Origin of the sequence: Streptomyces lydicus, assembly GCF_000717345.1 — a bacterium.
Classification (GTDB): domain Bacteria; phylum Actinomycetota; class Actinomycetes; order Streptomycetales; family Streptomycetaceae; genus Streptomyces; species Streptomyces lydicus.
The window spans coordinates 1-56,474 of the sequence record NZ_JNZA01000017.1; the positions used below are offsets into that span (position 1 = coordinate 1).

At 72.0% G+C, this 56,474-nt stretch carries 49 protein-coding genes, 2 pseudogenes and 1 riboswitch (1 of these 52 running past the window's edge); of the genes and pseudogenes, 29 read left to right on the forward strand and 22 right to left on the reverse strand.

Annotated elements, in window-relative coordinates:
• Positions 1-196 precede the first annotated feature (196 nt).
• The 10 genes from clsA (at position 197) to OO62_RS18130 (ending at position 10,323) form a co-directional block, all read left to right on the forward strand.
• Positions 197-805, forward strand: a complete 609-nt coding sequence (gene clsA / locus OO62_RS18085; RefSeq protein ID WP_033268497.1) for a cardiolipin synthase ClsA — start codon at positions 197-199, stop codon at positions 803-805.
• A gap of 121 nt (positions 806-926) precedes the next feature.
• Positions 927-3,422, forward strand: a complete 2,496-nt coding sequence (locus OO62_RS18090) for a mannose-1-phosphate guanyltransferase (RefSeq protein WP_033268498.1) — start codon at positions 927-929, stop codon at positions 3,420-3,422.
• An 84-nt stretch (positions 3,423-3,506) separates the two neighbouring features.
• Positions 3,507-4,430, forward strand: coding sequence for a DUF881 domain-containing protein (locus OO62_RS18095; RefSeq protein ID WP_033268499.1), 924 nt, complete (start codon positions 3,507-3,509; stop codon positions 4,428-4,430).
• A complete protein-coding gene (locus OO62_RS18100) occupies positions 4,427-4,759 on the forward strand; it encodes a small basic family protein (protein ID WP_003984969.1) in 333 nt (110 codons plus the stop codon). Before OO62_RS18095 ends, OO62_RS18100 begins: the two co-directional genes overlap by 4 nt.
• Positions 4,760-4,764: 5 nt before the next feature.
• Positions 4,765-5,757, forward strand: coding sequence for a DUF881 domain-containing protein (locus tag OO62_RS18105; RefSeq protein ID WP_033268500.1), 993 nt, complete (start codon positions 4,765-4,767; stop codon positions 5,755-5,757).
• 118 nt (positions 5,758-5,875) lie between these two features.
• Complete coding sequence (locus OO62_RS38000; RefSeq protein WP_077191801.1) at positions 5,876-6,715, forward strand: double zinc ribbon and FHA domain-containing protein; 840 nt, start codon at positions 5,876-5,878, stop codon at positions 6,713-6,715.
• A 17-nt stretch (positions 6,716-6,732) separates the two neighbouring features.
• Positions 6,733-7,479: a transcriptional regulator FtsR gene (gene ftsR, locus OO62_RS18115; RefSeq protein ID WP_033268502.1), complete on the forward strand. Its 747-nt coding sequence runs from the start codon at positions 6,733-6,735 to the stop codon at positions 7,477-7,479.
• Between the two features lie 56 nt (positions 7,480-7,535).
• The gene (locus OO62_RS18120) at positions 7,536-8,009 is read left to right on the forward strand and encodes a bifunctional nuclease family protein (RefSeq protein ID WP_006606439.1); all 474 of its coding nucleotides are present in this window, start codon (positions 7,536-7,538) and stop codon (positions 8,007-8,009) included.
• Between the two features lie 195 nt (positions 8,010-8,204).
• Positions 8,205-8,810, forward strand: a complete 606-nt coding sequence (locus tag OO62_RS18125) for a MerR family transcriptional regulator (protein WP_033268503.1) — start codon at positions 8,205-8,207, stop codon at positions 8,808-8,810.
• A gap of 67 nt (positions 8,811-8,877) precedes the next feature.
• Complete coding sequence (locus OO62_RS18130) at positions 8,878-10,323, forward strand: DNA polymerase IV (RefSeq protein WP_077191799.1); 1,446 nt, start codon at positions 8,878-8,880, stop codon at positions 10,321-10,323.
• Here the strand turns inward: OO62_RS18130 and OO62_RS18135 are convergent.
• A complete protein-coding gene (locus tag OO62_RS18135; protein WP_033268504.1) occupies positions 10,236-10,616 on the reverse strand; it encodes a PRC-barrel domain-containing protein in 381 nt (126 codons plus the stop codon). The two genes, OO62_RS18130 and OO62_RS18135, sit on opposite strands and share 88 nt — an antisense overlap.
• Positions 10,617-10,730: 114 nt before the next feature.
• Positions 10,731-10,828, forward strand: a riboswitch (glycine riboswitch).
• A 187-nt stretch (positions 10,829-11,015) separates the two neighbouring features.
• Here OO62_RS18135 and gcvP point away from each other — a divergent pair.
• Positions 11,016-13,901 carry an aminomethyl-transferring glycine dehydrogenase gene (gene gcvP, locus OO62_RS18140; RefSeq protein WP_033268505.1) on the forward strand — a complete coding sequence of 962 codons (2,886 nt, stop codon included), beginning with the start codon at positions 11,016-11,018 and terminating at the stop codon, positions 13,899-13,901.
• 83 nt (positions 13,902-13,984) lie between these two features.
• Here gcvP and OO62_RS18145 read toward each other — a convergent pair whose 3' ends face one another.
• Together OO62_RS18145 and OO62_RS18150 are read right to left on the reverse strand one after the other, a co-directional pair.
• Entirely contained in the window at positions 13,985-14,179 is a 195-nt protein-coding gene (locus tag OO62_RS18145; protein ID WP_030416598.1) for a DUF5999 family protein, read from the reverse strand.
• Between the two features lie 315 nt (positions 14,180-14,494).
• Positions 14,495-15,082, reverse strand: a complete 588-nt coding sequence (locus tag OO62_RS18150) for a hypothetical protein (protein WP_033268506.1) — start codon at positions 15,080-15,082, stop codon at positions 14,495-14,497.
• Positions 15,083-15,646: 564 nt separating this feature from the next.
• Between OO62_RS18150 and OO62_RS18155 the strand changes: the two genes are divergently transcribed.
• The gene (locus tag OO62_RS18155) at positions 15,647-17,200 is read left to right on the forward strand and encodes a glutamate-cysteine ligase family protein (protein ID WP_033268507.1); all 1,554 of its coding nucleotides are present in this window, start codon (positions 15,647-15,649) and stop codon (positions 17,198-17,200) included.
• Between the two features lie 93 nt (positions 17,201-17,293).
• On the opposite strand, the gene OO62_RS18160 is transcribed toward OO62_RS18155, so the two are convergent.
• A complete protein-coding gene (locus OO62_RS18160; RefSeq protein ID WP_078617232.1) occupies positions 17,294-18,466 on the reverse strand; it encodes a substrate-binding domain-containing protein in 1,173 nt (390 codons plus the stop codon).
• A gap of 190 nt (positions 18,467-18,656) precedes the next feature.
• On the opposite strand from OO62_RS18160, the gene OO62_RS18165 reads away from it, so the two are divergent.
• On the forward strand, positions 18,657-19,472 hold the full coding sequence (locus tag OO62_RS18165; RefSeq protein ID WP_051733387.1) for a CPBP family intramembrane glutamic endopeptidase: 816 nt from the start codon (positions 18,657-18,659) through the stop codon (positions 19,470-19,472).
• A gap of 120 nt (positions 19,473-19,592) precedes the next feature.
• Here the strand turns inward: OO62_RS18165 and OO62_RS18170 are convergent, their stop codons facing one another.
• Together OO62_RS18170 and OO62_RS18175 are read right to left on the reverse strand one after the other, a co-directional pair.
• Positions 19,593-20,414, reverse strand: a complete 822-nt coding sequence (locus OO62_RS18170; RefSeq protein WP_033268508.1) for a PhzF family phenazine biosynthesis protein — start codon at positions 20,412-20,414, stop codon at positions 19,593-19,595.
• A gap of 86 nt (positions 20,415-20,500) precedes the next feature.
• Entirely contained in the window at positions 20,501-21,376 is an 876-nt protein-coding gene (locus tag OO62_RS18175) for an SDR family oxidoreductase (protein ID WP_033268509.1), read from the reverse strand.
• Between the two features lie 168 nt (positions 21,377-21,544).
• On the opposite strand from OO62_RS18175, the gene OO62_RS18180 reads away from it, so the two are divergent.
• Positions 21,545-22,522 (forward strand): Lrp/AsnC family transcriptional regulator, encoded by a 978-nt coding sequence (locus tag OO62_RS18180; RefSeq protein ID WP_033268510.1) that lies wholly within the window; start codon positions 21,545-21,547, stop codon positions 22,520-22,522.
• Between the two features lie 36 nt (positions 22,523-22,558).
• On the opposite strand, the gene OO62_RS18185 is transcribed toward OO62_RS18180, so the two are convergent.
• Positions 22,559-22,954 (reverse strand): hypothetical protein, encoded by a 396-nt coding sequence (locus tag OO62_RS18185; protein ID WP_033268511.1) that lies wholly within the window; start codon positions 22,952-22,954, stop codon positions 22,559-22,561.
• Positions 22,955-23,411: 457 nt separating this feature from the next.
• Between OO62_RS18185 and OO62_RS18190 the strand changes: the two genes are divergently transcribed.
• Positions 23,412-23,789: a hypothetical protein gene (locus OO62_RS18190; RefSeq protein WP_033268512.1), complete on the forward strand. Its 378-nt coding sequence runs from the start codon at positions 23,412-23,414 to the stop codon at positions 23,787-23,789.
• Between the two features lie 71 nt (positions 23,790-23,860).
• Here the strand turns inward: OO62_RS18190 and OO62_RS40685 are convergent.
• Both OO62_RS40685 and OO62_RS40690 read right to left on the reverse strand, forming a co-directional pair.
• Positions 23,861-24,205, reverse strand: a pseudogene (locus OO62_RS40685) (IS630 family transposase); the annotation flags it as partial.
• Between the two features lie 48 nt (positions 24,206-24,253).
• A pseudogene (locus OO62_RS40690) lies at positions 24,254-24,934 on the reverse strand (TnsA-like heteromeric transposase endonuclease subunit); the annotation flags it as partial.
• A gap of 37 nt (positions 24,935-24,971) precedes the next feature.
• Here OO62_RS40690 and OO62_RS18200 point away from each other — a divergent pair.
• Entirely contained in the window at positions 24,972-25,598 is a 627-nt protein-coding gene (locus tag OO62_RS18200; protein ID WP_063739028.1) for a PadR family transcriptional regulator, read from the forward strand.
• Between the two features lie 44 nt (positions 25,599-25,642).
• Here the strand turns inward: OO62_RS18200 and OO62_RS18205 are convergent, their stop codons facing one another.
• On the reverse strand, positions 25,643-26,071 hold the full coding sequence (locus tag OO62_RS18205; protein ID WP_033268514.1) for a type II toxin-antitoxin system Rv0910 family toxin: 429 nt from the start codon (positions 26,069-26,071) through the stop codon (positions 25,643-25,645).
• Positions 26,072-26,357: 286 nt separating this feature from the next.
• On the opposite strand from OO62_RS18205, the gene OO62_RS18210 reads away from it, so the two are divergent.
• The 3 genes from OO62_RS18210 (at position 26,358) to OO62_RS18220 (ending at position 29,284) form a co-directional block, all read left to right on the forward strand.
• Complete coding sequence (locus OO62_RS18210; protein WP_033268515.1) at positions 26,358-26,888, forward strand: Clp protease N-terminal domain-containing protein; 531 nt, start codon at positions 26,358-26,360, stop codon at positions 26,886-26,888.
• Between the two features lie 49 nt (positions 26,889-26,937).
• Positions 26,938-28,098, forward strand: coding sequence for an EamA family transporter (locus tag OO62_RS18215; RefSeq protein WP_078617234.1), 1,161 nt, complete (start codon positions 26,938-26,940; stop codon positions 28,096-28,098).
• Positions 28,099-28,306: 208 nt separating this feature from the next.
• The gene (locus OO62_RS18220) at positions 28,307-29,284 is read left to right on the forward strand and encodes a DMT family transporter (protein ID WP_033268516.1); all 978 of its coding nucleotides are present in this window, start codon (positions 28,307-28,309) and stop codon (positions 29,282-29,284) included.
• An 82-nt stretch (positions 29,285-29,366) separates the two neighbouring features.
• On the opposite strand, the gene OO62_RS18225 is transcribed toward OO62_RS18220, so the two are convergent.
• Both OO62_RS18225 and OO62_RS18230 read right to left on the reverse strand, forming a co-directional pair.
• A complete protein-coding gene (locus tag OO62_RS18225; protein WP_033268517.1) occupies positions 29,367-30,029 on the reverse strand; it encodes an FMN-binding negative transcriptional regulator in 663 nt (220 codons plus the stop codon).
• A gap of 9 nt (positions 30,030-30,038) precedes the next feature.
• Positions 30,039-30,716: a pyridoxamine 5'-phosphate oxidase family protein gene (locus OO62_RS18230; RefSeq protein WP_033268518.1), complete on the reverse strand. Its 678-nt coding sequence runs from the start codon at positions 30,714-30,716 to the stop codon at positions 30,039-30,041.
• A 23-nt stretch (positions 30,717-30,739) separates the two neighbouring features.
• On the opposite strand from OO62_RS18230, the gene OO62_RS18235 reads away from it, so the two are divergent.
• Positions 30,740-32,071, forward strand: a complete 1,332-nt coding sequence (locus tag OO62_RS18235) for an aminotransferase class I/II-fold pyridoxal phosphate-dependent enzyme (protein WP_051733392.1) — start codon at positions 30,740-30,742, stop codon at positions 32,069-32,071.
• A gap of 429 nt (positions 32,072-32,500) precedes the next feature.
• On the opposite strand, the gene OO62_RS18240 is transcribed toward OO62_RS18235, so the two are convergent.
• Entirely contained in the window at positions 32,501-33,610 is a 1,110-nt protein-coding gene (locus OO62_RS18240; RefSeq protein ID WP_051733394.1) for a DMT family transporter, read from the reverse strand.
• A gap of 38 nt (positions 33,611-33,648) precedes the next feature.
• On the opposite strand from OO62_RS18240, the gene OO62_RS18245 reads away from it, so the two are divergent.
• Both OO62_RS18245 and OO62_RS18250 read left to right on the forward strand, forming a co-directional pair.
• Positions 33,649-34,638, forward strand: coding sequence for a LysR family transcriptional regulator (locus OO62_RS18245; RefSeq protein ID WP_228332389.1), 990 nt, complete (start codon positions 33,649-33,651; stop codon positions 34,636-34,638).
• A gap of 78 nt (positions 34,639-34,716) precedes the next feature.
• Positions 34,717-35,214 carry a GNAT family N-acetyltransferase gene (locus OO62_RS18250; RefSeq protein WP_033268519.1) on the forward strand — a complete coding sequence of 166 codons (498 nt, stop codon included), beginning with the start codon at positions 34,717-34,719 and terminating at the stop codon, positions 35,212-35,214.
• A 270-nt stretch (positions 35,215-35,484) separates the two neighbouring features.
• Here the strand turns inward: OO62_RS18250 and OO62_RS18255 are convergent, their stop codons facing one another.
• The 3 genes from OO62_RS18255 to OO62_RS18265 form a co-directional block, all read right to left on the reverse strand.
• Positions 35,485-36,966 (reverse strand): carboxyl transferase domain-containing protein, encoded by a 1,482-nt coding sequence (locus OO62_RS18255; RefSeq protein ID WP_398742314.1) that lies wholly within the window; start codon positions 36,964-36,966, stop codon positions 35,485-35,487.
• Positions 36,959-38,419 (reverse strand): acyl-CoA synthetase, encoded by a 1,461-nt coding sequence (locus OO62_RS18260; RefSeq protein ID WP_033268520.1) that lies wholly within the window; start codon positions 38,417-38,419, stop codon positions 36,959-36,961. Before OO62_RS18260 ends, OO62_RS18255 begins: the two co-directional genes overlap by 8 nt.
• 238 nt (positions 38,420-38,657) lie before the next feature.
• Positions 38,658-39,122, reverse strand: a complete 465-nt coding sequence (locus OO62_RS18265; RefSeq protein ID WP_033268521.1) for a pyridoxamine 5'-phosphate oxidase family protein — start codon at positions 39,120-39,122, stop codon at positions 38,658-38,660.
• A gap of 242 nt (positions 39,123-39,364) precedes the next feature.
• Here OO62_RS18265 and OO62_RS18270 point away from each other — a divergent pair, with 242 nt between their 5' ends.
• Positions 39,365-40,012 carry a cysteine hydrolase family protein gene (locus OO62_RS18270; protein WP_033268522.1) on the forward strand — a complete coding sequence of 216 codons (648 nt, stop codon included), beginning with the start codon at positions 39,365-39,367 and terminating at the stop codon, positions 40,010-40,012.
• Between the two features lie 66 nt (positions 40,013-40,078).
• Here the strand turns inward: OO62_RS18270 and OO62_RS18275 are convergent, their stop codons facing one another.
• Together OO62_RS18275 and OO62_RS18280 are read right to left on the reverse strand one after the other, a co-directional pair.
• Entirely contained in the window at positions 40,079-41,017 is a 939-nt protein-coding gene (locus OO62_RS18275) for a MerR family transcriptional regulator (RefSeq protein WP_033268523.1), read from the reverse strand.
• A gap of 173 nt (positions 41,018-41,190) precedes the next feature.
• Positions 41,191-41,724 (reverse strand): GNAT family N-acetyltransferase, encoded by a 534-nt coding sequence (locus OO62_RS18280; RefSeq protein ID WP_033268524.1) that lies wholly within the window; start codon positions 41,722-41,724, stop codon positions 41,191-41,193.
• 243 nt (positions 41,725-41,967) lie between these two features.
• Here OO62_RS18280 and OO62_RS18285 point away from each other — a divergent pair, with 243 nt between their 5' ends.
• Positions 41,968-42,558: a TetR/AcrR family transcriptional regulator gene (locus tag OO62_RS18285; protein WP_033268525.1), complete on the forward strand. Its 591-nt coding sequence runs from the start codon at positions 41,968-41,970 to the stop codon at positions 42,556-42,558.
• 27 nt (positions 42,559-42,585) lie between these two features.
• Here the strand turns inward: OO62_RS18285 and OO62_RS18290 are convergent, their stop codons facing one another.
• Complete coding sequence (locus tag OO62_RS18290; protein ID WP_033268526.1) at positions 42,586-42,936, reverse strand: hypothetical protein; 351 nt, start codon at positions 42,934-42,936, stop codon at positions 42,586-42,588.
• Between the two features lie 181 nt (positions 42,937-43,117).
• Here OO62_RS18290 and OO62_RS18295 point away from each other — a divergent pair, with 181 nt between their 5' ends.
• Positions 43,118-44,059 (forward strand): DUF5996 family protein, encoded by a 942-nt coding sequence (locus OO62_RS18295; RefSeq protein ID WP_033268527.1) that lies wholly within the window; start codon positions 43,118-43,120, stop codon positions 44,057-44,059.
• Positions 44,060-44,132: 73 nt separating this feature from the next.
• Here the strand turns inward: OO62_RS18295 and OO62_RS18300 are convergent, their stop codons facing one another.
• Complete coding sequence (locus OO62_RS18300) at positions 44,133-44,771, reverse strand: Rieske (2Fe-2S) protein (protein WP_318533614.1); 639 nt, start codon at positions 44,769-44,771, stop codon at positions 44,133-44,135.
• A gap of 168 nt (positions 44,772-44,939) precedes the next feature.
• Entirely contained in the window at positions 44,940-47,159 is a 2,220-nt protein-coding gene (locus OO62_RS18305) for a S9 family peptidase (RefSeq protein WP_033268613.1), read from the reverse strand.
• Between the two features lie 816 nt (positions 47,160-47,975).
• On the opposite strand from OO62_RS18305, the gene OO62_RS18310 reads away from it, so the two are divergent.
• Positions 47,976-49,982: a LodA/GoxA family CTQ-dependent oxidase gene (locus OO62_RS18310; protein WP_033268529.1), complete on the forward strand. Its 2,007-nt coding sequence runs from the start codon at positions 47,976-47,978 to the stop codon at positions 49,980-49,982.
• On the forward strand, positions 49,979-51,106 hold the full coding sequence (locus OO62_RS18315; RefSeq protein WP_033268530.1) for an FAD-dependent oxidoreductase: 1,128 nt from the start codon (positions 49,979-49,981) through the stop codon (positions 51,104-51,106). The genes OO62_RS18310 and OO62_RS18315 overlap by 4 nt, the downstream gene beginning before the upstream one ends.
• Positions 51,107-51,127: 21 nt before the next feature.
• Here OO62_RS18315 and OO62_RS18320 read toward each other — a convergent pair whose 3' ends face one another.
• Positions 51,128-54,010, reverse strand: a complete 2,883-nt coding sequence (locus tag OO62_RS18320; RefSeq protein ID WP_033268531.1) for a M48 family metalloprotease — start codon at positions 54,008-54,010, stop codon at positions 51,128-51,130.
• 251 nt (positions 54,011-54,261) lie between these two features.
• Between OO62_RS18320 and OO62_RS18325 the strand changes: the two genes are divergently transcribed.
• Together OO62_RS18325 and OO62_RS18330 are read left to right on the forward strand one after the other, a co-directional pair.
• On the forward strand, positions 54,262-55,248 hold the full coding sequence (locus tag OO62_RS18325) for an MsnO8 family LLM class oxidoreductase (RefSeq protein ID WP_033268532.1): 987 nt from the start codon (positions 54,262-54,264) through the stop codon (positions 55,246-55,248).
• A gap of 159 nt (positions 55,249-55,407) precedes the next feature.
• Positions 55,408-56,474 carry the 5' portion of an MFS transporter gene (locus OO62_RS18330; protein ID WP_078617235.1) on the forward strand. The gene runs 166 nt beyond the window's last position, so the window shows 1,067 of its 1,233 coding nt (coding positions 1-1,067); its start codon is at positions 55,408-55,410; its stop codon lies beyond the right edge, outside the window.

Here is a 56,474-nt window from a genome sequence, read left to right on the forward strand (position 1 = left end):
CGATGGTACTGCAGGGGGGACCCTGTGGGAGAGTAGGACGCCGCCGAACAATCATTGTGGGAGAGCCCCGCACCGTATGGTGCGGGGCTTTTCTGCGTTTCCGGGTGATCTTGGCACCCCCGGCACGGCTCGGCCGGCCGGGCAGGTAAGGTCAAGGTGCATCGTTGGTACATTTTTCCCACAGGAGGCCCCCGCGGTGGAGGTCCAGGAGACGCGGGTCCAGACGGATCGCGTCCTCACCATCCCGAATATCCTGAGCATGGCGCGCCTCGTCGGCGTACCGGTGTTCCTGTGGTTGATCCTGTGGCCGGAATTCGGGGGCCCGAAGGCTGACGGCTGGGCGCTGCTGGTCCTGGCGCTGAGCGGCGTCAGCGACTATCTCGACGGCAAGCTCGCCCGGCGGTGGAACCAGATCAGCAGCCTGGGTCGGATCCTCGACCCGGCGGCCGACCGGCTGTACATCCTGTCCACGTTGGTGGGTCTGACCTGGCGGGAGATCCTGCCCCTCTGGCTCACCGCGGCCCTGCTGGCCCGCGAGCTGATGCTGCTGATCGCGGTGGGATTGCTCGCGCGTCACGGATACGGCCCTCCCCAGGTGAACTTCCTGGGCAAAGCAGCTACGTTCAACTTGATGTATGCCTTCCCGTTGCTCCTCCTGAGCGACGGAAGCGGCTGGCTTCACACACTCGCTGCTGTTTTCGGATGGGCGTTCGCAGGATGGGGTACGGCACTGTATTGGTGGGCAGGGATCCTCTATGTGGTCCAGGTCCGCCGGCTCATCAAGGCGGGCCCCACAGCCGACTGAGCTCTCCGAACCGGCAGGTTGTGCCGAGGCCGGGCGCCCGCACGTGAGGACCGGACGAGTGGGCGCCCCGGACAAGTGAAGTCGGCAAGACCGTCGTCTGTTAGAGGAGGACGCTTCCGACATGAAGGCCGTTGTGATGGCCGGTGGCGAAGGAACACGCCTTCGCCCGATGACGTCCAGCATGCCCAAACCGCTGCTTCCGGTGGTCAACAGGCCGATCATGGAGCACGTGCTGCGGCTGCTGAAACGGCATGGGCTCAATGAGACCGTCGTGACCGTGCAATTCCTTGCCTCGCTCGTCAAAAACTATTTCGGCGACGGGGAAGAGCTCGGAATGGAGCTCACCTACGCTCATGAGGAAAAGCCGCTCGGCACCGCCGGTAGCGTGAAGAACGCCGAGGACGCTCTCAAGGACGACGCCTTCCTCGTGATCTCCGGTGACGCGCTCACCGACTTCGACCTGACCGACCTCATCCGGTTCCACAAGGAAAAGGGCGCTCTGGTCACCGTCTGCCTGACCCGGGTACCCAATCCTCTCGAGTTCGGTATCACCATCGTCGACGAGGGCGGGCGGGTCGAGCGCTTCCTTGAAAAGCCCACCTGGGGTCAGGTCTTTTCGGACACCGTCAATACCGGCATCTACGTCATGGAGCCGGAGGTCTTCGACTACTTCGAGCCCGATGTGTCGGTCGACTGGTCCGGCGATGTCTTTCCGCAGCTCATGAAGGAAGGCAAGCCGATCTACGGCTATGTCGCCGAGGGCTACTGGGAGGACGTCGGTACCCACGAGAGCTATGTGAAGGCCCAGGCCGACGTCCTCGAGGGCAAGGTCGATGTCGAGATCGACGGCTTCGAGATCTCGCCGGGGGTCTGGGTCGCCGAGGGCGCCGAGGTCCATCCCGACGCGGTGTTGCGCGGGCCGCTGTACATCGGGGACTACGCCAAGGTCGAAGCGGGCGCGGAGCTTCGTGAGCACACCGTCGTCGGCTCCAACGTGGTCGTCAAGAGCGGTGCGTTTCTGCACCGGGCGGTGATTCACGACAACGTCTATCTCGGGCAGCAGACGAATCTGCGCGGCTGTGTGATCGGCAAGAACACGGACGTCATGCGGGCCGCCCGGATCGAGGACGGCGCGGTGATCGGCGATGAATGCCTCATCGGCGAGGAGTCCATCGTCCAAGGGAATGTCAGGGTCTACCCGTTCAAGACCATCGAGGCCGGCGCATTCGTCAACACCTCGGTGATCTGGGAGTCCCGGGGGCAGGCCCATCTCTTCGGCGCCCGCGGCGTGACCGGCATCCTCAACGTCGAGATCACCCCCGAACTCGCGGTGCGGCTCGCGGGTGCGTACGCCACCACGCTCAAAAAGGGCTCCACGGTCACCACCGCGCGCGACCACTCCCGGGGCGCTCGGGCGCTCAAGCGGGCGATGATCTCCGCCTTGCAGACCAGCGCCATCGACGTACGCGACCTGGAGAACGTGCCGCTGCCGGTCGCCCGTCAGCAGACCGCCCGCGGCAGTGCCGGCGGCATCATGATCCGTACGACGCCCGGCGTGCCGGACTCCGTCGACATCATGTTCTTCGACGAGCGCGGCGCCGACCTCTCGCAGGCCGGTCAGCGCAAGCTCGACCGGGTCTATGCCAGGCAGGAGTACCGCCGCGCCTTCCCCGGGGAGATCGGCGACCTGATCTTCCCGTCGAGTGTCTTCGACTCCTATACGGGATCACTGCTGCGCGCCGTGGACACCACAGGCATCGCGGACTCGGGCCTGAAGGTCGTCGTGGACGCCTCGAACGGCAGCGCCGGCCTGGTCCTGCCCAGCCTCCTCGGCCGGCTCGGTGTCGACTCCCTGACCATCAACCCCGGGCTCAACGAGTCCCGGCCGACCGAGAGCGCCGATGCGCGCCGCTCCGGCCTGGTCCGGCTCGGGGAGATCGTGGCCTCGGCACGGGCCGCCTTCGGCGTGCGCTTCGACCCCGTCGGTGAGCGGCTGTCCCTGGTGGACGAGCGCGGCCGGATCATCGAGGACGACCGGGCGTTGCTGGTCATGCTGGATCTGATCGCCGCCGAGCGGCGCACGGGGCGGGTGGCGCTGCCGGTGACCACGACCCGTATCGCCGAGCAGGTCGCGGCGTACCACGGCACCCAGGTGGAGTGGACGACGACCTCGCCGGACGATCTGACCCGGGTGGGGCGCGAGGACGGCACGGTCTTCGGTGGCGACGGCCTGGGCGGCTTCATCATCCCGGAGTTCAGCAGCGTCTTCGACGGCGCCGCCGCGTTCGTCCGGCTGATCGGCCTGGTGGCGCGCACCCAGCTCACCCTCAGCCAGATCGACGCACGGATCCCGCGGGCGCATGTGCTGCGGCGTGACCTGGCCACGCCGTGGGCGGTCAAGGGACTCGTCATGCGGCATGTCGTCGAGGCGGCCGGCGACCGTGAGGTGGACACCACCGACGGCGTGCGGATCGTGGAGACCGACGGCCGCTGGGTGTTGGTGCTGCCCGACCCGGCCGAGGCGGTCACCCACCTGTGGGCGGAGGGCCCGGACGACGCCTCCGCGCAGGCGCTGCTCGACGAATGGGCCGCCGTGGTCGACAGCGCAGGACGCTGACCCGGTCCCCACCGGCGGGCCGCTGATCGGCACGCCGGTGGGGCCATTGGGAGACTGTGCGGGCGACGTGCGACGATGTGCGGCATGTCGCAGCCGCGCCCCGATCGGAGCACACCGAAGACGCCGCCCGCGCGCCCCGACGCCTCCATGTCGCTGCTGACCAACGTGATGGATCACAGTCTCGACGACGGGTACGCGGAGGCCGCCGCGCGCAAGTCGGAAGCCGGCATGCGCGGTCTGCCGCGTACTCTGCGGGCGAAGTTGGGTCTCGCGGCCGGTCTGGTGCTCGCCGCGCTCGTGGTGACGGTCGGCGCGGCGCAGGCGCGGATATCGGCACCGACGCTCGCCAAGGAGCGCGAGGAGCTGATCAACCGCATCCAGAAGGGCACCGGCGAGGCGGACAAACAGCAGCAACGGGTCGACGCGCTGCGCGACGACGTCGGCAGGATGCAGCGCGACGCCTTGAAGAAGCACGGCGGGGACCGGGCCGAGCTGCTGGCCCTGCTGGCGGGGTCGACCGAGGTCACCGGGCCCGGCGTGAAGCTCGTGGTGGACGATGCCAAGGACGCCGAGTCCGGTGGTGGCGGGCCGCGCGAGAGCAGTGGTTTCTCGGACACCGGGCGGGTACGCGACCGGGACATGCAGCGCGTGGTCAACGGTCTGTGGGCGTCCGGTGCGGAGGCCATCTCCGTCAATGGGCAGCGGCTTACGTCACTCTCGGCGATCAGAGCCGCTGGAGACGCCATACTGGTCGACAACAAGCCACTGGTGCCGCCGTACACGGTGCTGGCGGTGGGGGACGGGCAGCGGCTGAGCGCCGCGTTCCAGGGCAGCGCCGACGGTCAGTATCTGCATGTGCTGCAGGAGAACTACGGCGTGCGCACCAGGATTTCCGCCGAGAACGAGCTCACGCTGCCGCCCGCGCCCAGCTTGATCGTACGTACCGCAAAGCCGCAGACCGGTCCCGCCAAGTCGGGCGGCGCCGACACAGGGAAGGGCACATCGTGATCGCCGTATTGGGCCTCATCGTGGGAGTCGTGGTCGGACTTGTCGTCCGACCCGTGGTGCCGACGGTGGTCGAGCCCTACTTGCCGATCGCTGTCGTCGCGGCGCTGGACGCCGTGTTCGGCGGTCTGCGGGCGATGCTGGACGGCATCTTCGACGACAAGGTCTTCGTGGTCTCGTTCCTGTCGAACGTCGTCGTGGCCGCGTTGATCGTCTTCCTCGGCGACAAGTTGGGCGTCGGCGCCCAACTCTCCACCGGCGTCGTGGTGGTGCTGGGTATCCGGATCTTCTCGAACGCCGCCGCGATCCGCCGGCACGTTTTCAGGGCGTGACGCGGATGGCGACCGACGAGACCCCCGAGCCCGAGAAGAAGCCGGGACCGGAGCGCGAGGCCGAACAGCCGGAGCAGCAGCCCGAACGGCCGGAGCCCGAGCCGAGCCCGGCCGGCCGGCGGCCGATGCCGCCGGAGCACCGCGAGGTCCCTCACGACGCAGAGGACGCAGACGGCTCCGAAGTCAACGAACCGGACAGTACTGGACAGACGCCCGGTAAAGGGGCAGACTCCTCGACCCCGGACGCCGTCGCGGAGGACGGGGAGAACCAGGGTCCGACGAGTGGTCGGCAGCGGCTCGCCGCGAGCCTGTGGCCGCCGCGACTGACCCGGGCTCAACTGATCGTCGCGTTGCTGCTGTTCATTCTCGGCCTCGGCCTGGCGATTCAGGTACGTTCCACAAGTGACAGCAGTGCGCTGCGGGGCGCGCGCCAGGAGGACCTGGTGCGCATTCTGGACGAGCTGGACAACCGCTCCCAGCGGTTGACGGACGAACAGCGGCGCCTGGAAGGGCAGAAGACCGAGCTGGCGAACAGCTCGGACCAGGCCGAGGAGGCCCGTAAGCAGACCGTGGAGAAGGAACAGCAGCTGGGCGTGCTGGCCGGGACCGTCGCGGCGCAAGGGCCCGGCATCAACCTGACCATCGACGACCCGACGCACTCCGTGGAGGCGGACAAGCTGCTCGACACCATCCAGGAGCTGCGGGCGGCCGGCGCCGAGGCCATCCAGGTCAACGACGTCAGGGTCGTCGCCAACACCGCGCTCTCGGACGTCCGGGGCGGGGTGGAGATCGACGGCAAGCGCGTCATGCAGCCGTACCGCTTCAAGGTCATCGGCAAGCCGGAAGATCTGGAACCGGCGCTGAACATCCCTGGCGGGGTGGTCCAGACGCTGGAAAAGGAGCAGGCCAAGGTGTCTGTGACCCGTGAGCAGAAGATCATTGTGGGCGCCTTGCGGGAGGCGAAGCGGCCTGACTACGCTCGGTCGTCATCGCAGTGAGGCGTACAGGTATGTCGAATGCCCGGCAAGGGCATGAGGTAGCGGGGGGTCGACGCACCGTGCGTGTGGTGTGTGGTGGAAACTGTTTGAAGCCCACGGACGTTCACTGGATGTCCGGATGGGTCGCTGTGTGCATCGAGGGTTCGTCCTGCCCCACGGGCGGGTCTATTTCGTTCAAGGGGAATCGCCCGTGAAGTTGTTTGGAAAGCTGTTCGGCAAGAGCGCACGCCAGGAGGGCGGCAGCGGCTCTGCGCGGCACCGTGCGCCGCGCCAGCCGGAGGAGAGCGGTCCGGCGGCGGAGCGTCCGCTGTTCCGCGACGAGGTCCCCGGAGGGCCCGGTGCGGGATCTGTTGACCCCTCCGGTGCCGGCCGCATAGGTTCCCAGGAACCATCGACCTCACGCACGGGTGGAGGTTCGGCCTTGCCGGTCTGTACGAGGTGTGGACACCGCAACGCCGAGGCGAGCCGCTTCTGCTCCAACTGCGGTGCGCCGCTGCGCCCGGGCGCCCAGCCCGAGCGGGCGTCCGAGACGACCTCCACGATCTCCATTTCGGGGCTGGAGGCGTACGACTCGGAGACCACGGGCCAGAACCTGGCGCCGTCGCTGTCCCCGGAGGCCCAGGCAGCCGTCGAGGCCCTTCCGCTGGGGTCGGCGCTGCTGATCGTCCGCCGCGGTCCGAACTCGGGCAGCCGCTTCCTTCTGGACGGTGAGCTGACCACCGCGGGCCGGCATCCGCAGGGCGACATCTTCCTCGACGACGTGACGGTCTCGCGTCGGCACGTGGAATTCCGCCGGGGCCCGGACGGCCTCTTCACGGTCGCCGACGTCGGCAGCCTGAACGGCACCTACGTCAATCGCGAGCGGATCGACTCCGTCGTCCTCGCCAACGGGGACGAGGTCCAGATCGGCAAGTACCGCCTGGTCTTCTACGCGAGCCAGCGAGGCGCCGGTATCTGACCGGCCGGGGAAGGCATATGCGCGATACACCGAAGGGCGGTGCCGGGTTCTCCGGCACCGCCTCCTCGGACGGCAAGCCGGTGAGCATCGGCACGGTGCTCAATGTGCTGCGCGAGGAGTTCCCCGAGGTCACCATCTCCAAGATCCGTTTCCTGGAGGCGGAGGGGCTGGTCGAGCCGAAGCGCACGCCTTCCGGATACCGCAAATTCACGCCCGCCGACGTCGCGCGACTGGCGAACGTCCTGCGGATGCAGCGGGACCACTATCTGCCGCTGAAGGTCATCCGGGAGCATCTGGACGCCCTGGAGCGCGGCGAGCAGGTCCAGCTGCCCGCTCCGGCCGCGCCCGCGCTGGACCTCGTCGAGGGCGTCACCGACCCGGGCGAGGACCGTCCGACCGCCGCCCGGATCGGCCGGGCCGAGCTGCTGGCCGCCACCGACGTGGACGAGGCGGCGCTCGCGGACTGGGAGTCCTACGGACTCATCGTCCCCCATGCGGACGGGGGGTACGACATCGAGGCGGTCACCGTCGCCAAACTGGTCGCGGACCTGGGCCGTTTCGGTCTGGAGCCGCGGCATCTGCGTGCCGTGAAGGCGGCCGCCGAGCGTGAGGCCGGCCTGGTCGAGCAAGTCGTTGCACCCCTTCGGCGGCACCGCAATCCGCAGACCAGGGCGCATGCCGAGGCCACCGCCAGGGAGCTGGCCACACTGTCCGTACGGCTGCACGCGGCGCTGGTGCAGAGCGCTCTGCGGCCCCGGCCGTAGTGAGCAAAAGAGTGCCCGACTACCCAAACCTGCCGAGCACGTCCTAGGGTTGCTGTGTGAACGAGCTCGACGTCGTGGGTGTCCGGGTGGAAATGCCTTCCAGCCAACCGATCGTGCTCCTGCGGGAGGTGGGAGGCGACCGTTACCTGCCCATTTGGATCGGGCCAGGGGAGGCCACCGCCATCGCCTTCGCCCAGCAGGGCATGGTCCCTGCCAGGCCGCTGACGCACGACCTCTTCAAGGATGTGCTCGAAGCGGTGGGCCAGGAGCTGACCCAGGTCCGCATCACGGACCTGCGTGAGGGGGTGTTCTACGCCGAACTGGTCTTCGCCAGTGGGGTTGAGGTCAGCGCGCGGCCGTCCGACGCCATAGCGCTGGCGCTGCGCACCGGAACGCCGATCTTCGGTACCGACGGTGTGCTGGACGACGCGGGGATCGCCATCCCGGACGAGCAGGAGGACGAGGTGGAGAAGTTCCGCGAGTTCCTCGACCAGATCTCGCCCGAGGACTTCGGCACCAACAGCCAGTGATCCGGCGACTCGGCCGGGCGAAGGGTCTGATTCCGGCCAAACTATTTAGCCATTCCCCGCGCGAGGTCACGAGAAACCACTCGTAGGGTGATTATCACTCGGCGTGGCGAGCGCGGCGATCGTTGACGCACCCCGAGTGACTGCATACCGTCGATATGGCAGGTCCCGTCCGGGACGTGGAGGACGGAGGGCGGCGTGGCAATCACCGGCGACGGTACGGCGGCGGAAGGGGCGTTGCCGCTCCACGCGGGCGCAACGGCGAACCGTACCCCGGCACCCGCCGCGGCGGTGTCCGAGGACTGCGAGGCCCAGAACATCGGCTATCGCGGCCCGACCGCCTGTGCGGCAGCGGGCATCACCTACCGGCAGCTCGACTACTGGGCCCGTACGGGCCTGGTGGAGCCGAGCATCCGGCCGGCCTACGGCTCCGGCACCCAGCGGCTCTACAGCTTCCGGGACGTCGTCGTCCTGAAGATCGTCAAACGGCTGCTGGACACCGGGGTGTCGCTGCAGAACATCCGCACCGCCGTCCAGCACCTGCGCTCGCGCGGGCTGGCGGATCTGACGCGGATGACGCTGATGAGCGACGGCGCGACGGTCTACGAGTGCACCTCGCCCGACCAGGTCGTCGATCTGCTCCAGGGTGGGCAGGGCGTCTTCGGTATCGCGGTCGGTGTGGTGTGGCGGGACGTGGAGGGTGCGCTGTCACAGCTTCACGGAGAGCGCGTGGACACCGGCGAGACGCTGGTCGGGAAGAACCCGCACGACGAGCTGGCGCGGCGGCGCAACAGGGCGGGTTGAGCCCTCCGGCACGGCCCCCGGCCCGGCGACGGGTCGATTGTCAGTGCCATGCGGGAACATCGGACATGTGAGACCCGCGCCGACGATTCTGCATCTGGACATGGATGCGTTCTACGCCTCTGCCGAGCAGGCGGCGAAGCCGAGTCTGCGCGGCAAGCCGGTGGTGGTGGGCGGCATCGGGCCGCGCGGGGTCGTCGCCACCGCGTCGTACGAGGCCCGGGTCTTCGGGGTCCGCTCGGCGATGCCGACCGCCCAGGCGCGCCGGCTGTGCCCGAACGCCGCTTATCTCAGCCCCCGCTTCACCCTGTACCGCCAGGTGAGTGAAGCGGTGATGGAGTTGCTGCACGAGCTGTCGCCGCTGGTGGAGCCGCTCAGCCTGGACGAAGCCTTCGTGGACCTGGAGGCGGGCGGGGTGCCGGCGGAGACGGCCGCCGTGCGGGCCGTGGGGGAGAAGCTGCGGCGCGACATCCGGTCGGCGACGGGCCTGACGGGCTCGGTGGGGCTGGCGGGCGCCAAGATGCTGGCCAAGATCGCGTCCGAGGCGGCCAAGCCGAACGGCCTGGTGGTGATCGAGCCCGGTACCGAGCGGGAGCTGCTGGGCCCGATGACGGTGCGGACGCTGCCCGGGGTGGGGCCCGCGACGGCCGAGACGCTGCGCCGGGCCGGGATCCATACCGTCGCGGAGACCGCTGAGGCGGGTGAGGCGGAGCTGGTGCGGCTCCTGGGGAAGGCGCACGGGGCGGGGTTGTACGCGATGGCGCTGGGCCGGGACGACCGTCCTGTGGTCGCGGAGCGGGACGCCAAGTCGATCTCGGTGGAGGACACCTTCGAGGTCGACCTGACCGACCGGACCCGGGTGCGGACCGAGGTGCTGCGGCTGGCCGACCGCTGCGTCCAGCGGCTGCGTGCGGCGGGGCGCTCCGGGCGCACGGTGGTGATCAAGGTCCGTAACTACGACTTCTCGACGCTGACCCGCTCCGAGACGCTCCGCGGGCCCACCGACGACCCCGGCGTCATACGGGAGGCCGCGGTGCGGCTGCTGGAGGCGGTCGACACCACCGGCGGGGTGCGGCTGCTCGGCGTGGGGGTCAGTGGGCTGGCCGATTTCACGCAGGAGGACCTCTTCGCGCAGCTGGCGACCGAGCGGGAGGCCGAGGAGCTGGCGAAGGCGGCTCCGGAGCCGGCCGGCGGGACGGGCGAGGGCGGCGAGCCCGAGGAGCGGCCGCGGCGCTGGCACCCGGGCCTGGACGTGGTGCACGAGGAGTACGGCGCCGGCTGGGTGCAGGGGAGCGGGGTGGGCAGAGTGACCGTTCGTTTCGAGACGCCGTGGTCCGCACCGGGGAGGGTGCGGACCTTTGCCGTCGGGGACCCGGCGCTGCGGCCCGGGGAGCCGCTGCCGCTGGTCGGTGGGGGGCCGGAGGGGACTCAGTCCTCCGAGCCGGCGATCTTGCCGAAGTCCTTGTCGCCGGAGGGCAGCGAGCCGGTGCCGGGCGAGGAGATGTCCAGCCGGTAGTGGTGGTAGAGCTGGAGTTCCTGCTCGGGGGAGAGGTGGCGGCCCACGCCGAAGTCCGGAGCGTCCTTGATCAGCTTGCGGTCGTAGGGGATGTGCAGACCCTCGCCGACCATTTTGCTGGGTTCCAGGGGCACGAACGCGTCCCGGCTGAAGAGTCCGGTGCGTACGGCCGCCCACTCCGGTTCCCCCGTCGCGTCGTCGAGGTAGACCTCGTCGATCGTGCCTATTTTCGCGCCGTTCCGGTCGAACGCTTTGCGGCCGATCAGGCTCCGGGGATCGATATCGGTTTGCACGGCCCCTCCAATTGGTCGCAACTGCCCTGTGACAACTACCAAACGGCACATTTCATGCCCTGGCCACTCGAAGGATCCTTCGAGTGGCGCGCTGGTAGGCTGGCCAATGGCCGCAGAACCCGTGCGGGAGAGTCCGTCGTCGTTCGCGACGAGGGCGCCGAAGGAGCAAATCCTCCCCGGAATCTCTCAGGCACACGTACCGCACGGACGAGGTCACTCTGGAAAGCAGGGCGGGCCGCGGAAGCACAGCACCGGGACCCCTCCTCACCGACGGTGAAAGCCGGACCGCTCCGCGCGGCCCGGTGAAGCTCTCAGGTTGAGATGACAGAGGGGGAGGCCGTCCGGGCACCCGTGCCGTGGTGCCCCTCGTAGGTCGTACCGACCAGGAGGCCCCCGCAGATGACCACCAATCGCATCTCCTTGACCGAGCTGGAACGCGGCATCCCCTTCGAGCAGCGGCACATCGGCCCCGATGACGCAGCGCAGGCCAAGATGCTCGCGCACGTCGGTTTCGGGTCGCTGGACGAGCTCACCGCGACCGCCGTGCCCGACGTGATCAAGAGCGCCGAGGCGCTCGGCCTGCCCGGGGCCCGTACCGAGGCCGAGGTCCTCCAGGAGCTGCAGAGCCTGGCGGAGCGCAACCAGGTGCTGTCCTCCATGATCGGCCTGGGCTACTACGGCACGTTCACCCCGCCGGTGATCCTGCGCAACGTCATGGAGAACCCGGCCTGGTACACGGCGTACACGCCCTACCAGCCGGAGATCTCGCAGGGCCGCCTGGAGGCGCTGCTGAACTTCCAGACGGTGGTCGCCGAGCTGACCGGGCTGCCCACCTCCGGCGCCTCCCTGCTGGACGAGGGCACCGCCGCCGCCGAGGCGATGGCCCTCTCCCGCCGCGTCGGCAAGGTCAAGCAGGGCGTCTTCCTGGTCGACGCGGACTGTCTGCCGCAGACCATCGCCGTGATCGAGACCCGCGCGGAGCCGACCGGCGTCGAGGTCGTCGTCGCGGACCTGTCCGAGGGCATCCCCGCCGAGATCGCCGAGCGCGGGGTCTTCGGCGTACTGCTGCAGTACCCGGGTGCCTCCGGCGCGGTCCGCGACCCGCGGGCCGTCATCGAGCAGGCCCACGAGCTGGGCGCGGTCGTCAGCGTCGCCGCCGACCTGCTCGCCCTGACGCTGCTGACCTCGCCCGGCGAGCTCGGCGCGGACATCGCCGTCGGCACCACCCAGCGCTTCGGCGTCCCGATGGGCTTCGGCGGACCGCACGCCGGCTTCATGGCCGTACGCGAACAGTTCGCCCGCAGCCTGCCCGGCCGCCTGGTGGGCGTGTCCGTCGACGCCGACGGCAACAAGGCGTACCGCCTCGCGCTGCAGACCCGCGAGCAGCACATCCGCCGTGAGAAGGCCACCAGCAACATCTGCACCGCGCAGGTGCTGCTCGCCGTCATGGCCGGTATGTACGCCGTCTACCACGGCCCCGAGGGGCTGCGGACCATCGCCCGCCGTACCCACCGCTACGCCACGATCCTCGCCGAGGGCCTGCGGGCCGGCGGTGTGGAGATCGTCCACGGGGCGTACTTCGACACCCTGACCGCGCGGGTGCCGGGCCGGGCCGGCGAGGTCGTCGCCGCCGCCCGCGAGGCCGGCATCAACCTGCGCCAGGTCGACGAGGACCTCGTCGGCATCGCCTGCGACGAGACCACCGGACGCGCGCAGCTGGCCGGCGTCTGGAGCGCCTTCGGCGTGCAGGGCGACATCGAGGCGCTGGACGCGGCCACGGCCGAGACGCTGCCGGGGACGCTGCTGCGCGAGGACGAGTACCTCGCGCACCCGGTCTTCCACCAGTACCGCTCCGAAACCGCGATGCTGCGCTACCTGCGCACCCTCGCGGACAAGGACTACGCGCTGGACCGCGGCATGATCCCGCTCGGCTCCTGCACGATGAAGCTGAACGCCACCACCGAGATGGAGCCGGTCACCTGGCCCGCGTTCGGCCAGCTGCACCCCTTCGCGCCGGCCGACCAGGCCGAGGGCTACCTGACGCTGATCCGCGAGCTGGAGGAGCGCCTCGCCACCGTCACCGGCTACGACAAGGTCTCCCTCCAGCCGAACGCCGGCTCGCAGGGCGAGCTGGCCGGCCTGCTGGCGGTGCGCGCGTACCACCGCGCCAACGGTGACGAGCAGCGCACGGTCTGCCTGATCCCGTCGTCCGCGCACGGCACCAACGCCGCCAGCGCCGTGATGGCCGGTATGAAGGTCGTCGTCGTCAAGACCGGCGAGGACGGTGAGGTCGACGCCGACGATCTGCACGCCAAGATCGAGAAGCACCGTGACGAGCTCGCGGTCCTGATGGTGACCTACCCGTCCACGCACGGCGTGTTCGAGGAGCACATCACGCAGATCTGCGCGGCGGTGCACGAGGCCGGCGGCCAGGTCTACGTCGACGGCGCCAACCTCAACGCGCTGGTCGGCCTCGCCGAGCCCGGCAAGTTCGGCGGCGACGTCTCGCACCTGAACCTGCACAAGACCTTCTGCATCCCGCACGGCGGCGGCGGCCCCGGTGTCGGTCCGGTCGCCGTGCGCGCCCACCTGGCGCCGTACCTGCCCAACCACCCGCTGCAGCCCGCCGCCGGCCCCGAGACGGGGGTCGGACCGATCTCCGCGGCGCCCTGGGGCTCCGCCGGCATCCTGCCGATCTCCTGGGCGTACGTCCGCCTCATGGGCGGCGAGGGCCTCAAGCGCGCCACCCAGGTCGCGGTGCTGAGCGCCAACTACATCGCCAAGCGGCTGGAGCCGCACTACCCGGTGCTGTACAACGGCCCCGGCGGCCTGGTCGCGCACGAGTGCATCATCGACGTCCGGCCGCTGACCAAGGCGACCGGCGTGAGCATCGACGATGTCGCCAAGCGGCTGATCGACTACGGCTTCCACGCGCCGACGATGTCGTTCCCGGTGGCCGGCACGCTGATGATCGAGCCGACGGAGAGCGAGGACCTCGGCGAGCTGGACCGGTTCTGCGACGCGATGATCGCCATCCGCGCGGAGATCGAGAAGGTCGGCTCGGGGGAGTGGGACAAGGACGACAACCCGCTGCGCAACGCCCCGCACACCGCGGCCGCGCTCGGCGGCGACTGGGCCCACCCGTACAGCCGCGAGGAGGCGGTCTTCCCGGCCGGCGTCACCGCGGCGGAGAAGTACTGGCCGCCGGTGCGCAGGATCGACGGAGCCTTCGGCGACCGTAACCTCGTGTGCTCCTGCCCCCCGCTGGACGCGTACGACAGCTGACCGGCGCTGACCCGTCCGGGCAACATCAAGGGCCCTCGGCAGATCTGCCGGGGGCCCTGTTGTACGTGTGGGGCGCTCGCGGGTCAGGCCGCGGCGGTGACCCTGGCCCGGTGCGGGGCGATGACCTGCCCGTCGGGCAGCAGTTCACCGGTGTCCTCGAAGAGCAGGACGCCGTTGCAGAGCAGGCTCCAGCCCTGCTCAGGGTGGTGCGCCACAAGGTGTGCGGCCTCCCGGTCGGTGGAGTCTGCTGACGGGCAAGGCGGTTGGTGCTGACACATGGAAGTTGTCTTTCGCTGCGGTGTGGTGAACGTCGTGCGGCTCGACGAGGTGGTCATGGCCGCTCCCCCGTTTCTCGGTCGGTTCCAGTGTTGCCCCACGGAAGGGATTCCGCAGGGATTTCGCAGCAGCGGTACTCACTCGATATCGACGCGTCACCCGTGCGGGCGGTTGCTGCCAATTGCACGCCTTCCCAACGGGGTTGGCGGTGGTAGCCGTGGGCTAGGCCGCGCGGGTGAGCACGGCAGAGCGCCCCGCGGCCGGAGAGGGCCGCGGGGCACGCTCTTGCGGGGCGGTACGGGCCGGTAGGTGCCTGGTCAGGCCGGTTCGGCCAGCAGCGGTGCGGACGAGAGGCGCAGGGTGAGCCGGGGAAGCAGATCGGCGACGCGGTGCGGGCGGTGGGCGGCGATCCCCGGCGGGGCGGGCGCCAGCGGCACCAGCAGGTCACCGGGGGCGGGCATGCCCTCCGCGCCGTCCGCCTCGAGGTCCTGATGCAGCCAGAGGGTGAGCATGTACAGCTCCGGCACGGACAGCAGCCGCGGCTGGTAGGGCGTGCTCAGCGCCTCGGCCTGCACCAGCGCCTGCTCGGTCGAGGTGATGTAGGGGCCGCCGCAGAAGCGGGCGAACATCCAGCCGTCCGCCGTGAGCATCGCCTCGGCGGTCGCCACGGCCCGCTCCCCGCCCCGTACCAGGAAGCTCCACCCGGCCAGTCGGGTCTGCGGGGTGTCGCCGGCCCGGCTGATGTCGTCCCACACATGGAGGGGCAGCGGGTGGTCGGGGCTGAGCGGCCCCTGATGGGAGCGCAGTGCGGCGACCGGGGCCTCACGGACGGCGGTGGGCGAGCCGAGGGCGGTCAGAACGCTGCGCAGGGCAGGCGCAGGGGCGGAGGAAAGGTGCAGCGGCATGGTGGGTCGCCTCTCACTTCGGAGACACGGTGGAGCGTGGCAGGTGCAAACGGCGCTGTCTGCGTGCGGGGCCAGAGCGTGCCGGGGGGCGGCGGCCCGGCGTGGGGTCAGGGCCTGCCCCAGCGCCGGTGGGAACACCGCGGCACTGGGCGCCAACTCTCTACCTCGTAAGCGGAGTTTATACGACGTATGTTCTGAAAGTGTTTCAGCTACCTGCCTTGCAGATTTCTGGCAAGGCGGAATCCAGACCCTTGCCCGAGGCGTTTTCCGCCGCTTTGTGCAGTGCCTTTGCGGGTCCACCTCGTAATTCGTCTCCGGCGCGGTAGGCCGGATCTTGTCGGTGTTTCTCACGAGTGAATTGCGGACGGCCATCGCCGCCGAGATATGCCATTGGCAGATGCCCGGCAAGCGCATCACTTCGAGCCTATCGGCACCGGCACGCCCCTGAGGCGTTATCGATCAGATTGCCGGGGCATCATCGACCGTAGCGCGAGCCCCGGCGTGCCGGGGACGGCCCCAAGCTGCCCGTGGTCGCGGGCCGTTCACTCGAGGAGGGACCCTTCGATGGGGGAGAAGGTCGCCGCGTACGGGATCGACCTGGCGGACCGGGAGCGTTATCGAAGAAAGCTTCACGAGTGCCTTGAGGGGCTGGGCAGGCTCCTGTCGGAGAAGCGGTTCGACCGGCCCAGGAATCTCATGGGCCTGGAGATCGAGCTCAATCTGGCGGGCGCCGACGGGCTGCCCCGGATGATGAACTCGCAGGTTCTCGAACGCATCGCCAGTCACGATTTCCAGACCGAACTCGCACAGTGCAACCTGGAAGTCAACATTCTGCCGCACCGGCTGTCCGGCCGCGTCCTCGACCAGCTCGCCGAGGAACTCCGTACCGGACTCGGCTACGCCGAAAGGAAAGCCCGCGAGGTCGCCGCCAGGATCGTGATGATCGGCATCCTGCCGACGCTGCACGCCGACGACCTCACCGCCGCCAGCCTCTCCGAGAACGACCGCTACGTGCTGCTCAACGACCAGATGAGGGCGGCGCGCGGCGAGGACTTCACACTCGACATCCAGGGCGTCGAGCACCTCGTCTCGCACTCGCCCTCGATCGCGCCGGAGGCCGCCTGTACCTCCGTCCAGCTGCACCTCCAGGTGACGCCCGGCCGCTTCGCCGCCGTCTGGAACGCGGCCCAGGCCATCGCCGCCGTACAGGTGGCCGTCGGCGCCAACTCCCCGTTCCTCTTCGGCCGTGAGCTGTGGCGCGAGTCGCGGCCGCCGGTCTTCCAGCAGGCCACCGACACCCGGCCACCCGAACTCCAGGCCCAGGGGGTACGCCCGCGCACCTGGTTCGGCGAACGCTGGATCGACTCCGCGTACGACCTCTTCGAGGAGAACCTGCGCTACTTCCCGCCCCTGCTGCCGCTGTGCGACCCGCAGGAGCCGCTCCGGGTACTGGACGAGGGCGGCGTGCCCGACCTCGCCGAGCTGGTGCTGCACAACGGCACGATCTACCGGTGGAACCGCCCCGTCTACGCGGTCACCGACGGCGTCCCCCACCTCAGGGTCGAGAACCGGGTGCTGCCCGCCGGCCCCACCGTCGCCGACGTCATCGCCAATACGGCCTTCTACTACGGCCTGGTGCGCGCGCTGGCCGAGGAGCCGCGCCCGGTGTGGACCCGGCTCCCGTTCGCCGCGGCGGCAAGCAACTTCGACACCGCCTGCCGGTACGGCATCGACGCGACCCTGCAGTGGCCGCGCGCCGGACGGGCCGGCGGGCTCACCGAGCTCCCCGCCGTACGCCTCGTCCGCACCGAACTGCTGCCGCTGGCGGCCCGTGGACTGGACGCCTGGGGCGTGGAGCCCGCCGACCGCGACTACTACCTGGGCGTCATCGAGGAGCGCTGCCGCCGCCGCGCGAACGGCGCCTCCTGGCAGGCCGCGGCCTTCCACCACGCCCGGCGGCAGGGGCTGGACCGGCACGCGGCGCTCGCCGCGATGACCCGGCGCTACAGCGAGCTGATGCACACCGGGCAGCCGGTGCACACCTGGCCGGTCGCCTGGCCGGTCGGCGACCGGGCGGCGGTGACGGTGCCGCGGCAGGCGACGACGGGTGGGGGGTAGGGCCGGGGCGAGCGGGGTGGTGCGGCGCTCGGCAGGCGCGTAGGGCGGCGGTCGGAGCGGGCGTGCGAGGGGGCGTCGGGCGGGTGGAGTCGCTCAGCGCGGGCTCGGGCCGGACTGCACGGCGACCGTCCACATCCCCAGCAGTGCCTGCAGCTGCTTGACCGACGGCGGATCGGCGGGGGCGGCGGAGGACGGCTGGGGAGCGCGGCCGCCGGCTGCTTCCACCACTTTCGGGGCGGCCGCGCCGTTGCCGGCCCGGAAGCCGTGTGCGCGCAGCGTGTGCTGGCCCTCGGACTCGACCAGCAGCGTCATGAAGCGGCTGGCGGCGCGGGTCTGTTCGGGAGTCAGCTCCTCGGCGTCGACCAGCGTGTACGGATAGTCGAGCTGGGCGGCCCCGTCCGACGGGTAGAACAGATCGAGGTCGGCGCCGCCGTCCGCGCTGGTGTTGTGGGTGTAGGCGGCCTGCTCGGACAGCAGCAGCGCCTGGTTGCGGCGCGGATTGCCCTGCTCCGCACCGGAGCCGTCGCGCGGCAACGTGGCCACGGCCTGGTCGTCGCCGTCCGCGACCCGCTGGTGGAGCAGCTTCGCCGTCGCGGAGGTGCGGGTGCCGGCCTCGTCGCCGCTCTTGGTGTCCTGGGTGCCGGCGGCGGCCATACGGGAGAGGGCGAGCAGCCCGGTGGCGCTGCGGGCCGGATCGGCCACCCCCAGGCGTATCCCGTCGTCGGACGTCGCGGCCTGCGTCAGCCCGGTCCAGTCGTAGGTCTTCCCGGGCCAGCCCAGCGCCCGGGCGGCCCGGGGGACGGCGGCGAGCGTGACCGGGGAGGAGGCGATGGTGGCGGCCGCGGTCAGTGGCGTGCCGTTCTCCGCCGCGACCCGGTCCACCCACAGGCGCGAGTCCGGTATCCAGACCTGGAATTCAGGGTCGGCGGGCCGCTGGCCGAAGGAGTCGGCGATCTCGTGGGAGGCGCGCGGGGTGACCGTGACGTCCAGGCATCTGCCGTCGGTGCGGGTCGCGTCCTCGCGGGCTCTCCTGGCCACCGCCTGGAGGGCCGGGGCGATGTCGGGGGCGGCGGCCACGCCCAGCCGTACCGACGGGCCGTCGCAGGGCTTGCCGAAGGGGAGCAGGTCCCCGCGCAGTGCCACCACCGAGCCGCCGGCCACGGCGAGGAGCAGACCGGACGCGAGGAGGATGGTGCGGCGACGAGCGCCGGGGCGGGCCCCCGTGCTGCGCTGTGCTGGGTCGTCGGGCAAGCTGTGTCGTCCCATTGCGGTAGCGCCTCTCCCTCGCGGAGCTCGATCGGATTCGATGCGGAGAGGCAGGGCGCGCCACGTGGATGGCGCCCCCCGGCCTGTCGCGCGCGATCTTCGTACCTGCTGCCGAGACCCTAGCGGGGCGGTGGTCGCGAAGAGGCGGTAATGCGGAAGTGGAGGAAGTGTGCAGTCGGATACAAGTCCCGTGGCCGGTGCGGGCGTTCCGGGGCAGGGGCCCGGGCGAGGGGCGGGGGCGGCCGAGGAGCCGTCCCGCAAGGTCCTGCGCAGCGAGACGCTCATCGTGCTGGGCCTGTCGCTGGGCGCCAGCGCGCTGTCGGCGCTGATCAGCTTCATCGGGTCGGTGACCAAACCGGGCGGCCTCAAGCACCAGGCGGCGACGCTCAACGCCTCCCATGCGCCGGGCCGGCCGTGGCTGGATCTTGCCTGGCAGCTGTTCGGGATCGCGACCGCGCTGGTGCCCGTGGCGCTGGTGGCGCACCTGTTGATGCGTGAACGGGCCGGCGGGCTGCGGGCGATCGGCTTCGACCGGCGGCGGCCGGGCTTCGACCTGAGCCGTGGCGCCGGGCTCGCGGCGGTCATCGGAGGCAGCGGTCTGCTGCTCTATCTGGGCGCGCGGGCGGCCGGATTCAACCTGACGGTGGTCCCCGAGGCGCTGCCCGACGTGTGGTGGAAGATCCCGGTACTGGTCGCGTCCGCGGTGCAGAACGCCGTCCTGGAGGAAGTGATCGTCGTCGGGTATCTGCTGCGCAGACTCGACCAGTTGGGCTGGTCCTCGATGGCGGCGCTCGCGGCCAGTGCGGTGCTGCGCGGCTCGTACCACCTCTACCAGGGCATCGGCGGATTCTTCGGCAACATGGTGATGGGCGTGATCTTCGTCCTGCTCTACCGGAGGTGGGGCCGGGTCGGACCGCTGGTCGCCGCCCACGCCCTGATCGACACCGTGGCATTTCTCGGATACGCGCTGCTCGCGGGGCGGGTGGGGTGGCTGCCTACGGGGTGAGGGGGCTGGGCGCGGCACCTCCGGAGCCGTGACACGGCGCGCCGCCGGCCGGTGGCCGGCAGCGCGCCGTCGGTCGAGGGGCCGCAGGGGCGGCGGCAGTTGACGACCGGCACCCCTACGTCATCCGGAGGTCAGCAGCTCGCCGTCGATGACCGTGACGGCCGAGCCGGTCAGCAGCGTGCGGTCGCCGCGCAGTTCGGTCCGTACGGTGCCGGTGCGGGCCGCACCCTGGTGGCCGACCAGGGTGTCCCGGCCCAGCCGCGCCGACCAGAACGGAGCGAGCGCGGTGTGCGCGCTGCCCGTTACCGGGTCCTCGTCGATCCCCACCGCCGGGAAGAAGCAGCGCGAGACGAAGTCGTAGCCGCCGTCCGGGGATTCTGCGCGCGCGGTCGCGATCACGCCCCGGCCGCCGTGCCCCGCAAGGGCCTTGAGGTCGGGGGCGAGCGCCCGTACGGACTTCTCGTCGGCGAGCTCGACCAGCAGATCGCCGACGTCGGGGCCGGTGTCGTAGGCCGAGAGGATCTCGGTGCTCAGCGCGTCCGCGACGACCGGCGGGACCTCGACGGGCGTCAGTGGGGCGGTCGGGAAGTCCATGGTGATCTCCCCGTCTTCGCCGGCCGTCGTGATCAGCACCCCGCTGCGGGTGCGGAAGCGGACCGTGCCGGTGGCCGTCCCGGTGGTGTGCAGCACGTGCGCGGTGGCCAAAGTGGCATGCCCGCACATGTTCACCTCGGCTGCGGGGGTGAGCCAGCGCAGCGCCCAGTCGGCGTCGCCGCCCGCGGGCAGCGGATGCGCGAAGGCCGTCTCGGAGAGGTTGACCTCGGTGGCGACCTGCTGGAGCCACGCTGTATCGGGGAACGCGTCGGAGTCGAGGAGCACCACTCCCGCGGGGTTGCCGTTGAACGGACGCGCACTGAAGGCGTCGACGATACGAATCCTCATGGCCGCGAGCGTAGAGGGGCCACCGTGCCACCGGCCAAGGCCAATTGCGGGAAATTGGCCCCGGATGGTGGCGCGGTGGCCGGCCGTCAGCTGAAGTCGGCGCGGTGATCTCGGACCCAGGCACGGAAGGCGCGGGCGGGAGCGCCGGTGACCTTCTCGACCGTGTCGGTGAGGGCGGGGCGCGGGGCGTCGAGCAGCTCGGCGTAGCCGTCCAGCAGCGGGTCCACGAAAGCGTCCGGGAAACCGTCGTCGGCCAGGAGGCGGGCGCGCGCCGCTGCGTGGGACAGCTCCTGCCAGCGGAGGGGCCGGCCCAGCACGTCCCCTATGGCCCGCACCTGTTCCGCCTGGGTGAGGACTTCGGGGCCCGTCAGGGTGTGCGTGGCGCGGTCGTGGCCGTCCTCGGTGAGGGCCCGTACGGCCACCGTGGCGATGTCGGCCTCGTGGAGGAGGGCCATGGGTGCCGCCCCGTAGGCGCCCCGAACGATGTCGCCGCCCCGGATCTGATCGGCCCACCACAGGGTGTTCGCGGCGAACGTGCTGGGGCGGAGCCGGGTCCAGGACAGCCCGGACCGTTCGACGAGCTGCTCGACGGCCGCGTGGGACCGGCCCACCGGGTGCGGCTGTCGCTCGGGGGCGAGCCCGTCGCGGACGGCGCCGGACGACAGGAGGACGACCCTGCGCGCATGGCGCGCGACGGCTTCCACGACCGCGCCGGCCGGCTCGGCGCCGTGGAACGGCCACATCAGGAACACGGCGTCCACGCCCTCCAACGCCGACTCCAGCGCCGCACGGTCGGCCAGATCGCCCTGGCGCACGTCGACACCGCCGGGCAGTCCTGCACCGACCGCACGACGGGTGAGCGCCCGCACCGACATCGCGCCGGCGGCCAGGAGCCGGGACACCACCTGCCGGCCCACATTTCCGGTCGCCCCGGTGACGAGGATCCTGTTCCTGCTGGTCATCGCGCTCTCCTTCGCGCTCTGTGCACGTGCCACCGGTACGCCCGGGTCTTCCGCAGGCGGGTGGTCTCCGTACGCGTTGCCGTGCGGCCCACGATCACCGGGTGCGGGGGAGCGGCTCCAGCCACCGATGCACCGACGCAGGAATCCGTCATCTCCTACCGTTGAAGAATGGAAACCGTCACGCTGGATGCCGTTGATCGTGGTCTGGTGCATGCCCTGCAGATCGACGGGCGGGCGTCGTTCCGCACCGTCGCCGAGGTCCTCGGCGTCTCCGAGAACACCGTCGCCCGCCGCTATCGCCGGCTGCGGTCGGCCGGGGTGCTGCGCGTCGTCGGAGTGGTCAACGGTGTGGCGCTCGGCCACTCCTCCTGGGCGCTGCGGCTGCAGTGCACCCCGGACGCGGCCGGCGCCGTTGCCGCCGCGCTCGCGGCCCGGCCCGACACCTCCTACGTGCACCTGCTCTCCGGCGGGACGGAGATCTCCTGCAACGTCCAGTCGCCTTCCGCCGCCGAACGGGACGCCCTGCTGCTGCACAAGCTCCCCCGGACCAGCCGGGTCACCGCGGTTTCCGCGCATCTGCTGCTGCGTGCCACGGCGCTGCCCGCTGCGTGGCCCGGGGCCGCGTGGCTCTCCGAGGAGCAGGCCGGGCGGCTGCGTCCCGCCCCGGTCGCCGCGGTCGCTGAGCCGGTCGCCCTCGACGGTCAGGACCGGGTCGTACTGGAACTGCTGGCCCGGGACGGACGGGCTGGCTACCGCGAACTCGCCGCCGCCGCGGGCAGCGCGGACTCCACCGTCAAACGCCGGCTGGACGCACTGCGGCGCTCCGGGGTGCTCGGCTACGCCCTCGATCTCAGCCCGGCGGCGCTCGGCTTCCCGACCGAGGCGCGCCTGTGGATGTCCGTACGGCCCTCCGGGCTTCTCCAGGTGGCGCAGGCGATGGCCGAGCATCCGGAGGTGTGCTTCGCCGCGCTGTGCACCGGCCCCAGCAACCTCGTCGCCGCGGTCAACTGCCGTGACGCCGAGGACCTGTGTCGTTACCTCACCGAGCGGGTGGCGACGCTCGACGCCGTGCGCTCCGTCGAGACCGCGCCCGTCATCCGCACGCTCAAGCGCACCGGGACGGCAGGCATCCCCGCCTCGCGCTGACCGAGGGCGGCGACGAGACCGCGGCGGCCGGGCGGGTCAGGCGCCGGACTTCCTGCCGATCACCCAGACGACACCGATCACGACCAGCATGATCGTCAAGGATGTGACGAGCCAGGCCATCGCCGCCTTGCTGGTCCTCGTCGTCGGATCCTCGACCCACCGGTAGTGGTCCCGGGTGATCCGGCCGCGCACCGGGGCGAGCAGGAGAGGGAACATGACCATGGTCGCCGCGTAGAGGTAGAGCGTGTCCGCCCACGCGTGGGACTCGGCGACGCCGCGCGCACCGACACAGACGGCGCCGATGACCGGCAGCCAGAACTGCTTCTTGCGGTACTTCGGTATCTGGATGATCCACTGCATGGCAGCCAGGTTGAACACGGTGGCACCTGCGGCTATCAGCATCCAGGCGCTGGTGGACAGCGACAAGAACATGCAACTCCCCCTCCGGGCCGGAACCACATGTCCCCTTCCGGGCCGCGATGTTCTTGGCCCCGCATCGGGCGTGACCGGCAGGTCCACAAGCTGATCCGGGGGTCAGCGTAAGGGGCCTTGATCACTTGCGCCCGAACATCGGCGGAACCGGTCCTCCGCAGCCGTCGGCGGTCGGGAAGCGTGCCGCGAGCCGACATCTCTGACCACCGGTACTCCGCGTCGATCGCACTGCCGGGCACGGAGCGGCCTTCGGCGACACGGGAGGCGAGGGTGACCTGTCGCAAATGCTCTGGTCTCGGGTCAGTGCTGTGACCTGCGCCGACCAGATCTGTTGAGACGTGGGGAAGTCGAAAATCTCAGCTGATGTGGTTCCTAGTGCTGTGACCGGGAAGGTTCACCGTGATCGGAAGGCGGCTCGTTGGACGAGCGCACGCGAAACGGCTGGTATTACTGGGGCATGCTGGAAGAGACCGCACGCTCCGCGATCGACACGTTCATCTCCGCGTTCAACGCCTCGGACGACAGCTATGTGACTGCCCTGCTCTCCCAGGCCCTGACCTCAGACGTGGTCTTCTGGGGGCCGTTGGGTCGCAGCGAAGGAATCGGGGCGGTCGAGCGGTTCGTGCTGGACATCCGACGCCACCCGGCGGGGACCGGCACGATGGTGCGCTGCTCAGCGGTGGACATGCCTGACGAATGGGCCCGGTACCAGTGGGTCTTCACCACGCCTGATGGAGGCCCCCGCCTGGCGGGAACGGATGTCGTCCATCTGCGACGGAGCCTCATCGACCAGGTCATCGTCTTCGCGGGGGAGATCGAGCCGTTCGCCTCCTGAGTCATCCTTCTGTCGCTGTCCTTCTCCTGAACTTGCCCCGTCGGCGTTCGGGGGCTGCTGTTCGCGGTTGGTCAGGCCGCGGTGTTGAGGGGGCGTCCGCCCCAGCGAATGCCCTTTTCGCTGCGGGTGCGGGCGCGTTCCTTGCGTTGGGCGGCGAGTACGTCGGGGTGGCGGGCCTTGGTGGCCGCAGCGGGCCGAAGTGGGCCTCGATCGAGTTGGCCCAGGAAGCGTAGGTCGGGGTGAAGCACAGCTCGACCTTGTTCTTCTTCGCCCAGCAGGAGCCTGCGGTGGGCCGGATCCCTAGGGGCCCGAACTCGTCGAAGGCGAAGACCCGGTCCGGGAAGCGTTCCAGCACCTGCCCGGAGCAGGCACCGTAAGGCTTCACGGCCGATGCGGATGACACGTCCGTGCACTTTCAGCTGAGGTTCGGCGAACACCTCCCGCAAGGCAACCGCCACCGAGGCCCGGTGGCATCGCAGGTGGCGATACCGCGCCAGCCAACGCAAGTTCGTCCGGAACGTCTGGTCCAAATCTCCGACCAGCCGAAACTGCCACCCCACCGTCGCGCAGACCTCCGCGGTGAACGCGAAGACCTCGGCGGCCTCCTCGTCGACGAGACACTCCGGCCGGACATCGACCACCACGCCGGTGCCATCGGCCAGCCGCGCGAAGTAGTCCGGAGTGTGCTGGCGATCCCGATCGCCATCCCACCAGGACAGGCAGAACGGCTGCGAGGCCAAGGCCACCACCGAAGGGTCGAAGTCCAGGGCCATTGCGGCATCCCGCTCGACCCACGACTCGTAACCCACCAGGTCACGCGAGGACGCCGCCCAGTACTCACCCGTGAAGTTCTTCTGCCTCTCGAACGCGATGAACTTCCGGACCGGGGTAGCACGTTCGAAGGGCTCGTCCCAGCAGCGGGCCAGTGATCCCAGCCGCCCGACCCCGTCGACGCCGACGAAACCCACCTGTACGTCCGACGAGTACTCCCATGCGGACCCCGACCTCACCGGCTCGCTCACGGCCACCTCCCCCGACGCCCTCGTTGTCAGCGTCGACCACCGGATACGAGGCCGTGCCCCGGAGTCACAAGGCGTCGTCGGGGTCTTGCGTCGGCGAACAGTCCCGATATATCGTTGAAGCATCGCAATAGATCAACGATAGAGAAAGGGAGACGTCATCATGCGTTCCCAGGGAAACGAACACGGACATGAGCGTCGGCATGAGCACTGCGGTCCCGGTAGCCATGGCGGCCGCGGCGACTTCGCGGGCGGCTGGGAGCGGCGGCGCTCCGCATTCGGGCCGTTCGGTCCGCCTTTCGGGGGCCCGCCCTTCGGTGGCGGCCGAGGTCGGGGCGGACCGCGTGGCCGGGCGCGCCGCGGCGATGTGCGGGCCTCGATACTGGCCCTGCTCAAGGACCGTCCGATGCACGGCTACGAGATGATCCAGGAGATCGCCGAGCGCAGCGGCGGCGCGTGGAAGCCGAGCCCCGGCTCGGTCTATCCGACGCTGCAACTGCTGGAGGACGAGGGGCTGATCGCCAGCGCCAGTGAGGGCGGCAAGAAGCTGTTCTCGCTGACCGAGGCCGGACGCGCCGAGGCCGACAGTGGCTCGGACGCCCCCTGGGAGGACGCCGGTCGCGGCGTCGACTGGGAGGCGATGAACGAGATCCGCAAGGCGGGCGGCGGCCTGGTCGAGGCGTTCCGTCAGGTGTGGGCCACCGGTAGTCCCGAGCAGCGGGAGAAGGCCATGGCGGTGGTCAACAAGGCCCGCAAGGAGCTGTACCTGATCCTGGCCGAGGAGGACTGAGCCGACGGGGGGCTTGCGGGCCGGTACGGGGGAGTCGCGGGGGTTCAGGTGGCCAGGCCCGCGAGCTTGCGCAGCGATTCGTTCAGGGCGGCGTTCGCCGAGTCCTTGAGCTTGCCGGCCATCAGGGACACCGCGGCGCCGGTGAACGTCCCGTCGATCCGCAGCGCCGTCGCCTCGCCGTCCGGGGTGAGCGCATAGCGCATCCCCAGGCTGACGCCCATCGGGCCCTTGCCCGCGAGGTCCAGCAGCCGGCCGGGCTCCAGTTCCCGGACGGTCCAGGTGACCTCCGCGGGGAAGCCCATCAGCTTCATGTTCTCCTCGTACGTCGCGCCGACCTCCAGCGGGGTCGGGCCGCCGTGGGGGAAGGCGGTGTGGGTGGCGTTCCACTCCCCGTACGACGTGAAGTCGGTGAGCCGGTCCCAGACCTTCTCGGTCGGCGCCTCGATGCGAGCCCGGGCGGTGACTTCGGCCATGCGATCACCCCTTCGGTGACGGTGCTGGCTGGTGCGCGGAACCTAGCCGTGCGGGGGTGAAGGTTCAATACCGAAGGCGCCGTATTCTGATGGGGTGTCAGATCGTCGCGGTGTCTCGTCGGAACCGCGCCCGGAATGTCCGGCCTTCACGGTTCCCCCCTATCTTCTGCGTGGGATCTCCTCCGTAAGGATGAGATCCCATGCGGTCGTCCCCAACCAGCGTCGGATGCGCAAATGCTTCCCGGCGGGGATGCCCGGACGCCCAGGGACTGGTGGGGTGGAGGCTGTGCAAAACCGTACTGCGTACAGTGGCGGCGACGGACCCGCCCAGGAGGACCTCGACACCCAGCTCACCGTGGAGCTCGCATCGGTGGTCTCCGCCGCCCGCAGGCGGGCCACCCGGGACGGCGACCGCCAGGTCGACACCGCGCACCTGCTGCACGGCCTCCTGGAATCGGACCCCGCCGTACGCGCCGCCTTCGACGGCGGACCGCAGGTCGCGCGGCTGCTCGGCTACCTCGTCCAGCGCAGCATCGGCTACGGACTCCAGTGGCACGGCACGGTGGAGGACTCCGGGGCGGTCCCCGCGGTCACCGAGGGCGGGGTCCCCGGCTGGTCACCGGCCGCGGCCGCGGCCATGGACGGCGCACTCGACCGCGCGCACGCCCGCTACGCCACCCGGGCCGGCTGCCTCGATCTCCTCGCCGCGCTGGTGGACGACCCCGAATCCCGGGCCGTGGAAGTGCTGCGCCGGGCCTGTGTCGACACCGCCCGGCTAGCCGCCCGACTGGACGGGGAGAGCCCCGGCCAGGACTGACAGGGGTCTCGGGGGTGGCACTGCTGACGGCGGCTGTCATGATGACCCGATGCACGCGTCTTCCGGAGGCCCGGCAGGTCCCTCGACCGGCCCGGGCCAGGCAACCCCAGGGTCCTGGGCGGAGCGCCGGCCGTCGTCCGCCCCCACGCCGGGCCGCACCGGCGCGCGGCGGGGACGCGGTGCCGGCCTGGCGATCGCCCTGCTGTCCGCGGTGGCCTTCGGCGGCTCCGGCGTGGCCGCCAAGCCACTGATAGCCGCCGGTCTCGAACCGCTCCACGTCACCTGGCTACGGGTCGTCGGCGCCGCGCTGGTGATGCTGCCCCTGGCCTGGCGGCACCGCGCGCTGCCGCGCCGCCGGCCCGGTCTGCTCGCCGGCTTCGGGCTGCTCGCCGTCGCCGGCGTACAGGCGTGTTACTTCGCGGCGCTCTCCCGCATCCCGGTCGGCGTCGCGCTGCTCATCGAATACCTGGCCCCCGCCCTCGTCCTGGGCTGGGTCCGCTTCGTGCAGAAACGGCCGGTCAGCCGCGCCGCCGCGGTCGGCGTCGTGCTGGCCGTCGGTGGCCTCGCGTGCGTCGTCGAGGTCTGGTCCGGGCTGAGCTTCGACACCGTCGGCCTGGCGCTGGCGCTCGGCGCGGCCTGCTGCCAGGTGGGCTACTTCGTGCTCTCCGACCACGGCACCGACGACGAGGACGCCGCGGACCCGCTCGGCGTGATCGCCTACGGCCTGCTCATCGGCGCCGTCGTCCTCACCGTGATCGCCCGCCCGTGGGAGATGAACTGGTCGGTGCTCGACGGCGGTGCGGACATGAACGGCACCCAAGTGCCCGCCGTCGCACTGCTCGTCTGGATCGTGCTGGTCTCCACGGTGGCCGCCTACCTCACCGGGGTGGTCTCGATCCGCCGGCTCTCTCCCCAGGTGGCCGGAGTGGTGGCCTGTCTGGAGGCGGTCATCGCGACCGTGCTGGCCTGGGTGCTCCTCGGTGAGCACCTCTCCGCGCCGCAGATCGTGGGCGGCGCGGTGGTGCTGGTCGGCGCCTTCATCGCCCAGTCCGCCAAGCCGGCGGCGACGGAGACGGTGGTGGTCGCGGGGGCCGGGGCGGTCACCGGCGAGGCCGCGGCCCCCGGCCTGTCGGGTGGCGCCGCCGATGCTGACGCTCCCGACGGCGCCGCGCCCCCGGTGCCCGACAGGACCACCGGCCACCTGCGGTAATGCCTTGTGGCCGGTGAGGCCGGGCCGTAGGGTGGCGATCATGCATTCGACCGTGCTGCCCCCTCCCGCCGCGTAGGGCGGGCGGCGGCCTCCGAGGACATCCCGGCTCGGGCAAGTTCCCGAGCTGATCGTCGCTGCCTGCACACGGGACCACGCGACCTTTCCACGGCGCCCCGCGCCGTGCCGGATCTCCCGGAGCACTTCTCTCATGCATGCCACTCCTTCCTCCGCCCTGCCCGTGGGCCGGGGTCTGCTCTACGTGACCTTCGCCGCGACCGCCTGGGGCACCGCGGGTGCCGCCGCCGCCCTCCTCTACCGGGGCAGCGGGCTGGGTCCGATCGCCCTCACCTTCTGGCGCACCTTCGGCGGGCTGGTTCTCCTGCTCGCCCTCCGGACGCTGCTGCGCCGCCGGTCCGGCGGCCGGGCCGCACCCGCCCCGTACGAGCCGTGGCGGCGGCGCGTCCTCCGCGTCGTGGTGACCGGTGTCGCGCTCGCGGTCTTCCAGGCCGCCTACTTCGCCGCCGTCGCCACCACCGGGCTGGCCGTCGGCACCGTCGTCACCATGGGGGCGGGGCCCGTCCTCATCGCCATCGGGGCGCGCGTCACCATGGGCGAACGCCTCGGCGTGGGCGGTGTCCTTGCCGTCGCCGGGGCGCTGGCCGGGTTGGCGGTCCTGGTCCTCGGGGCGGACGGTGCCGCGACCGTGCGTCCGGCCGGCATCGGTTACGCCCTGCTGTCCGCGGCCGGCTGCGCCGCGATGACGCTGATCACCCGGCGGCTCGGCAGGGGCGGCGACAGCGATCCGTACGCCTCGACGAGCAGTGCCTTCGCGGTCGCCGCGCTGTGCCTGCTGCCGCTCGCGGCGGTGGAGGGATTGTGGCCGCAGGCGCACGACCTGGGCCGCAGCCTCTGGCTGATGGGCTACATCGCGGCGGTGCCGACGGCGCTGGCCTACGGGCTGTACTTCGCGGGGCTGACGGCCGTCCGGGCCGCGACCGCGTCGGTGGTCTCACTGATCGAGCCGGTGTCGGCCGCGGTCATCGCGGTGCTGTTCCTGGGGGAGCAGCTCACGATGGCGACGGCGGCCGGAACCGGGGTGCTGCTGACGGCCGTTGCCGCGCTGGCGGTGACGGAGGCGCGCGGAGCGGTGGCGGCCGCGCGGTCCGCGGCTCCGGCGACGGGCTGAGGACGGGCGCCCGGCCGGTTCGCACCGGCCGGGCAGCCGTTCCACCGGCCCGGGCGGTGAGGTCCGCCGGGCCCGGTCCCCGTCAGGAGGCGGGGGTCTCCGCGGTGCCGGCGGCCGCTGACAGGCGCCGCTGCTGATGCTCGCGGGCCGCCGCGTCCCCGGGGCCGCTCCGCTCGGCGAGGCGCGCCGAGACACGCTGCTGCACCGCTTCGCTCCGCTTGCCCCCGTACTTGAACTTGGCGCGCACGTCGCGCACTTCGAGGCGCAGGCCGCGGATGCCGGCCAGCAGCCGCCCGTACGGGGCCTCGCCCGCGGTGACCGGAGCCGAACCGCCCTCGGGCTGGAAGTGGCCCATCTGCCGCCGCAGCAGCGCCGCCTTGGCCTCCGGGTCGTCCACGACATGGGCGGTGCAGGTCAGCTGGACCGCGGCGTAGAAGCTGGTGGGGACGCCGTGCTCGGGCGGCTGGTCGTCGGCCGCCTGCCAGGGGCCGGGGATGAAGGTGTAGTCGTCGACCACGCTCAGCAGGACCGTGGGCCGGTCCTCCAGCGCCGCCCACAAGGGGTTCGGGCGGGCGAGGTGGGTGACGGCCTCGCGGCGCGCCGGGTCGTAGGCGAAGTGCAGGGGCTGCACCAGCGGCGGTTCGCCCGGTGACCCGTTGGCCGCCAGCTGCCCGAAGTCATGCGCCGCGAGCCAGCGTTGCCACTCGGCATCGTCGGCGGGGGCGTCCCAGGGGTGGATCAGCACGGTGGCTCCTCAACGGGTGGGGAGGTACGCCGGCGCGGGGATGCCGGGCGCGAGGTCGTCGGACGGTATGGGCGCGCCGTACACGGGTGCCACGGGCAGGACGCCGCTCCAGTACGGCAGCGCGAGGTCCTCGGGCTCGTCGTGGGGGCCGCCGGTACGGATCTTGGCGGAGACCTCGCGCAGATCGAGGCGGATCACGGCGGTGGCGGCCAGCTCCTTGACGTTGCCGGGCCGGGAGTCCGCGGCGCGCCCGGGCAGCACGTGATCGACCAGCGCGTCGAGCGCGGCCGACTTCTCCTCCTCGTCGATGACCTGGTACGCGGTGCCGTGCACCACGACGGAGCGGTAGTTGATGGAGTGGTGGAAGGCGGACCGTGCCAGGACCAGACCGTCGACATGAGTGACCGTGACGCAGACGTCGAGGCCGGGGTCCGGTGCCTGGCCGGCCATCCGCAGCGGCCGGGATCCCGTCGAACCGTGCAGGTAAAGGCGGTCGCCGACCCGGCCGTAGAGCGTCGGCAGCACGACGGGGGAGCCGTCGCGGACGAAGCCGAGATGGCAGAGATAGCCCGCGTCGAGGATGCCGTGCACCGTCTCGTGGTCGTACGCGGCGCGGTCGCGGGAGCGGGTCGGGGTAGTCCGGTCGGTCGGGACGTACGACTCGGCTCGGGCCATTGCGATCTCCATTGCACTAGTGCATAATTACGTTTGTGCTAGGAGAGTATCGGATCGAAGGGCGGCGCGCATCGGAGATTGCCGCCAGTGTCGAGCGAGCCATCGGTGCGGGCGAGCTCCAACCAGGCGAAGTCCTGCCACCGCTGCGGGAGTTGGCCGTCTATCTGGAGGTCAATCCCAATACGGTCGCGTCCGCCTACCGCACGCTGCGCGACCGTGGGGTGATCGAAACCGCGGGCCGGCGCGGCAGCCGCGTCCGCTCCCGCCCCGCGAGCACCCCGCGCGAGGCGCTGCGGGTGGAGGTCCCGCCGGGAGTCCGCGATGCCTCCGACGGCAACCCCGACCCCGCTTTGCTGCCCCCGCTGGAGCGGGCACTGGCCGAGGCGGCGGCGCGCAGCGCCCGGCGCCCGGCGCTCTACGGCACGCCGGCCGTCGACGAGGACCTGGCGGCGCTGGCCCGCTCGGCCCTCGCCGCTGACGGCGTCACCGAGGGGCCCGTCGCCGTCACCAGCGGTTCGCTCGACGCCATAGAGCGGGTGCTCTCCGCCCATCTGCGGCCCGGCGACACCGTGGCGGTGGAGGACCCGGGCTGGGGCAGCCTGCTCGATCTCATCCCGGCGCTCGGCCTCCGTCCCGTACCGGTGGGGGTGGACGACGAGGGCCCCCTGCCCGAGCAGTTGGCGCGCGCCCTCGACGGCGGTGCCCGTGCCGCTGTCATCACCGACCGGGCGCAGAACCCCACCGGTGCCGCCGTCAGCCGTGCCCGGGCCGGTGAACTCCGCGGCCTGCTGGCCGACCACTCCGGCGTACTCCTCATCGAGGACGACCACGGTCACGGCATCGTGGATCTCCCGCTCCACCCACTGTCCGGCGTCACCGACCACTGGGCCCTGGTGCGCTCGACGGCCAAGGCGTACGGCCCGGACCTGCGCCTCGCGGTGCTCACCGGCGACGCCGTCACGGTGGACCGGGTGCGGGGCAGACAGGGCCTGGGCCCCGGCTGGGTCAGTCATCTGCTCCAGGACACGGTGCTGCATCTGTGGCGCACCTCCGCCATCGACCCGACGGCGGTGGCCGGAGCGTACGGCCGACGACGGGACGCGCTCATACACGCTTTGGACGAGCGGGGGGTGCGTGCGCGGGGCCGCAGCGGCATGAACGTCTGGGTGCCGGTCCCCGACGAGACCGGCGCGGTGGCCCGGCTCCTGCACTCCGGCTGGGCGGTGGCTCCCGGCGCCCGCTTCCGACTTCAGTCCCCACCCGGCATCCGCATCACCGTCTCCGGCCTTACCGACCACGACATCACCCCGGTCGCCGACGCCGTTGCCGCGGCGGTGGGGAGGGGGGAGGTGCGGAGGTACGAGTGAGGTGGGGAATGAGTGGGGCGGGCGGTGGCGAGGTTGGCGGGGGGCTCCGGCTTCGGCCGTGCGCGTTGATGGCGTGGGGCCCCGGGGGGCGGGGACGGGTGCCAAAGCCCCCGGCCCCAACCCGACCGAGGATATGGCTGGTCGGTCCGGCGGTCCGGCGGTCCGGCGGGGTTGGTGTGGTCGGAGGTGGGCCGGGCGGCCGGTAGCGCGGTGCCGTTCCGGCGCGAGGGGAGCCGGGCCCGGCGCCACCGGGCCCCGATCGCCGAGCGCCCCTGGGTGAGCGCCCGGCGACGGTGACCCCGTTCCGGGCCCAGAGGCTGGGGCGCTCGGCGGGAGGTGGATCGGGAGGTGGAGGGTGAGTCCCGTGGCGCCGGGCCGGGTCCGGTTGGTCGGGCAGCGTCGTTCGGTCGCCTACGTGCGCGGGGCCGCTTACCTGCGTTGAGCCGCCGAGCTGGGGATGGTCGTGGGGCTGGGCGCGGTCGTCGGGCGAGGACGGCTTTGGGTGAGGGCGGCGCCGGCCAGGATGATCAGGGCGCCGAGCGGGGTGTTCCAGCTCAGGTACTCGTCCAGGAGGGCGACTCCGGCGGCGGTGGCGATCACGGGGACGAAGTAGGTGACCATCTGGGCCGTCGTGGGTCCGACCTCGGCGACCAGTCCGTACTGGAGGAGGAAGGCGAAGCCGGTGCCGAGAGCGCCGAGGGCGAAGACGGCGAGCAGCGGGATCAGCGGCAGGCCGGTCGGGGCGGTCGTGAACAGCGGGGTGACGACGGCGAGTTGGGCGGCCGCCAGCAGCAGCTGGGTGCTGGACATCGCGAGGTGGGAGTGCGACGTGCCGGCCAGGGTGCGCCGGACGTAGATCCAGCCGATGGGGTAGCTGAGCGACGCGCCGAGCGCCATCGCGGTGCCGGTCAGGTCCGTGCCGGCGAAGCCCTGCCAGGCACCCAGCACGGTGAGTACGCCCAGAAAGCCGATGCCGAGGCCCGCCACCCGGCGTCGGGTGGGCCGGTCCTCCGAGAGCGCGACGACCGACAGGACCATGCCCCACAGCGGGGAAGTGGCGTTGCAGATGCCGGCCAGCGTGGAGGGGATGGTCAGCTCCGAGTAGGCGAAGAGGGAGAACGGCAGCGCGTTGAGGAAGAACGCGGCCACCGCGAGGTGCCCCCAGGTGCGGGCGGAGCGGGGGAGCCGCTCGCGCTTGACCAGGAGGATGACCATCAGCACCAGTGCACCGAACGTGACCCGGCCGAGCGTGACCTGAAGCGGCGCGAAGCCCTGGGTGCCCACCTTGATGAAGAGGAAGCTGAACCCCCAGATCAGGGAGAGAACGGCGAAGCGGAGCCGCCAGCCGAGGGCGCGGGAGCGGCGTGCGAATCCGCCGCCGGTGCCGGGGGAGGCCGGCGTGGCCGCATCAGCCGCCGTGGTGGCAGGGGTGGAGAGGGGCGCTGGTGCAGCGGAGGGCGCAGGGGCGGCGGAGGCGTTCGGGGCGCCGGTGGCGGTGCTCATGACGTCAACGATGCGGTCTGCAACTTCGTAGCACAAGCGAGATTTCGTGGGAGGTATCGCTTAGCATTGCTTACATGTTGAACTTGGATCGCCTGCGGACGCTGAGCGCGGTGGCCCGCCACGGCTCGGTGAGTGCGGCGGCGGACGGACTGCATGTGACGACCTCGGCCGTCTCGCAGCAGATCGCCAAGCTGGAACGGGAGACCGGGCAGCAGCTGCTGGCGAAGAACGGGCGCGGGGTGCGGCTGACCGACGCCGGACGGCTGCTCGCCGAGCACGCGGTGCGCATCCTGTCCCAGGTCGAGCTGGCCCAGGCCGAGCTGGAGGCGCATCGCGGCCAAGCCGTGGGTGAGCTGCGGCTGGGCGCATTCCCCACCGCGGCGCGCGGCCTCCTGCCGCCCGCGCTCGCCGCACTGCGCGTCGAGCACCCCCAGCTGCGCGCGGGTCTGACCGAGATGGAGCCGGACGAGTCGGTGCGGGGTGTGGTGCGCGGCGACATCGACCTGGCGGTGGTCCTGGACTGGTACAACCGGCCGCTGTCGCTGCCCGAGGGCCTGGCCAAGGCCCCGCTGCTGGACGACCCCGCGGATGTGGCGATGCCGTCCACGCATCCACTGGCCGGCCGGCGGTCCGTGGAGCTGGAGGAGTTCGCGGACGACGAGTGGATCTCCTGGCCGCAAGGGGAGTTCTGCAACGAATGGCTGATGTTCACGCTCCGCAGCAGGGGCATCGAACCGCGCGTCGCGCACATGGCGGAGGAACACGGCACCCAACTCGCCCTGATCGCTGCCGGGTTGGGGGTGGCGGTGGCGCCGCGCCTGGGCCGCGGGCCGGTGCCGGAGGGGGTGAGCGTGGTGCCCGTACGCCATACGATGCGTCGCCATGTGTACGCCATCTGGCGCGCGGACGCGGACCGCAGGCCCTCGATCCGCGCGGCGGTGGGTGCGCTGCGTACGGCGGGTGAGCGCGCGTCGAGGGCTGCTGAGGGGGCGCCGCAAGCGGGGCGCTGCTCCCAGGGGCCGGTCTGCGTTCGACGGTATTGCGCTGCGTGTGGGTGGTCTTGACGAAGTCCGGTGGTCGTCCGCCTTGGCGCACGCGCTGCCTGGATCACCCCGCGCCGGCTGGTTGTAGCCTCGGCCCTTATGAGTTGGCTGCCTGACGACTTCGTCCACCCCGTCCACGTGCCCGTTCCCCACACCGCGCTTCATCTGCGGCCGATCCGGGAGTCGGACACCGCGCTCGACTACCCCGCCGTGATGGGCTCCCGAGAGCGCCTGTGGGAGATCTTCGGCCCGGCCTGGGCTTGGCCCCAGGAGACGATGACTTATGAAGAGGACCGCATCGACCTGCTGCGGCACGAGAAGGAGATAGCCGCACACCAGTCGTTCAACTACGCGCTGCTGGACGAGGAGGAGACGGCGCTCCTCGGCTGCGTCTACATCGACCCGCCCGAGCGCACCGGCTCCGACGGAGAGGTCTCCTGGTGGGTGGTGGACGACCTCGTCGGCAGCGAGGCGGAGCGCGCGCTCGACGCCCTGGTGCCGCAGTGGATCGCCGCCGACTGGCCCTTCCAGCAGCCCCGATATCTGGGCCGCGACATCACCTGGCAGGACTGGCTCGCGCTGCCGCGCGCCTCGTGACACGTCCGAGGTGGTGCCTGGTTGGTGACGTCGCAGATCGTCTGATCCAGGCGAATTCGCCCCGAGCCGTCCACGCGTATCTGCGTCGCCGCGGCATCGCCCCCCGAGAGGACAAGCCTCCCGGGGCCTCCTGTGGCTCCCGGCCTACCAGCACCCGGCCGCGGGACGGAGTCCCCACCCCGGCCATTTGACGGGCTCCCAGCCCAGGCCCCAGTGGATGAGCCCATGCGTCTCCACTCATCCCCGGGGGGACGGGCTAGCGAGCCCCGGTCAGGTGGGCGGGACGATGCCGCGGATGACGTCCAGCTCCAGCAAGTCCTGTGGCCGGATGTGGAGTTGGTCGGCGGTGTCGTGGATCTGTCGTTCGTCGCGCTTGAGGATGGCGGCGGCCAGTTCGGGAGCGATCACCGAGAAGTAGCTGTCCGGTGTCGCCCAGAGCCGGCCGGGCGCGGCCAAGGCCAGCGCGCCGCCCGACCCGCCCTCGCCGATGAGCAGGGACGTCACCGGGACCCGGGCGGTGGCGAGCGCCGCGAAGCAGTCGGCGATCGCCGCACCGGCGCCGGCCCGCTCGGCCGCCGCGTCGTTCGCGGCCCCCGGGGTGTCCACGAGCGTGAGGACCGGGATGCCGAGGCGGTCCGCGAGTCGGACGAGTCGGGCGGCGGTACGGAATCCGGCCGGGCGGGTGGCCGTACCGCACTGAGCGGCGAAGGCGATCGTCCGGCCGTCCCGCCGGCCGAAGCCGCAGCGTATGCCAAGGTCGACGCCACCGCAGCGATCGCCGCTGATCTCCTCGCGGTCGTCGAAGTACGCCTCCAGATACGCCTCGGCGTGCGGCCGCCGGGCCTCGCGGGCGCGCAGCACCGCCTGCCAGCCGGACTCCGGCAACCCGGGCGCGCCGAGCGCCTTCGGCGGGGGCGCCGGCTCGACGTCGCGGCCGGCGGATCCGCCGGGAGGGCAGAGCAGCCGCAGCCACCGCTGGAGCGTGCCGCGCAGCCGGTCGGCCGGGACCACGGCGTCGATCTGCCCGGATGCCAGCTGTCCTTCGGCGGAGTAGGCGTGCGGATCGGCGTCGGGCGGGCGTACCCGCGAGCCGGCGAAGCCGATCTGGGCCCCCGGGAGCGCGAGGATCACATCGGCGGCCGCGCCGAGCGTGGCCCACCCGCCACCCGTCGTCGGATCCCGGAGCACCGCGATCTGCGGCAGCCCCGCGGCACGGTTCAGTGCGGACTGCCGGGCCACCCGCTGGAGTTGGGTCAGTGCGCGCATCCCCTCCTGCATGCGGCTGCCGCCGGTGGCGATCAGCGAGACGACCGGCAGTCCCCGCTCCCGGGCCTCGGTGTAGGCGGCCTCCAGCCGGTCGCCGGTGCGTTCGCCCAGGGAGCCGCCCAGATACCGGAACTCGAAGGAGAGCACGACGGCTTCGGTGCCGCCGATCACGGCCAGTGCGGCCACCACCGACTCGTCCTCGCCGGTCCGCGCGCGGGCCCGGGCCCGCGCCTCGTCGTAGCCGCGCCAGCCCAGCGGACCGTCGGGCCCCGCCGCACCCGCGGACAGCCCTGCCTCGGGCGAGTCCGGTGGTGCTGTCGAAGGCGGCTCCGGAGAGGTGCCCGGTGGTGCCTTCGGCGGCGGCCCCGAGGCAGCGGGGGCGAACCCGCCTGGCGGTTCCGGCAGCTCGCGGTACGTGTCCGTGACCGCTGCCAGGGCCTGGCGGGCGGTCAGTCGGGTGCAGGGCAGGCCGCCGCCCTCATGCACGGAGCTCTCGCTTCATGATCTTGCCCATGTCGTTGCGCGGCAGCGCGTCCAGGAAGTGCACGGTGCGGGGGCGTTTGTGCGGCGCGAGCTGGCGGGCGACGTGGTCGGCCAGTTCTTGCGCGGACGGCGGCGGCCCGGCCTCCGGGCCGCTCTCCGGTACCACCCAGGCGACGATCCGCTCGCCGAGATCCTCGTCCGGGACGCCGGTGACGGCTGCCTCGGCCACTCCGGGGTGCGCCAGCAGCGCGTTCTCGATCTCGCCCGCGCCGATCTTGTACCCGCCGCTCTTGATCAGGTCGGTGGCCTTCCGGCCGACGATGCGGTAGTTGCCGGCGGCATCGCGGGTCGCCATGTCGCCCGTACGGAACCAGCCGCCGTCGAACGCGGCGGCGGTGGCTTCGGGACGGTTGAGGTACTCCACGAAGAGATTCGGGCCGCGCACCTGGATCTCACCGACCGTCTCGCCGTCATTGCCCTCGATGGGCCGGCCGGCCTCGTCGACCAGCCGGACGTACACCCCCGGCAGCGGCACCCCGACCGTGCCCGCCGCGTCCGGGCCGTCCGCCCGCACGCTGGTGTTCATCAGCGTCTCGGTCATGCCGTAGCGCTCGATCACCCGGCGCCCGGAGGCCGCCGCGATCCGCTCGTGATCGGTCAGCGGCAGGGCGGCCGAGCCGGAGACCAGCAGCCGGGCCCGGGCGAGCGCCTTGGCCAGCACGGGATCGCGGCCGGCCTCCGCGGCCAGCCGGTGGTACATCGTCGGCACACCGAACAGCATCGTGCCGTCCGCCGACAGCTCCCGGGCGACCGCCTCGGTGCTGAAACGCCCCAGGTGGTGCACGCTGCCGCCGCGCCGCAGCGGGCCGAGGACGCCGAGGATCAGGCCGTGGACGTGGAACAGCGGCAGGGCGTGCACGAGGACGTCGTCGGCGGTCCACTGCCAGGCGTCCTGCAGGGCGTCCAGGGTGTGGGCCAGGGCACGGCGGGGGAGGACGACGCCCTTGGGCGGGCCGGTCGTACCGGAGGTGTAGACGATCAGGGCCGGGGCCTCGTCGCCCGGCTCCGGGGGCAGCGGCGCGGGCGTGGCCTCGTCGGGTGAGTCGGCGACCTCGATGTCGATGCGTGACAGCGCCGCGAGCGGGCCCGGCAGGTCGGCGCCCGGCTCGGCCAGGACGAGCGAGGGCGCGCTGTCCGCCACGATGTGCGCCAGCTCGCTCTCGCCGATCTTCGGGTTCACCGGGACGGCGGCCACCCCGGCGAGCAGCGCGGCCACCACGCCGACCGAGGTCTCCAGCGTCGGCGTCGCCCAGACCGCGATCCGGGTCCGGCCGGCGATCCGCTCGGCGAGCGCACCCGCCACCGACGCCAGTTGGCGATAGCTCAGTGCGCGGTCGCCGAAGCGCAGCGCGGGGGCGGGGGATGCGTCGCGCAGTGCGGGGAAGAGCACGTCCACCGGTTCTCCTTCGTCCTCGTCGGCGTCCGGCCCGAAGCGGCCGGGTGGGCCCGCCTCCGCACCCTGCCCGGCGCGGAGCGGGCTACCCACCCCACTTTGGCAGAGACCACTGACAATGCGATCACCGCACGGCGTGGGCGCCCGCACCCCTGCCCGTCACCCCGGGATCCCGCGCGCCGGCCCCTCAGCCCGGGCCCGCGCCACGGGCCCCTCAACCCGCGAGCCCGCCCACCGGCCCTCAGCCCGGGATCTTGCGGAAGTCCCAGGACGCGATCGATTCCGGTGTGAGTCGCAGCCAGGCGTGCCGGCCGTCGTGCGGCATCGCGGACATGCCGAAGTACTTCCGGGCGAACCGGGCCTCCGGGGCGTCCAGTTCGGCACACGGTTCACCGGTCCGCGGCACCTCACCGACGAACTCCGCACGGCCGGTGAGCTCGGCCCCGCGCAGCTCGTCGTACGCATGGCCGTCGTCGACCACCACCGCGATCCGCGGGTCCTTGCGGAGCTGGGCCCACCGCTTGCTGCGGGTGATCGAATAAAGCCAGAGCGCCGTGCCGTCCCACGTGAACCACAGCGCCCCGACGTGCGGCGCGCCGTCGCCGCCGACCGTCGCCACCCGGCAGGTGCGCTGCTCGGCGAGGAACGCGTCCAGCTCGCCCTGTTCCATCATGATCCGGCGTCCGCGCCGCTGTGTGTCGGCCATCCGTCATCGCCTCCGCTGCCTGTCGCCACCGTGTCCGACCGTCACCGTGTCCGACGATCCACCCGAACTGACTGGGCGTCAGAAAGCATGAGCGCTCTTCCTGGTGTACGCAATGCCCGGTACTCTCGCCCGCCTCGCACGGGACCGCACCATGGCGGGCCCGGTGACCGACCGGGGCCGCCGGACAAGGGTCGGGCCCGCCGGGGTCGGTCTCCGCAACGGATCGCCAGAGGGGAACCGCCATGCCACCGGACGCCGCACGGCTTGCTGAGCAACTGGACCCGGCCTCGACGGTGCTGCTCACCGTCGAGTGCCAGCGCGGCGTGGTCGGACCCGACAGCGCGCTGCCCGAACTCGCGGCGGTGGCACGCGCCTCGGGAGCCCTGACGAACATCGCCCGCCTGGTGGCGGCCGCCCACGACGCCGGCGTCCAGGTGCTGCACGCGGTCGCCGAACGCCGGCCCGACGGCCGGGGCGCCAGCCGCAACGCCCGGCTCTTCAAGGCCGCCGAACGGCTACCCGTCCAGCAGATCACCGGGTCGACGGCGGTGCGTATCGCCGATCCGATACCGGTGTCGCGGGCCGACCTGGTGGTGCGGAGGCTGCACGGCCTCTCCCCGATCGCCGGCACCGACGTGGACGCACTGCTGCGCAATTTCGGGTGCCGGACGCTGGTCGTCACCGGGGTGTCGGCGAATGTGGCGATCCCCAACGCCGTGTTCGACGCGGTCAACCTCGGCTATACGGCCGTGGTCCCGGCGGACGCCATCGCCGGGGTGCCGGCCGACTACACCCCCGCCATGGTCCGCAACACGCTCGCCCTGGTCGCCACCGTCACCACCACCGAGGACGTCCTGACCAGCTGGAAGCGCCCCCGCCGCGGCCGCTGAGCGAACCACGGTCCGCCCCGTGTCGCCGGCTCCGGGGGTGTGGCCGGCCGGTGCGCGGTGGGTGCGTCACCGAGCCGCCCGCAGCCGCAGAGCGGTGACGGACCAGTCGAGTACCGGGGCCAGGCGTTCCGGTGCGGGCCAGTCGTTGATCAGCGCGAGCAGCTGGAGGTACCGGTCCCTACGCGGATCGCTCGCGGCTTCCAGACGGTGCAGCATCCACCGGCGCAGCTCGGCGTCGTCGGGGCGGTCGTGGACCAGCGCACACCGCGCGGCGAGTGCCGCGACGACGGGATCGGCCTGGGGCGAATCCGGGCTGATGCCGGACGCCACGGCTGGTCCGACGAGCTCACGGGCGGCGGCGACCAGGTCCGGCCGCGGTGGCGTGGGTGCGCCGTCGGGCAGGCCGGCCGCATGGTCTTCGGCAAGGCGCCGCACGCCGGCGCGGAAATCCGGGTCCAGGGACAGTTCGGCCAGTTCCATCCACGCCCTGACCTGCTCGTCTGTGGGGGTGGCGGGGAGTTCGGGGGTCATGGAGCGCCGGACTGCGGCATGCCGGCCGCCGCCGGGAAGCCCTGCGAAGACGGCGTCGAGGAATCCTTCGATCAGGCGCCGGCGTTCGGCGGCGGACAGGGTGGCCAGCTGGTGCATGAGTGCCATCTCCTTCGGCGTGGGCTCGCGCGTGGCTGCGGCCGTCAGCACCGCCCGTCGCAGACGCAGGACGCTGATCTGCACGTCCAGTGCGACGGCGTGCTCCGCGGCGACGTCGCTGAGCGTGAGTTCCTGGTCCACGACCCGCCGGATCATGTCGAGGCCGAGCCCCAGTTCTCGCAGCGTCCGCACGAGGGCAAGGCGAGCGACCGCGTCCGGTGCGTAGCGCCGGTATCCGGCGTGGGTCCGGTCGGCAGGCGCCACGATGCCGCGATCGGAGTAGAACCGGATCGTCTTGACTGTCAGCCCGGTGCGCCGGGCCAGTTCGCCGATCGAGTAAAGGGTGCCGCCGTCCATGCACCGACCTTCCTGTCTCCCCCTGCGGGAGACTCAAGTCCCGGAGTGCATGGCGGGCGGGGAGGCAGTCGCGCAGCGCGGGATTTACGGGCAGCGGCCGTGCACGAGACGGGGTTCGGGCTCGTGCAGGGCCCGCTGACCGGCGTCGCAGCCGAGCCGGGGGCTCGACCGCTTCACGCCTGGAACTCGGTGAGGTCGATGGCGTGCACGCACAGGGGAAAGCCGTACACCGGGTGTGCCGTTTCGCGGTCCGGCGCCATGCCGAGCTTGCGGATGACGTTCTCGGAAGCCTCGTCGCCGAGCCGGCTGATGCTGATGACGCGGTCGAGGCCACGGTCCTGGAGCGCGAACTCCAGCGTGGCCTGGGCGGCTTCGGAACCGTATCCCTGGCCCCAGAACTGGGAGCCCAGCCGCCAGCTGATCGCCACGGCGGGCAGCACCTCCGGCAGGAACTCGGGCACGGACAGCCCCACGAAGCCGGCCAGTTCGCCGGAGGCCAGCAGCTCGACGGCGAAGAGGCCGAAGCCCTCCTCGTCCCACTCCTCCTCCCACCGCTCGATGTCCTCTGCCGTCTGGTCCAGGTCGCGCACCGAGCCGTCGTCGATCCAGCGCATGACCCGTGGGTCCCCGTTGATGTCCGCCATGGGCACAAGGTCGTCGTCGTCCCAGCGGCGGAGCAGGAGGCGGGGGGTGCGGATCTCGGTCATGGCGCCCATCCTGCCGAAAGCGGGAGCCGTATCGGTAATCGGCACCTGGCGGCGGGCAGGCCGGGCACGTCGGCGGACAATGCGTGGTGTGGTCGCCGGGCCTCTGCTCTGGCATCATGAAGAAAGTGGAACTTTGCTCCGGTTTGCCGTACGGGGCAGTGCTCCTTTTTGGCGAGGCGATGGCGAGGCGAGGGCGCTTCGACGGCGGTTCCACGGCGGTTGCACGGCGGGAGGAGTGGCGCGGTGAACGACAGGGGCGAGGGCGCGGGGCGCGCAGCCCGGCCCAAGCGGACGGACGCGCGGCGGAACGAGGAGACGCTGCTCGACGCGGCGGCCGCGGTGTTCGTCACGTCAGGCGTGGAAGCGCCGGTACGCGACATCGCCGCCAAGGCCGGTGTCGGGATGGGCACGATCTACCGCCACTTCCCGACGCGAGCGGATCTCATCATCGCCGTCTACCGCCACCAGGTCGACGCCTGCGCCGAGGCCGGGCCGACCCTGCTGGCGACCAGCGCGACTCCGTACGCCGCACTGGGGCGATGGATCGACCTCTTCGTTGATTTCCTCGTCACCAAGCACGGACTCGCCGCCGTGCTGCAGTCCGACAACACCGGCTTCGAGACGCTGCACGCCTACTTCCTCGACCGCCTCGTGCCCGTGTGCGCCCAGCTGCTCGACGCCGCAGCGGATGCCGGCGAGATTCGGTCCGACCTGGCGGCCTACGAGCTCATGCGCGGCGTCGGGAACCTCTGCATCGGCGCGGACGGCGACCCCCGCTACGACGCACGCCGGCTGGTCGAGCTCCTCATCGCAGGGCTACGCCGACCGTCCTGACCCTCGGCCGCTTCGCCAGCTCGCTCGTCAGCCCTCGGAGGCGCCGCGCCGGTGCTGCTGCTTCCGGTAGAGGGCGATGGCCTGCTGCGGTGGGTAGTTGGGCAGCGTGGACACCGTGCCGGTGTCCTTCGCGACGACGAGGCTGCTGCCGCCGGGCGGCGCCGGGAGCGGCCGGCCGTTCGCGTCGACGGGCGCCACCTGCGTCGCGTACGTCGCGTACACGAGATAGCCCAGATCGAATTCCAGCACCTGCAGCGGGGCGGGGCTTCCGTCGGTGTTGCGCGGCGGGCCGAACCGGCTGCGCACCCACTCCAGGGCCTCCTGCGGAGTCGTGGGCACCGCCCGCGGACCGGCCGGGGAGCTGTTGTCCGACGTCATGGGAACTCCTTGATCTCCTCGGCTGGTGGCCGGCGCATGAATGAGGACATCGAAGCACTGGTACGTCGACTGGCAGCCGGGGAGCGGGCCTCCGACGTGCGGGAACGCCCGTGGGCCCTTAGCCTCGGAGGTCGGGGGGTAGGTCGCGGCCGCAGTCCCCGGGCGTGAGGAGTGAGGCTCCATGGAGATCTTTCCCCCGATTCCGCTGTCGCAGTGGAAGGATTCCAAGGAGACGCTGCACCGCTTCGCCCAGGTCATCGGCAAGATCCGGCTGGCGAGCAGCCCCCGGCGCAACCACTGGTGGAACGTTCCGTACCACGTCACGGGCTGCGGCATCACGACCCGTCCGATGGGCCTGGTCGACGGAAACCCGATCTTCACGATCGACTTCGACTTCGTCGAGCACCTGCTGATCGCACGCGCCCTGGACGGGCGCACGGCGTCGTTCTCACTCCTCGGGCAGTCCGTCGCGTCGTTCTACGACAACGCCCTGGCGGCCTTGCGCGCGGTCGGCGTGGCAGCCGCCATCGAGCGCCCCCACCCGTTCGACCTGCCCGACGGCAAACGGCACTTCGCCGAGGACACCGAACACGCCGCCTACGACCCGTTCTGGGTCAACCGCTACTGGCAGGTGCTGAGCCAGGTCAGCCTGGTCCTGGAGGAGTTCTCCGCCGGCTTCTCCGGAAAGATCAGCCCGGTGCATCACTTCTGGCACACCTTCGACCTGGCCGTCACCCGTTTCGGCAGCCGAACCGTGGAGCAGCCCGCGCACGTCGACCCGGTGACCCGCGAGGCGTACTCCCGAGAAGTCATCAGTGCGGGCTTCTGGTTCGGCGACGACGCGTTTCCCCGGCCGACCTTCTATTCCTACGCGGCACCGGAGCCTGACGGACTCGCCGCCCAGCCGCTGCGCCCCGAGGCCGCACGCTGGGCCGAGCTACGAGGAAGTCACCTGGCCCTCCTGGATTACGACGATGCCCGGGCCACGGAGAACGCCCGGGACACGGTCCTCGACTTCTACGAAACCGTCTATCGGTCCGCGGCACTCCTCGCGGACTGGGACGTCGATGCCCTGGCCTGCCCCGCGGGCATGACCGATCCGCAGGCCCTGCGAGGCGGCTGACCACTCCTGGTGCCCGTTGGGCTGACCGACGTCCCGGGGAGGCCCGCCACTTCCCGGCGGGCCTCCTCCTCGGTCAGCCGAGGGTGACCGAGCCGCCCTTGACGTTCACCTTGGCGGGCTCCAGCGCCTTGGTGGCGGGGCCGTGCTTCACGCTGCCGTCGGTGATGTCGAACTTGCTGCCGTGGCACGGGCAGTTGATGGTGCCGCCGGAGACCTCGTTGACGACGCAGCCGGCGTGGGGGCAGACCGCGGAGAACGCCTTGATCTCGCCCTCCTTCGGCTGGGTGACCACGACCTTCTCGGCCTTGAAGATCTTGCCGCCGCCCTGCGGGATCTCCGAGGTCTTGGCCAGCGTGCCACCCGCGCCGCCACCGGCCTGGCCCCCGCCTCCGCTCCCGCCCGCGTCCTGCGAGCCGCCGCCCTCCGCGTTCTTCGCCCCGGAACCGCCGGCGTCCGACATGCCGCCGCAGGCCGCGAGCGCGGCGGTCAGCCCGGCCGCGCCGACGGCCGCGACGACGGCCCGGCGGCAGGCCCCGCGCCCCCCGGGCACCGAGGCCATCGCCGGCCGCTCCACCGCCGTCGACTCGGGCGCTGTCGTCGCCCCGGCCGCCGTCGTCGCATCGGCCTGCGTCCGTGCCGCGGTCTGCGTGCGTGCCGCGGTGTCCGTCCGCTGCTCGGTGTCCGTCCGCGCCGATGCTGCCTGTCGAGCCATGGTGTGCCTCCGGTTCCTGGTGCCTTCGGTGCGCGCTGTCGTCGTCCATGGACGTTGCAACGGGCCATACGCGAGCGCGGCCGGGCGTGTTCAATGCCGGCCGGGTTCCGTGCGGAGGTGTTGCGTTTGGACAAAAGCGCGCCCCACCGGTGGAGCGGAGGCAACCGGTCAGCCCTCGTCCGCGCTCCTCCTCAGGGCGTCGAGCAGAAAGTCCCGCTGGGCGTACAGGAGTTGCTCGTTGACCGCGTCGGCCGGTGCGTGGGTGGCGCCGGACAGCGGCAGCACACTGTGCGGCCGGCCGGCGGCCAGCAGCTCCGCCGAGAAGCGCAGGGTGTGCGCGACCGCGACGTTGTCGTCGGCGAGCCCGTGGACCAGCAGCAACGGGCGCCGCAGCAGATGGCCCCGGCCGGCCAGCGAGGAGCGCGCGTAGTTCTCCGGGTACTGGTCCGGGTGGCCGAGATACCGCTCCTTCCAGTGGGAGTCGTACAGCCGCATGTCGGTGGGCGGGGCGCCGGCGACCGCCGCGTGGAAGACGTCCGGGTGGTGCAGCACCGCGCCCGCCGCCAGGTATCCGCCGAACGACCAGCCGCGGATCCCGACCCGCGTGAGGTCCAGGTCACCGCAGTGCGCCGCGGCCGCGTGGAGGGCGTCCACCTGGTCCTCCAGCGCGGGGGTGAGCTGATCGCCGTGAATGGTCTTCTCCCAGGCGGGGCCCCGGCCCGGCGTGCCACGCCCGTCGACGGCCAGTACCGCGAAGCCCTGCTCGGCGAACCACTGCGACACGCAGACGAACCAGTCGCGGGTCCGCCCCACCTTCTGCATCCCCGGCCCGCCGTAAGGATCGACCAGCACCGGCAGCTTCTCCGCGCCCTCCCGGTGCCACGACGGGAGGAACAAGGTGCCGCGCAACTGCCGTGCGCCGAGCGTGAGATGGCGCGGTCGTGGCGCGATCACCGGCTCCTCGGCGAACGAGGCGATGACGGCGTGCGCACCGCTCCCTTCGGCGACACCGTCGGCAGTACCCTCGCCCGGGGCGTGCGACGAGCCGCCGCCGTCCGGGACGTCCGTGGGCGCGCTTCCGTCCGAGGAGCCGCCGGCCGCGCCTCCGGCCGGCGCCGCTCCGGGCTCCCGTACGACGCTGACCTCCTCCCCGCCCGGTGTGCTGCCCGCCAGGACGACGGTGCCGCCCCGGGCCACGCCCGAGTACCTGCCGGGGCCCCGGCTCAGCCGCTGGTTCCCGTGCTCCGGTTCATGGCGCCACACATGGGTCTCCAACGGGTCCTCGCTCGCCGTGAAGAGCACCGACTCGCCCTCGACCCCGAGGACCTCGCACAGCTGGAGCCCCTCCGGCGTGACCCGCCGCCCGCCCACGGTCAGATACCGGGTGTCGCCCGCGTCCTCCGGGACCACCAGCGCGCCGGAGGCGGTACGGGCCGGAGTGCCCGGCACCAGCTCCACCCACGCCGGATCGGTCCGCTCGTGCCGGACCTCGGTGGCCCCGGTCACCGGGTCGACCGCGAGCGTCCGCAGGGTGCGCTGGTCGCGGCTCTGTACGGCGAGGAACGGCCCGTGCGCGTCCCAGCCGGCGTCGACGAGGTACTCGTACGCGGTGCGGTCCCACGCCACTTCCACCCGCTCGCCGTCCAGTGCGACCAGGTACGCGCCGACCTCCGCGTTCGGGGTTCCGGCCGCCGGATACGCGATGACCCGGGGCGGCTTCGCGGGATCCGCGGGATCGGCGAGGTAACGCCGTGCCACGCGGCCGGTGTCGACCCTGGCCACCAGCAGGCGACGGCTGTCCGGTGCCCACCAGTGGCCGCGCATCCGGTGCATGGACTCGGCCGCCACGTATTCGGGCAGTCCGTAGGAGACGTCCGGCGACTCCGCGCGGGCCAGTTGCCGGTCGCCGCCGGTCACGTCGACGACATGGAGGCACCGGCCGGTCACATACGCGATGTGCCGCCCGTCGGGGGACGGGCGGGGGTCGACCACCGGCCCGGCCGCCGGGACCGGGAACGGTGCGCCGTCGTCCGTGCGTACCGCCCACAGGGCGCCGGAGAGCGCGAACGCGGCGAGCCGGACGGCGGCATCGGTCGCGTACGACACCACGCCCACCGACCGCTCACGGGCCCGCTCCCGGCGCAGTCGCTCCTCCTCGGGGACCGCCTCGGAGCCGGCCCCCACCAGGAGCGCCGGGTCGGCCAACAGCCTTTCCTCGCCGTCCTCGTACTGCCAGAGCCGGCCCACCGGGTCGGTGCCGGAGCCCGTACGGACGAAGAGCACGCGACGGCCGTCGGGGGAGACCGTGAGGTGGCGCGGCACGCCGAGCGAGAAGCGGCGGGTGCGGGCGAACTGGCGCGGGAAGGCCGCGGCAGCGGCGGAGTTCACGGTGCTGCGGTCGGCGGCGCCGTCGGAAGTGCCGTCGGGTGTGCTGTCCGAGGCGCTGCCCGTAGCGGTGTCCAGAGTCCTGTCCAAAGTGCTGTCCTCCAGGATGGTCGTGGTGGTCCCTTGCGGGTGGGCGGTGTGGTGTTTCCGGGTGGTGCGGTGGTGCGCTCTCCACGGGTTCGCGGGCGTGCGGGGCCCTGCGGAGATCTCCGGGTGAGCCCTGCGCTGCCGGCTGTGCGGCGTGCGGGGTGGATCGAGTGCCCGGCGGGTGGTGGTCCAGCCGTCCGGCATGGATGACGCACACCCCGGCTCTCCATGGGCCGGCCCGATGCCCGGATCCGGGCGCTGAAGATGAGCCGGTCCGTACTGGGGCCGACGGGCGCGAGAGGCGCGCCGGCTCCGGTCCCGGGCCCTGGGGGCCGGGGTGCCGGCCCTGCCCCGGCCTCGCGGAGCGTTCGAACGGCTTCGGGATCTTACTGCCTGACGGCCCTCCGGCGGAACAGGTGTGCGCCGGGTGTCCGGTTCCCGTCGGCACGGGCCGGCGAGATCCAGGAACGGACGCGCGCCCGCTCCTGGACGCCTGCCGGGACGCGCGCCTCTCGCGCACCGGGCGCTACGCCTGCCGGCGCAGGCCCGGGCGGGCCGTCGTGCCCGCGACACGCCTGCTGAGCTGCGATGAAACGGATCCGTGCGCAGGTGACCCGAAGGGGTGAATCCATACGCCCATCGCGACGCGCCGGCCGCGCGGCCGGCAGCGCGCCGCACCCACGATGGTGCCTCCGGGGGGACTTCGTTCACCCTCCCGAGGAAGGCTGCCCGGTGGACCAGCGAATAGCACAGGTGAAGATCCATCCGGCCATCGGCATCGCCCGGGTCGGCAACAGTCCCCAACCGCCCTTCATGGGGCCGGAGTCACCGGACCAGCCGCCGCTGCCGGCCGGCTCCTACAAGGACGGCTCGGGAAAGCTCGTCCGGCAGGCCGCCCGCTTCCGGGTGTACGGCTACAACCAGGCGGGAGAGGTCGTCCGGGAGCTGAAGCTGGGCGAGGGCGGCGTGACCGAGATCAAGTGGTCGGTGCACCTCGCCAACAAGAAGGCCGCGTGGTACCAGTTCCACATTCCGCTCGACATCCCCGAGGCCGCCGGGCTGCCGGACGCGCAGCGGGCCCGGCGGAACGCCGGCGTCAGCGACCGGAAGAAGCTCGTCATCGATGCCGGCCGCAAGGCCGTCCGCGCCTCCGTGCACGAGACCGCCGCCCTGACCGGGAAGATCATGACTGATGCGGTCACCCTCGGCGCGCTCTCCACCCAGAGCGACGGCCGGCTGGTGGTCGTCGGCGGAAACGGCACCTCGGCCTCGTACAGCAACGGCCCGATCACCGGCGTCGCCAACAACGACACCTGGTACGACGACGTCTCCGACGGCCCGGTCACCGCCGAGGTCACCATCAACGGCGTCACCAAAGCCGCCACCGGGAGCTGGGTCGTGGTCGCCCCGCCGCACTACGCCCCCGGCGTGAAATCCGTCCGCACCCTCTACGACCTGCTGTTCGACGTGTTCGTCACCGAGCAGACGCTGCCCGCCCAGGCCACGGTCTCCTACCCGGACCACATCGAACCGCTGCTGCGCCGGTTCTGCGACCTGCAGTGGGTCAACCACGGCTTCGCCACCCAGTTCGGCTGGCGCGGCCCGCACGACTTCCTGGACCCGGCCCTGCGCAAGCGGCTCGCCGACCCGGGGGAGGCCAGCCGGGAACTCCGCCGCCAGGTCTACATCCAGATGCGGGACTACGCCCGGGACGGTACGTCCCCGGTGCCCTGGCCGTGGATCTACGGCGACGCCATGGCCAGCAGGCCCAACTCCGTACGGCAGCACCTCACCCTCTCGCCCACCCAGGACCGGATGCTGGCCCTGTGGGCCGACGGGCACTTCACCTCCGGCCCGCCCCGCACCGGCCACCCGGACGTGGACCAGGCGCCCCTCGCCGAACAGCCGGGCCTGCTGGACCGGGCCGCCCTGGACTACTGCGCCGCCGACGCCTTCCACCCGGGCTGCGAGGTGACCTGGCCGATGCGGCACAAGACCATGTACTCGGAGCCCTTCCGCGTCCTGCACCGCACGCCGGAGAACCCCGAACGCGACTACGGCCCGGTGCTCAGCCTCCAGGACGCCCTGGGCAAGAACGGCCCGCTGCACGCGCAGGGGCCGGGCGACCTGACCCGCTGGATGGCCGCCCCCTGGCAGTGCGACACCGCGAGCTGCCGTTCCGGCTACGAGGTGCGCGCCGGGCTCGGCCCCCGCTACAGCCCCTACGTGCCGACGTTCTGGCCCGCGCCGATGCCCAACCACGTCCTCAAGAAGGCGGACTTCACCACCGTCAACACCGCCCCGACCGGCTCCGACGACAGCGCCAGGGAGCGGGCCTTCGAGCATCGGGCGGTGTGGCTGCGCGGCCTGGAGGGCACGGACTTCAACAAGCAGCGCCGGCAGATGATCGACGACTGGTACAAGTTCGGCGTCGTCGAGACCCACGAATACACCGTCGGCGACGGGAAGTTCCCCCGCCACATCCAGGTGGAGTCGGAGCCCGGCTACCCGCCGGCCCCGGACCTGGCGAACCTCGTCAACATCCAGGTGCCCGAGGCGGGGGTGCCCCAGCTGGCCGCCGCGGCCGACGCCTGGAGCGGCAGCATCCCGGCCGAGTCGGTCGAGGCGGACCTCGTGCAGCAGGCGGTCCAGGAGGTCAAGGAGGCGACCGGCCGGGACGAGGCGGAGATCGCCGCCGGGTACCTGGAGAAGCTCGACCCCTTCCACGGCGCGCAGTGAGCCCCGCGGCCGCCTACGACGTCGTGGTCGCGGGCGGCGGCCCGGCCGGCTGTGCCGCCGCACTCACCCTCGTACGGGCCGGGCACACGGTCCTGCTGGCCGACGCGGGCACCGGTCCGCCCAAGGCCGGCGAGGCGCTGGTGTCCGCGGCGCGGCTGCTCCTGTCCGACCTCGGCGTCGCCGAACAGGTCCTGGCCACCGGCCATCTGCCCTGCTACGGCAATCTGTCCGCCTGGGGCTCGCCCGAGCTGTATGCCGTGGACTCGCTCCACGATCCCTACGGCCACGGCTGGCACCTGGACCGTCCGCTCTTCGACCGGCGGCTGCGCGCCGCGACTCGCGCGGCGGGCGCCGACGTCGCCGAGCACACCGCCGTCCGGCGCCCCGTCCGCCGGCCCGACGGCACCTGGCGGATCGCCCTGTGCGCCCGCGCCGGCGGCGAACGTGCCGTCCGGTGCCGCTGGGTGGTGGACGCCACCGGCCGGGGCGCCGCCGTCGCGGTCCGGTCCGGCGCCCGGCGCCGCACGACGGACCGGCTGACCGCCCTCCACCTCACCCTCGACCCGGCCCCGCGGGCGAGCCCCGACGGCCGCTCCCTGGTCGAGTCCGACCGGGACGGCTGGTGGTACACCGCCCCGCTGCCCTCCGGGCACCGCCTGGTCGCCTACTTCACCGACCCCGATCTGTCCGACCCTGACCTTCCTGGTGCCGCCGTGACCGGCGACGAGCGGTTCCGTGACCGGCTGCTGGCCACCCGCCACGTCTCCCACCGCGTCCGCCCGCACGGCCTCACCACCCTGCGGCCACCCCGCCGCGCCGCCGCCCACAGCGCACATCTGGACCGGGTGCACGGCGACGGCTGGACGGCCGCCGGAGACGCGGCGGCCGCCTTCGACCCGCTCAGCTCGCAGGGCATCCTCACCGCCCTCTACACGGGGCTGAGCGCCGGCCACGCGGTCGACGCCCACCTGCACGGCGACCGCACGGCCCTGGCCGCCTACGCGGCGCAGGTCGCCACGGCCCGTACCGCCTACGCGCGCGAGCACCGCGCCGTACACGCCCGCGAGACCCGCTGGCCCGACCGCCCCTTCTGGTCCCGCCGCCACCTGAACCAACAGGCGTGAAAACAAGACGCGTTCGCGGTGCTAGCGCGCCCCGGTCGCGGGGGACCCGGCGCCGGCGAGGCGGAGCTCGTCGAGGCGGACCTGTACCGACCGGAGGGTGACGTCCGCCTCGTGGAACTGCTGCATCGACGCCATGAAACGGTGGTTGTCGCCCTGGTCGAAGGCGAGGGCGCAGCCCCGGCTGCCGCTCTGCGTCCGGTCGAGGAACGTCCGCCACAGGGGCGCGGCCTGCGGGTCCGGGACGGGGAAGTAGCGGGTGGCGTCCCGCATGATCCGGCCGAACTTCGCGCACACCGGCTTGAAGACCGACGATTCGAGGCGGCCGTGCGCGTCCGCAGCCTGCAGCAGCGCCTTGCTGAGCGCGGCGTCGGTCGCGGCGTAGCGAAGGATCAGGTCCCGCCCGCCGAACTTGAGCCAGGCGGTCGCCTGCATCGCCGCGATCGGCGCGGGCGCGGCCACCTGTGCCGGAAGGGCTACGTGGTACTTGTCGGGGGTCTGCGAGGTGCTCCTGCTCGCGTACCGCGCGGCCACGGTCGTGGTTGCCACCGCCGCCGCGCACAACACGCTCACGGTGACGCGACGGGCGAGGCGTCCGCGCCTGCTCCCGTGCGGTGGCGCGGGGACGGGTGATGCCGCGCGGGCGCGCCGTAGCCGCTGGATCGCGGACACCGCGGCGACGGCCACGACGGCGCCGATCGCGGTGGACACGAGAACCGGCCCCAGCACCATCCGGACCAGCGGCCAGGCCCCGGTGGGGAGCCAGTAGCAGCGCGAGGCGAGAGTGCGCAGCGGCGGAATGCATCCGTCGGCGGACAGCAGCACGAAGTGCCCGGCCAGCCCGGCCAGGGCCGTGGCCTCGGCGGTGACCAGCGCGATGAGCAGCGGATAGCGGCGCGCCCACGCGCTCGCGACCCCGGCGGCCGCCGTCGCGACCGTCACCACGGCCACCATCGCCCACGCCTGGGAGAGGAAGGTGTACAGCCCCCCGCGCTGCCCGAGCGGTGGCTGCCAGGTGTGCAAGTACGCCTTGGTGGCCGCGACCGCGACCCAGCAGACCACCCCGCCCAGCGCCGCGGAGAGCAGCACGCGTCGCAACGGCGGCGGCGCCGTCGAGGACGGCGCCGGCTCGACGAGGTCGTCGGAGGCGCCGCGGGCCGGGCGGCGGCGCAGCGCGGTCACCGAACCGGTCATCCAGGCCAGCAGCGGTACCAGCCACAAGGCCGCGACCGCGGCCAGGACGAGGGGCCGTTGGAGGCCGGCCAGCCCCGGAAAGACCACCGCGCTGACGTACAGCATCGTGCGGTGGTCGGTGGCCGGCCCGGGGAAGATGTTCTCCAGTGTCCGGCGCTCCGCCTCCGTGCTGATCCATCCGCTCGCCAGATCGACGCCGCCGCTCTGCCACCAGGAGAACCAGGCCGTGAGCAGGAGGCACGCGGCCGCCATGACGAGCAGCGTGGCCGGGAGTTTGGTGCGGCCCGACCACACCGTGAACCAGAGGTGCGCGCACTGCGTCGTCCACCCGGCGAACACCAGGCCCGCGCACACGACCAGTAGCAGGACCTGGGGCCGGGCGGGCAGCCACTCCGCGACGGCGAACTCGTTCATGTCCAGCACGCCGGCCGCCATCCCGGCGCCCAGCCACAGCCCCGCCCGTACGCCGGACGGCACCCGCCGCCCGGTGAGGACGGCGTGGGCCACCGCCCGCCACAGCGCGATCCCGGCCACCCCGGTGGCCGCCACCGCCGCGAGCAGTGCCGTCGCGGGGTGCGTCCAGGGGCTGATCAGGGCGCCCGCGGCCAGATAGTGCGTGGCTTGGGCGCTGATCATCGCGGCGGCCGCCCCGGTCAGGAACATCGGCAGCGCCTGCACACCGAACAGCGCCGCCGGATCGGTCAGGGCGTCCCGGCGAAGGTCCCACCGCGGGTGGGTGCGCCACAGTTCGACGAAGGAGGCGAGCAACCGCCTGCCCTTGCCCCCGGCCGGTGCCGCCGCGGGGACGGCCCAGCCGCGCGGGTCGGCGCCCCAGCGCACCGCGGCCAGGTCGGCGTAGACCTCGCGGCTGCGCAGGACATCCGACCGCGCGAGGTAGACCAGCACGATCATGAAGATCGGGAGGACGAACGCCCTTGCCGCATAGGGCTGTTCGGCCGTCCAGAGCGGATCTTGGAGTGAGGTGGGGATGACGGCCGCACACCACACCAGGTAGGGGAGGAGCACCAGGAGGACGAACGCCCGCCACACGGCGACGGTGACATAGGTCAGGGTGACATCGCCGTTGCGGATGTGGGCGAACTCGTGCAGCAGCACCGCCCGGAAGCCCTCCGGATCGCGGGATCTGCGGGCCAGCAGACCGGCGTGCAGGCAGACCGTGGGACGGCGGGTGCGGCCGAACACCACCGCGCTCGCCGACGCCGCGGCCGGGTCGATGACCACGCGGGGCACCTGGGCCAGGCCGGCCGTCGCCGCCAGCTCCGCCACGGCGCGCCGGATCCCGCCGTCGTGATCGACCGTTTCCAGCGCGACGACCCGGCCGCGCCGCGCCTTCCACGCCGGCAGGACCCAGAACAGCACGCCCGCCGCGACCAGGACGAGGCCCGGCCACACGAGGTCCGCCCACCACGGCGGCCTCGACGCATAGCGGTCCAGACACGCCTGAAGGGCGTCGTTGTGGGCGATCGCCCCGGCGTAGCTGACCGCGCCGTCGCCCTGGGTGGGATCCACGCCGGCGGCGAACTGGCAGCCGAATCCGGCGAAGCCGTCCGGGTTGTCCTTGGCGCCGGCGACGGCGGACATCATCGAGCCGCTGCTCACCAGCAGCAGAATCACCAACAGGGCGAAGCGCATCGTCGTGCCCGCGCTGATCGCCCGCTCGTCTATACGCGACCCGGTCCCGGCCGTGACCATCGCGCCCTACCCCCGCACCGGGAGGCGCGCGGTCTCCGCTCCCTCGGCGGCCCCGCCGGCCCCTGCTGACCCAGTGCTCATGCTCAACCCCCGCACACAAAACCAGAGTTGGTCCACACGAACCGTACTGTGGTCCGACGAGGCGTGGAGCGCCTTCGGCCGGGAGCGCTGTGACAGCCGGCGGTCGTTCAATCCTGCGCGGTCGCGCGATCGCCGCATATTTTCGAACACGCGATCCTTATGCTGACACCATGATCGATGTACCTCTTTCCGCGCTGGAAGTCGCGATGGTCCAGACCGGCACCCGAGCCGTGGAGACCCTGCGCGACACCGCCGCCTTCGCTCAGGAACTGGAACGGCTGGGATACCACCGGATCTGGTACGCCGAGCACCACCACTCGCCCGCGATCGGCGCGTTCCCGCCCGTGGTGCTGACCGCGCACGCCGCCGCCTCGACCTCGGCCATCCGGCTCGGTTCGGGCGGAGTGCTGGCCCCCAACCACGCACCCCTCACGCTGGCCGAACAGTTCGGGACGCTGGCCGCGCTGCACCCGGACCGCGTCGACCTGGGTATCGGCCGCGGTCCGGGCACCTTCGACGAGGCCACCGCGCGGGCCCTGCGCCGCGGAGCCGGGCCGACGACGGACGAGGAGTACCAGGCGGACGTCGCCGCGATCCTGTCCTTCCTGGTCGACGAGGTCGCCCTCGGCCCGCTGCCGGAACCTTGGTTGCTGGCCTCCAGCACCGCGGGTGCCGCCCTCGCCGCGCGGCTCGGTCTGCCGATCGCCCTGGCCCACCACATCCGGCCGGACAACACCCGGGCAGCGCTGGAGGGTTACCGGGCGGCGTTCACCCCGTCCCGTTGGTGCGAACGGCCTCGGGTGCTGCTCTGCGTGGAGGCGGTGTGCGCCGAGACGGAAGAAGAAGCCGCGTGGCGCGTCGGCCCGATGGACGTCGTCAAGGCCGGGCTCCTCAAGGGGCTGAGCGAGATCGCCTTCCCCACGCCCGCGGAAGCGGCCGCCCACCCCTTCACCGCGGAGGAACGACAGGCGCTGGCCGGCTTCCGCGCACAGCAAGCCGTCGGGACGCCGGAGACCGTCGTCCGGCGGCTCGCCCAGCTCGTCGCGGAGACCGGAGCGGACGAACTCATGCTGACCACACCCGTCCACGCCCTCCGCGACCGCGTTCGCTCGTACGAACTCCTCATGAAGTACGCCGGGGCCACGACGGCACCGTAGGCGGCGGGCGGGGCGTGCCGCGGGCGCCGGTGGCGGTGGTCCGGCAGGAATGCGACATCACCGCAGCGCGCGGGGGTGGTGTCGCAGAGCTGCCAGCCGGGCGGGGGTGACGCCTGCTGAGCTGGTGGTGGAACGACTGCCTCTCCCCGGACGGAGCCCATGTCCCTCACCACCCCTGCCGCCCCGGCCGAGCCCGCGGCGCCCCCGCTTCCCTCCCCGTTGACCGGCCGACTGGCCGTGGTCGCGGTCATGTTGGGGATCTTCGTGATCGTCACCACGGAGATCCTGCCCATCGGGCTGCTGACCGAGATCGGTGACAGCTTCACCCTCTCGGACGGGGCGGCCGGGCTGATGATGACCATGCCGGGCTTCCTCGCGGCCCTCGCGGCTCCGCTGGTCACCATGGCCACGGCGCGCATCGACCGCCGCCTGATGCTGTGCGTCTTCATGCTCCTGCTGGCCGTGGCGAACTTCCTCGCCGCGGCAGCACCGGGCTACTGGCTGGTGCTGCTCTCCCGGGCCCTGGTGGGCCTGACCATCGGGGGGTTCTGGTCGATCGGCGCGGGGCTGGCCGAGCGGCTGGTGCCGCCGGCCTCGGTCGGCCGGGCAACTGCCGTGATCTTCTCCGCCGTTCCCCTGGGGTCCGTCCTCGGGGTGCCGGCCGGCACCCTCCTCGGGGAGGTCGCCGGGTGGCGCACGGCATGCGTCGTCATGGGCGCGCTGACGGCCGGAGTGCTGGTCATGCTGCTCCTGGTCCTGCCGCCGCTGCCGCCCGTCCGGGCCACCCGGCCGAGGGTGCTCGGGGGGATGCTCCGCAGCATCCACACACGCTTCGCGCTCCTGCTGACGTTCCTGATCGTGCTGGCCCACTTCGGCACCTACACCTATGTGACGCCGTTCCTGCAACAGGTCACCCGTGCCGGCGACGGTCAAGTCACCGTGTTCCTGCTGGTCTACGGCGTGGCCGGCATCCTCGGCAACTTCGTCGGCGGAGCGCGGGTGGCGGCGTATCCGCGGACCGTCTTCGGACTCGCGGCCGGTCTCATCGCCGTGGCGACCCTGCTGCTGCCGGTGCTCGGCCGTTCGGCTTCCGGCGCGGTGGTCCTGCTGATCGTGTGGGGTGTCGCCTACGGCGCCGTGCCGGTCGCCTCGCAGACGTGGTTCGCCAAGGCGGCGCCCACCACCCCCGAAGCGGCATCGGTGCTGTTCACGGCCTCCTTCCAGGC

Excerpts from the sequence above, each read along its gene's own strand:
- OO62_RS18300 (WP_318533614.1), bottom strand. The coding sequence starts at position 44,771 with ATGGCTCGACAGGCAGCATCGGCGCGGACGGACACCGAGCAGCGGACG.
- OO62_RS18295 (WP_033268527.1), top strand. The coding sequence starts at position 43,118 with ATGGAGATCTTTCCCCCGATTCCGCTGTCGCAGTGGAAGGATTCCAAG.
- OO62_RS18245 (WP_228332389.1), top strand. The coding sequence starts at position 33,649 with ATGTTGAACTTGGATCGCCTGCGGACGCTGAGCGCGGTGGCCCGCCAC.
- OO62_RS18185 (WP_033268511.1), bottom strand. The coding sequence starts at position 22,954 with ATGTTCTTGTCGCTGTCCACCAGCGCCTGGATGCTGATAGCCGCAGGT.
- OO62_RS18290 (WP_033268526.1), bottom strand. The coding sequence starts at position 42,936 with ATGACGTCGGACAACAGCTCCCCGGCCGGTCCGCGGGCGGTGCCCACG.
- OO62_RS18105 (WP_033268500.1), top strand. The coding sequence starts at position 4,765 with ATGGCGACCGACGAGACCCCCGAGCCCGAGAAGAAGCCGGGACCGGAG.
- OO62_RS18275 (WP_033268523.1), bottom strand. The coding sequence starts at position 41,017 with ATGGACGGCGGCACCCTTTACTCGATCGGCGAACTGGCCCGGCGCACC.
- OO62_RS18325 (WP_033268532.1), top strand. The coding sequence starts at position 54,262 with ATGATCGATGTACCTCTTTCCGCGCTGGAAGTCGCGATGGTCCAGACC.
- OO62_RS18200 (WP_063739028.1), top strand. The coding sequence starts at position 24,972 with ATGCGTTCCCAGGGAAACGAACACGGACATGAGCGTCGGCATGAGCAC.
- OO62_RS18090 (WP_033268498.1), top strand. The coding sequence starts at position 927 with ATGAAGGCCGTTGTGATGGCCGGTGGCGAAGGAACACGCCTTCGCCCG.
- OO62_RS18205 (WP_033268514.1), bottom strand. The coding sequence starts at position 26,071 with ATGGCCGAAGTCACCGCCCGGGCTCGCATCGAGGCGCCGACCGAGAAG.
- OO62_RS18190 (WP_033268512.1), top strand. The coding sequence starts at position 23,412 with ATGCTGGAAGAGACCGCACGCTCCGCGATCGACACGTTCATCTCCGCG.
- gcvP (WP_033268505.1), top strand. The coding sequence starts at position 11,016 with ATGACCACCAATCGCATCTCCTTGACCGAGCTGGAACGCGGCATCCCC.
- OO62_RS18250 (WP_033268519.1), top strand. The coding sequence starts at position 34,717 with ATGAGTTGGCTGCCTGACGACTTCGTCCACCCCGTCCACGTGCCCGTT.
- OO62_RS18170 (WP_033268508.1), bottom strand. The coding sequence starts at position 20,414 with ATGAGGATTCGTATCGTCGACGCCTTCAGTGCGCGTCCGTTCAACGGC.
- OO62_RS18180 (WP_033268510.1), top strand. The coding sequence starts at position 21,545 with ATGGAAACCGTCACGCTGGATGCCGTTGATCGTGGTCTGGTGCATGCC.
- ftsR (WP_033268502.1), top strand. The coding sequence starts at position 6,733 with ATGCGCGATACACCGAAGGGCGGTGCCGGGTTCTCCGGCACCGCCTCC.
- OO62_RS38000 (WP_077191801.1), top strand. The coding sequence starts at position 5,876 with ATGGGTCGCTGTGTGCATCGAGGGTTCGTCCTGCCCCACGGGCGGGTC.
- OO62_RS18145 (WP_030416598.1), bottom strand. The coding sequence starts at position 14,179 with ATGTGTCAGCACCAACCGCCTTGCCCGTCAGCAGACTCCACCGACCGG.
- OO62_RS18215 (WP_078617234.1), top strand. The coding sequence starts at position 26,938 with ATGCACGCGTCTTCCGGAGGCCCGGCAGGTCCCTCGACCGGCCCGGGC.
- OO62_RS18230 (WP_033268518.1), bottom strand. The coding sequence starts at position 30,716 with ATGGAGATCGCAATGGCCCGAGCCGAGTCGTACGTCCCGACCGACCGG.
- OO62_RS18280 (WP_033268524.1), bottom strand. The coding sequence starts at position 41,724 with ATGACCGAGATCCGCACCCCCCGCCTCCTGCTCCGCCGCTGGGACGAC.
- OO62_RS18150 (WP_033268506.1), bottom strand. The coding sequence starts at position 15,082 with ATGCCGCTGCACCTTTCCTCCGCCCCTGCGCCTGCCCTGCGCAGCGTT.
- OO62_RS18155 (WP_033268507.1), top strand. The coding sequence starts at position 15,647 with ATGGGGGAGAAGGTCGCCGCGTACGGGATCGACCTGGCGGACCGGGAG.
- OO62_RS18220 (WP_033268516.1), top strand. The coding sequence starts at position 28,307 with ATGCATGCCACTCCTTCCTCCGCCCTGCCCGTGGGCCGGGGTCTGCTC.
- OO62_RS18320 (WP_033268531.1), bottom strand. The coding sequence starts at position 54,010 with ATGGTCACGGCCGGGACCGGGTCGCGTATAGACGAGCGGGCGATCAGC.
- OO62_RS18175 (WP_033268509.1), bottom strand. The coding sequence starts at position 21,376 with ATGACCAGCAGGAACAGGATCCTCGTCACCGGGGCGACCGGAAATGTG.
- OO62_RS18270 (WP_033268522.1), top strand. The coding sequence starts at position 39,365 with ATGCCACCGGACGCCGCACGGCTTGCTGAGCAACTGGACCCGGCCTCG.
- OO62_RS18160 (WP_078617232.1), bottom strand. The coding sequence starts at position 18,466 with ATGGGACGACACAGCTTGCCCGACGACCCAGCACAGCGCAGCACGGGG.
- OO62_RS18095 (WP_033268499.1), top strand. The coding sequence starts at position 3,507 with ATGTCGCAGCCGCGCCCCGATCGGAGCACACCGAAGACGCCGCCCGCG.
- OO62_RS18265 (WP_033268521.1), bottom strand. The coding sequence starts at position 39,122 with ATGGCCGACACACAGCGGCGCGGACGCCGGATCATGATGGAACAGGGC.